Below are 54,227 nucleotides of genomic sequence, written 5' to 3'. Positions count from 1 at the left end.
TTCGCCCCGGTTGGCCGAGGGACCGCCAGCCGTCCTCGGCGCGAGTGCGAATCACGCCCCGCCGGGGCCGGCTGCCGGCGCATCGCGCTCTTCGTCAGCATCGCGCGCGTCACGGTCCCAGTACCCCGCCGCTCTCAGGCCAGACAGCTGATCGGCAGGTTCCGGCAGAGAATGTCGTGGAACACGCTCGGGGTAGAGAGCCGTCCGGGTAGAGCAAGATGCTGTTGTGGTTGGCACCGACGGCCTGTCGAATGCGCTCGAGGGTGAGCGCAGGAGCGCGGCGCGCACGAAGGAGAGCAAGATGGCTGACTACGACGACCTCGCCGCCAGCGCCGAACGTGGCGACCTCACCCCTATTGCTGGAACGGTGCTTCGTGGCAGCTGTGCCACTGAGGCCCGCCGCTTGGCGTTACTCGCGGCGACCGGTACCGAAAGGCTCTGACTGCTGCCGTGGCTCGACCGAGAACAGTGGACCCCGGGCGCTACGTCGCCCGCCTGGTCAGGTCGACCCTCGCCGACGTGGACACGCTGCTGGACCAGATCCTCACCGCCGCCGCGCAGCGCCTCCCTGACGCCGGAATCACCGTTTTCGACGCGTGGGTTCACGAGCACCACTACGGGCCGTTCTACTCCGGCGTTTTCAAGAAGAGCATCGGTGAATCCGAACGGCTGTTGCGCGCCGCCGCGGATATGGCCGAGTCCATCGCGATCCTCCTCGAAGCCAGCGGCCGAAGCGTAGTCAGCCCCTATGTGCTCTCCCGGTCGCTCGGAGAAGGTGTCATGCGGCTCTGCTACCTTCTCGACCCCGACGTTCCACCGGCCCGCACACTGCTGCGCATGGCCGTCTTCCAGCTCGCCACCATCGAGGGGAACCTGGAAACAGCCCGCGCTTTCGGACCGGACGGCGCGGACAAAGAGCCCGAAATACTTGCGAACATCGCTACCCTGCACGGCTGGTTCGCCGATAACGGCATCGAGCGCATCCCCGGACGGCGCACCCCCTACACCGCCTCCCTCAGCCTTGATGGCGAGACCGAGAACGTCCGTTTCAACGCCACCGCCGCCTACCAGCGGTACATGCCGTTCTCGGCCTGGTCCTACAACATCGGCTCCGGCGCCACCCACAGTCGCGGGTGGATGCTCCCCAGCCTCGTCGGAACTCTCGAAGAAGGCCCCCTCGCCACCACGATCGAGAACGTCGTCGCCGTCGGCAACGCCGTCCTCGACGCAGCGGACGCCCTGGCTCGCGTCGGCGCCCGCCACGCCGCAACCGACGTCGACTGGTTCCTGCGCAAGACGCACCTGCGCCGACGAGGCCTCGTCCGCCTCGCCGGCAAAGGATCTGACGTCATGGTCGGCCATGACGAATACGCAGCCCGCGCACCCGGCTCGACCCGCACCGAGGGTTCACCCGGCATCTCATTCTGGCGGCCACCGCTACCATCCCCGAACGGCTAGTAGGCGTCTGGGCGCTGCTATTGAACCTCTCGTACCCCGCCCGGTTGTTCCGTCAGCTCGGTCCTCAGCAGCAGTCGAGCACGCCCGTAACGGGCGCGTGCAGTCGGCGCCGGCACTTTCATCAGCGTCGCGGCCTCAGTGATCGAGAAGCCGTCCCAGTGCACGAGCCGGACCAGCTCGGCCAGCTCGTCCGGGTGCGATCCATCGCCTCCCTGATCGCGAGGGCCGTATCCGAGTCGACCGGCGCCGGAGTGACGGCGAGGTCTTGCGCGAGCTTCTCGCTGAGGAGGCGGTGGCGCGCCTGACCGTGACGATGGTTCGAGGGCGTGTTGCGGGCGACGCCGAACATCCACATTCGCGCTTTCGTCTGTGAGTTCCGGCGTTCTGTGGCGGCGTCCTGACGCCGCTTCGTGTCGCGCCTAGTCGAGGAGTTCGGCCTGAATCCGAGCGGCGACGGCCTCGCGGAGGGGGCGGACGTTCTCGGCGCTCCAGTCGGTCGGGTCGGGGAACTTCCATTCCAGGAACCGGCCGGTCGGAGTTGCGGGCAGGGTGAGGCCGGGCTTCATCGCGACGACGATGTCCGCGTTCTCGAGGTCCTCGACCGTGACGGCGCGGGGGGTGCGGTCGCTGATATCGAGGCCGAGCTCAGCGACGGTCGCAGCGATCGCGGGGTTCACCGTTTCGGCGGGGGAGAGGCCGGCGGAGGTGGCGATGTAGCGGTCGCTGGCGAGGACTTCGAGCAGGCCTGCGCCGAGTTGGGAGCGGCCGGCGTTGTGCTGGCAGAGGAAGAGGACGGTGGGCTTCTGAGTCATGCGGGGATGCTGCTTCCGGTGGTCGTACGGGTCCAGGTCTGGGTGGCGATTTGCACGGCGTCCCACGGGGAGCCGAGCGGAGGCGTGTAGGAGAGGTCGAGGTCCGAGACCTGCTCGACGGTGAGCCCCGCGAACAGGGCGGTCGCGTAGGTATCGACGCGCTTGGCCGTCTCGGTGCCCAGGCGGCCGACGAGCTGCGCGCCGAGCAGGCGCCCATCGCGCGTGTCGCCGGTGATGCGGATCGTGATCGGCTGTGCGCCCGGGTAGTACCGCTTGTGGTCGTCTGCGACCGCGGTCGTCGTCGCCGGGACGTACCCGGCGGCGAGAGCCTCGTGCTCGCGCAGGCCGGTGCGGGAGGCGACGAGGTCGAACACCTTCACGACCTGCGTGCCGACGGAGCCGGCGAACCGGGCGGTGCCGCCGAGAGCGTTCTCGCCGGCCACCCGGCCCTGCTTGTGCGCGGTGGTGCCGAGCGGCAGGTAAGTGGTGCCGAGCAGGCGGTGGTGGGTGGTCACTCCGTCGCCCGCGGCGAACACGTGCGGGAGGCCGGTGCGCATCGCCTCGTCCACGACGACGGCGCGGCCTGCGCCGAGGGACGCTCCGGCGCGGGCGAGCAGATCGGTGTTCGGCTTCACGCCGACCACCAGGAGGACGACGTCGGCGGTCCGAGTGAGGGGTGCGCCGTCGTGGTCGGCGTGCACGGAGAGGCCGGTCGCGGTCTTCTCGATCGAGGCGACGGTGGTGTGCGTGAGCACCTCGACGCCGCGCTCAGTCAGTTCGGTGTGGACGAGGGCGCCGAGTTCGGGGTCGAGGGTGGAGAGCACTTCCGGGCCGCGCTGCAACTGGGTCACGCGCAGGCCTCGAATGGTGAGGGCTTCGGCCATCTCGAGGCCGACGTAGCCGGCGCCGACGATGATCGCGGTCTGCGGGTCGCGGCTGTCGAGGTAGCGCTCGAGGGCGAAGGTGTCGCCCATCGAGTGCAGCACGTGCACGCCGTCCTTCGGCCCCAGCTTGTCCAGTCCGGCAATGCCGGCGGAGGACGCGAGGGCGCCGGTGCCGACGATCAGCTCGTCGTAGCCGATCCGATCGAGCGAGCCGTCGGGGGTGCGGACGGTGAGCTGCTGCCCGGCGACGTCGATATCGGTCGCGAATGTGTCCAGGCGCAGCGCCATGCCGGTGGCTTCGAGATCGGCGTGGGTGCGGTGCGCGAGCGACTGCCACGGCTGGACCTCGCGGGAGAAGTAGTACGGGATCCCGCAGATGGAGAAGTTCGGGTACGAGTCGGCGACGACGACGGTCACGTCGACGGACGGGTCGAGCTCGCGGGCGCGCAGCGCGGCGGAGATCCCCGCGTCGCTGCCGCCGATGGCGACGAGATGCATCCTGCTCCTTCGGTCCGAGAACAACGACCGAACACTGACGCCCGTCGATGAACAGGAAGTGACACGCACGTGTCGCCACATCGACACGCGTCGATCTATCGGAGTCGCATGGTCTCGGCTGTTCAGCCGGCTCGGTCAGACGGTGACGAGGAGCTGTGCGAGGGAGTCGAGCGCGCCGGGCACCAGGCGGTAGTAGGCCCAGGTGCCGCGCTTGTCGCGGCTGAGGATCCCGGCGTCGACGAGGACCTTCAGGTGGTGCGAGACGGTCGGCTGGGAGAGACCGAGCGGTTCGGTCAGGTCGCAGACGCACGCCTCGGCGTCGGCGTGCGCGGCGACCATCGAGATCAGCCGCAGTCGCGCCGGGTCGGCGATCGCGCGGAGGGAGCGGGCGAGCTTCTCGGCGTTCTCGGCATCCATCGCCTCGCGGGTGAGCGGTGCGCAGCACGCGGTCACGTCCGCCAGCGGAAGCATCTCGAGAACAGCCATACCCTCAGTGTGCCACGCGGATCGACCGGCATCGATGGACTGCGGCACTCGTCCAGGCATCGATGAGGATCGATGTAGGGTCTTCATCGATCATCATCGATGCCTTCCCGAGGAGCTCTCCAGCATGACCGTGCTCGCCATCGCCATCTTCCTGGTGACCCTGACGCTGGTCATCTGGCAACCGAAGGGACTCGGGATCGGCTACAGCGCCCTCGGCGGTGCGGTGATCGCGCTGGTCACCACAGTCGTTCAGCTCTCCGACGTCCCGACCGTGGTCGGAATCGTCTGGAACGCCACCCTCGCCTTCGTGGCGATCGTGCTGATCTCGCTGATCCTGGACGAGTCCGGATTCTTCGAGTGGGCCGCGCTGCACGTCGCGCGCTGGGGCCGGGGACGCGGGCGACTGCTGTTCGTGCTGATCGTGCTGCTGGGGGCAGTGATCGCGGCGGTATTCGCGAACGACGGGGCGGCGCTGATCCTCACGCCGATCGTCATCCAGATGCTCCGCGCGCTGAATTTCTCCGCGAAGGCGTCCCTCGGCTTCATCCTCGCCACCGGCTTCATCGCCGATGCCGGCAGCCTCCCGCTGGTGGTGTCGAACCTCGTCAACATCGTCTCGGCCGACTTCTTCGACATCGACTTCGCCCGCTACGCCCTCGTCATGGTCCCTGTCGGCGCCGTCGCCGTCCTCGCGAGCCTCGGTGTGCTCTTCGCCTACTTCGGCCGCTCCATCCCGAAGCGCTACGACGTCGACGCGCTCGCCCGTCCTGCCTCCGCGATCAGCGACCCGCTCGTGTTCCGCACCGGCTGGATCGTCCTGGCCTTCCTGCTCATCGGCTACTTCGCCGCCGACCCGCTGCACGTGCCGCTCTCCGTCGTCGCGGGGATCGGCGCCGTCGCCCTCGTCGCTGTCGCCGCTCGGCAGCCGGCGTTCCTCTTCGCCCGCGTGCGTGCCGAGGAGCGCGAGCTCGTCGCCGCAGGCCGGCCCGGGTCCGGCAGTGCCCTCGACGCGGGCGAGCAGCCCGTGCGCCGGCGCATCCCGGTCCTGAAGGTGATTCGTGACGCTCCCTGGCAGATCGTGCTGTTCAGCATCGGCATGTACATGGTCGTCTATGGCCTGCGCAACCAGGGCCTGACCGACGAGCTCGCCGGGGTCTTCTCGTTCTTCGGCGACCGCGGGACCGTCATCACCGCACTCGGCGTGGGCACCGTGATCGCGGTCCTCGCCTCTCTGATGAACAACATGCCCACCGTGCTCATCGCGGCTCTCGCCATCTCCGCCGCCGGAGCGACCGGACTGACGCAGGAGACGATGATCTACGCGAACGTCATCGGCTCCGACCTCGGCCCCAAGATCACCCCGATCGGCAGCCTCGCCACGCTGCTCTGGCTGCACGTCCTGGACCGCAAGGGCATCCACATCGGCTGGGCCCGCTACTTCCGCACCGGCATCGTCCTGACCATCCCCGTCCTCCTGATCACGCTGCTCGCCCTCGCCGCGTGGCTCACGATCCTCGAGTGAACATCCGGTACCGACATTGACGCACGTCGATGCATGCCGTCACACTGATATCGATCGGCGTCAATGCCATCCTTTCCCTCCACCCCACCCCGACCGGAGAGCACCATGACCGAGAAGCCCACCGTCCTGTTCGTCTGCATCCACAACGCGGGACGCTCGCAGATGGCCGCCGGCTACATGCGCGCCCTCTCGAACGGCGCCGTCGAGGTCCTCTCCGGCGGATCCGAGCCGGGAGATCAGATCAACCCGATGGCGATCGCCGCGATGGCGGAGGAGGGCATCGACATCTCGCAGGCCGTGCCCACGCTGATGACCACCGAGCAGGTGCGCGAGTCGGACGCCGTGATCACGATGGGCTGCGGCGACGTCTGCCCCATCTTCCCCGGCAAGCGCTACGAGGACTGGGCCCTCACCGACCCCAAGGGCAAGCCGCTCGAGGAGGTCCGCCCGATCCGCGACGACATCAAGGCTCGCGTGCAGGCACTGCTGGCCGAGCTGCTGCCCGCGAAGGTCTGACGATGAGCGACGTCAGCACCCGCCGCGCCATGCCGGGCCTCGTCTACCCTGAGGGCTACCTCGCTCGCCTCGCCGAGGAGCTCAGCGAGAAGTTCCACGGCGTCTTCGCCGCCGAGACCGTCGAGCGGTACGTCCTCGAGTCCTACACCGGGCTGCTGCGCACCTCGAAGGTCAAAGCCCACCTGGCGAGCCAGGCCGTCCGCTTCGCCACCGACCGCCTCACCGCTCTCGCCCAAGCGAAGGGCGCGATCGCGCGGGAGGTGCCGGAGGTGCTGTTCATCTGCGAGCAGAACGCCGGCCGCTCCCAGATGGCCGCGGTCCTCACCGACGCGCTCTCCGGCGGCCGCGTGCACGTGCGCTCCGCAGGCTCCATGCCTGCCGCGGCCCTGAACCCGGCGGTCGTCGCCGCGATCGAGGAGATCGGGCTGGACGTGACCGACGCGTTCCCCAAGCCACTCACCGACGACGTAGTCCAGGCGGCCGATGTCGTGGTCACGATGGGCTGCGGCGACGCGTGCCCGATCTACCCGGGCAAGACCTACCAGGACTGGGACCTCACCGACCCGGCCAGCCTCCCGATCGAGGAGGTCCGCGTCATCCGCGACCAGATCAAGACCCGCGTCGAGGCCATGCTGGCCACCCTCGGCGTCGAGACGACAGGAGTCCCCGCATGACCGGCACGGACAGCGACACCATCGAGAACGTCGTCGTCGTCGGATCCGGCCCCGCCGGCTACACCGCCGCCATCTACCTCGCCCGCGCAGGCCTTGACCCGATCGTCCTCACCAGCGCCGTCGAAGCAGGCGGCGCCCTGGTGAACACCACCGAGGTCGAGAACTTCCCCGGCTTCCCCACCGGCATCATGGGCCCGGACCTGATGGAGAACATGCGCGCCCAGGCCGAGCGCTTCGGCGCTCGCATCGTCTACGACGACGCCACCGCGCTCGAGCTCACCGGTGATGTGAAGACGGTCACCACCGGCTACGGCGGCACCTACCGCGCGAACGCCGTTGTCCTCGCGATGGGCTCCGCCTACCGCAAGCTCGGCGTCCCCGGCGAGCAGCGCCTCACCGGACACGGAGTGTCCTGGTGCGCCACCTGCGACGGGTTCTTCTTCAAGGGCCAGGACATCGCCGTCGTCGGCGGCGGCGACTCCGCCCTCGAGGAGGCCATGTTCCTCACCCGCTTCGCAGCCTCCGTGACCCTCATCCACCGCCGCGACTTCCTGCGCGCGTCGAAGATCATGCAGGACCGCGCCCTGGCCGATCCGAAGATCCGCGTCCTGTGGAATACCGAAGTCACCGAGGCGCTCGGCGACGAGAAGCTCACGACGCTGCGCCTGCGCGACACCGTCACCGGCCAGGAGTCCGAACTCGCAGCTACGGGTCTGTTCATCGCCATCGGCCACGACCCCCGCTCCGAGCTCGTCCTCGGCCAGGTCGACGCCGACGACGAGAACTACGTCCGCGTCGCCTCCCCTACTACCGAGACCAACCTCCGCGGCGTCTTCGCCGCGGGAGATCTCGTGGACCACCGCTACCGCCAGGCGATCACCGCCGCCGGCACCGGCTGCTCCGCCGCCGCCGACGCCGAGCACTACCTCGCCGCCCACGGCCTCGCCTCCCTCGCCCAGGCCACCACCGCCGTCCTCGACGACGCCGTCACTGCCTAACCCGCACCACTGAGGAAAACCACCATGACGATGCTGCTGACCGTCCCGCCCCGCACCGACGAGCGCCGCCTCACGGGCCTGCCCGTCGCCGTTATCGGCGCCGGCCCCGTTGGCCTGGCCGCTGCCGCGCAGCTACTCGAGCGCGGCCTCGACGTCGTGGTCTACGAGGCCGGCGGGAGCGCCGGAGCTGCGGTGCAGCAGTGGGGTCACACCCGCCTGTTCTCCCCGTGGGAGTATCTGGTCGATTCCGCCGCCGGGCGCCTCCTAGACGCCGCAGGCTGGGAGGCGCCCGCGGCGAAGAAGCTGCCCACCGGGCACGAGTTCGTTCGCGACTACCTCGCACCCCTCGCCGCGACCCCGCAGCTCGCCCCGGTCATCCGCTACCGCTCCCGCGTGCTGGCCGTGACCCGCGAGGGCATGGACCGCACCCGTTCCGTGGGCCGCGCCGCCACTCCGTTCCTGCTGCGTCTGGACACGCCGGAGGGCGCCGTCGACGTCACCGCGCGCGCGGTGATCGATACTTCCGGCACCTACTCGACCCCCAACGCGCTCGCTTCCGCGGGTCTGGACCCAATCGGTGTCCTTGATGTCGCGGAGCACCTCAGTCACGCGCTGCCGGACGTGCTCGGCGTCGACCGTTCCCGGTTCGCCGGGAAGCGGATCCTCGTCGTCGGCGCCGGCCACTCCGCCGCGAACACTCTGATCAAGCTCGCCCGTCTCGCCCGCGAGGAGCCGGAGACGCAGATCACCTGGGCGATCCGCGGCACCAGTCCGCTGCGCGTCTTCGGATCGGGCGACGACGAGTTGGAGGAGCGCGGCAAGCTCGGCGGCACCGTGCACCAGCTCGTCCGTGACGGTGCGATCACTCTCCTGGACCGCTTCGAAATCGACCGCCTCGAGAAGGCACCCTCCGGCGGCGTCACGGTGATGGGGCGGCGCCGGAAGGAGCGCGAGAGCGTGGAAGTCGATGTCGTGGTGCAGGCCACCGGGTTCCGGCCCGACCTCGACATGCTGCGCGAGATCCGCGTCTCCCTGGACGAGATCGTGGAAGCGCCGCGCGCACTCGCCTCGCTCATCGACCCGAACCTGCACTCCTGCGGCACCGTCGACCCCCACGGCGTCGCGGAACTCGCCCACCCCGAGCCGAACTTCTTCATCGCGGGGATGAAGTCGTACGGCAGGGCGCCGACCTTCCTGCTCGTCACCGGCTACGAGCAGGTCCGCTCCATCGCGGACGAGCTCGCCGGCGATCACGCCGCCGCCCGGCGCGTGCAGCTCGTGCTCCCCGAGACCGGCGTCTGCTCCACCGACATCGGATCCGCCGGAGGGAGCTGCTGCTCATGACCAGCATCCGGCCGATGACCCCCGAGGACTGGCCGGCGGTCGAGACGATCTACAGCGACGGGATCACGACCGGACACGCCACCTTCGAGGCCGAACCGCCCACGTGGGAGGCGTTCGATGGAGGGAAGCTCGACGTCGGGCGCCTGGTCGCCGTCGACGGAGAACAGATCCTCGGTTGGGCTGCGTTGTCGAAGGTCTCGACCCGGCCCGTCTACCGGGGCGTGGTCGAGCACTCCGTCTACATCGCCGCCGCCGCACGCGGCCGCGGCGTCGGATCGACGCTGCTCGCCGCGCTCATCGCCGCAGCGGACGACGCGGACCTGTGGACGATCCAGTCGAGCATCTTCCCCGAGAACACCGCCAGTCTCGCCCTCCACGACCGCGCGGGATTCCGGCGCGTGGGCATCCGGGAGCGCATCGCGCAGATGACATACGGGCCTGCGGCCGGCCGCTGGCGCGACACGATCCTCATCGAGCGAAGGCGACCGTGACGCCGTGACTCGCCCAGGATCCGCGTGTATCGTGATCCTCACAACGGGCCGGTTCCCGGAACGTTGCCAGCCGAAGACCCCGCCTAGCGGGGTCTTCGTTTTTAAGGCGTCCAGATCCAGTCATGCGACGTCGACGCGGCGACCAGTCCGCTCAACCGCACCATCGTCGCCACGGACTTCGGGTGCGACTCCGCCACCGTCTGCCGACGCCGATGCAGATAGACCGCGAGGTCCACCGCCTGCAACCCGGCAGCGTTCCTCGAGGACGCGAACTGGATCGGGGAGGAAATCAGGTCGAGCTTGCTCGGCCGGTAGCCCGGCGTTCCCAGCAGCTGGTAGCTCTCGAACTGCCGCCGGTGCTCTTCCTGCGTCGCGATCTCGTCAGCGACGACGATCACCTCCTCTGTGTCGGAAGAGAAGACGTAGCGGCGGTACTCGTTCACCCGCTCGAGCAGGTGCTGCAAGACGACCTTGTGCGGCTGCTCCGGGTACCGGTACCGGGCGTTCAGGCGCTTCACGTCTACACCGCGGAACAGGTAACGGACCTCGGCCTCCTGCGCGATGCGCAGCGCGGCCGCGTAGATGCCGGCGGCCTCGCGATGCTTCCCGCGCAGGGGAGCCCACTCGCCGGCGCCGCCCATCAGCTCATGCCCGTGGAACTCGACGTCGGCTGGCACCCCGTGGTCCGCGGCGATCTGCTCCCGGAGAGCGGCGTAGCCGTGCTCGAGCTGCTCCCACTTCTCCTGCGTGGTCACGGCAGCGCCGATGAAGTAGAAGTCCTGGGTGTAGGACTCGTCCACGTAAGCGATCAGCATCCGGTCATCATGTCAGCGACCTCCGCCACCACCAGCGGCAGAACAACGCCGATGAGCCGCTGCGAACGGCTCGCAGACGCGAGCACGTCGCGGGAGCACCGATGCTCGGGGTGCACGGAGGGCACCCGATCGATCTGTCGTCACTGGTGTTGTCCGCGGGTGCGGAAGATGCACTCGGTCGAGCAGAGCTCGTCCCGGTCGGGGCAGGCGGCGAGGTCGTGGTCGGCGCGGTCGAGGCGAGAGCGCAGCTCGTCCAGTCGTGCGCGTTTCTCGTCCAGCTGCCGCACCCGTTCCGCGAGGAGCGGGCGGAGCGCGTCGCGGACGTCGGTGCAGGAGGTGGTTTCAAGGGCGCGCAGGTGCCGGCCGATGTCCTCGAGCGGCAGGCCGAGCTCCTTGCTGGACTCGATGAGGTCCAGGCGTGCCAGCACGTCCGCGTCGTAGTCGCGGTACCCGTTGCCGCTGCGGCCCGGGGTGATGAGTCCGATGGACTCGTAGTACCGCAGCGCCGTCGCGGAGACGCCGCTGCGCTTGCTGACATCCGAGATCCGCACACGCCGACCCTACGGCGCGAACCCCCACTTGACCTTCAACCGGCTCGAACGTTTACCGTTGCACCCCGTGCCCTTCCTTCTTCCCGGTGTGCTGTCGTGAGCGCGCTCGTCGCCTGGCTCGAGCACCGCCAGATCCCGCTCTATCTCGCCGCGATCGCCGCTGGAGCTGCGCTCGGGCTGTTGCTGCCCGCGGCGCACTATCTGGAGGTCGCGATCGAGCCGGTGCTCGCGCTGCTGCTGTTCGCCACGTTCCTGGGCGTCCCGTTCGCGGCGATCGGCCGGTCACTGCGCGACGGCCGCTTCCTCGCGGCGGTCGGGGTCCTGAACTTCGTCGTCGTCCCCGTCGTCGCCTATGGCCTGTCTCGGTTCGTGGCGGACACTCCGGCGCTGCTGTTCGGGGTGCTGCTGGTGCTGCTGACGCCGTGCATCGACTACGTGATCGTCTTCGCCGGCCTCGCCGGCGGTGCTTCCGACCGGCTGCTCGCCGCGGCACCGCTGCTGATGCTCGCGCAGATCCTGCTCCTGCCGCTGTACCTGCTGCTCTTCCTCGGACCGGAAGGCATCGCCGTGGTCGAGGTCGGCCCGTTCGCGCGCGCGTTCCTGCTGCTGATCGTCGTGCCGCTCACCGCGGCCGCTCTCGTGCAGGCCCTCGGCCGTCGACGCCGGGCGGGCCGGGTCATCGAGTCCACGATGCTCGGCCTGATGGTGCCGCTGATGATGGCGACCCTGTTCGTCGTCGTCGCCTCCCAGGCCGGCGCCGTCGGCGCGGCCGCCGGACAGCTGCTCGTCCTCGTCCCCATCTACGCCGGCTTCCTCCTCGTCATGGCCGCCGCCGGTCTGGGCGTTGCGCGACTCTTCCGCCTCGAGTACTCCGCGACCCGGGCGCTCGTGTTCAGCGGCGCGACCCGCAACTCCCTCGTCGTCCTGCCGCTCGCGCTCGCGCTGCCCGCATCGCTCGCGCTCGCTCCGGTCGTCGTTGTCACCCAGACCCTGGTGGAACTCGTCGGCATGGTCGTGTTCGTTCGACTCATTCCGCGGCTCGCACCTGGTCGCCCCGCAGAATCGCCGCCGGGCGAAGTGAGCGGGCCCGTGCGGTAGGCGTCGGTTGGTGGATCCTGTCAGTGCTCGTGGCGGTGGTGGCTGTCCGGGTAGTGCTCGTGGCTGTGCGTGATCGCGTCGTGGGTGTGCGGGTGCCGGTGCCGGGTGCCGGCGGGGACGGGTTCGTCGTGCTCGTGCCGGTGGTGCTCGTCCCGGTCGTCGTGGGTGTGCCAGTGGTCGTGGCCGATCGGCTCGTGGGTGTGCTCGTGCTCGTGGCGCTCGGTGAGGTGCAGCCCGATCCCGACTGCCATCAGCGCGGTGGCGACGAGGAGGGGCGCGGTCACCGGCTCGCCGAGGACGACGGCGAGGACGGCGCCGAAGAACGGGGCGACCGAGTAGTAGGCGCCCGCCCTGGCGGTGCCCACGTGCCGGAGGGCGACGATGAAGAGCACGAGGCTCACCCCGTAGGCGAAGAAGCCGACGGTCATCGCGGCCGCGATGTTGCCGAGGGCGGGCAGCTGCGCCCCGAGCGCGAAGGCGAGGACGAGGTTCACCGGACCGGCGACGCCACCCTTGACCGCGGCGAGCCAGGTCGCGTCAGTGAGGGCGACCTTCCGAGTGAGGTTGTTGTCGATGCCCCAGCACAGGCAGGCGCCGAGGATCGCGAGCGCCGGCCAGGGGCTGCCGAACTCGATCCCCGCCGGAACGGTGAGCACGACGGCGCCCGCGACGATCGCGAGCATGCCCAGCGCGATGCGCCGGTCGACATTCTCGCGGAACACGAACCAGGCCAGCAGCGCGGTCGCAACTCCCTCCGCGTTCAGCAGCAGCGACGCTCCCGAGGCGGGCGTGTTCACCAGGCCGACGAGCAGCAGGACCGGGCCGAGGATTCCGCCGAAGAGGATCGCGCCGCCGAGCGGTGCGTACTCGCCGCGCTCGAGGCGCACGCGCGGGGAGCGGCGGACCAGGCGTAGGAGGCCGAGCCCGATCCCGGAGCCGCAGTAGAGGAGCCCGGCGAGCAGCCAGGGGCTGACGGAGTCGAGCAGGAGCTTGGCCGCGGGCGTTCCGGCGCCGAAAAGGACCGCGGAGAGCAGCGCCGCTTGCACTCCCCGGCTACGCAGTGCGGTCCGCATCGGCCGCCTCCCCGTGGTGGTGGGCGGGAGTGCCGCCGAGCTGGTGCTCGGCCTGGAAGATCGCGTCGGCGACGAGCTGCCGGGCGTGCTCGTTCGTGAGGCGGTAGAACACGCGCGTCCCCTCCTGACGGGTCGAGACCACCCGTGCCAGCCGCAGCTTCGCGAGATGCTGCGACACCGACGGGGGCGACTTCCCGACCCGCTCGGCCAGGTCGTTCACCGCGAGCTCGCCGTCGGACAGGGCGAGCACGATCCGCACCCGCGTCGCATCGGCCAGCATCGAGAAGACCTCGACCGCGAGTTCGACGTACGGGCTGTTCACGTGTCGTCCGCAGCTACTCTCTGCATCCATGCGCAGATTATTGCAGATGGGGAGCGGTGGATGGGGACACGGCTGCAGTGCCCGGTCGGTAACCCGAATACGGACCAGGCGCTGCAGCCGCGTTCACTGACGTCGCCGCGGGGGCGACATCAGTGAACGTGTGTGGGCCGCGTCGGTGCGTGAGGCGGTCATCCGAGGGTGACGCCGCGGGCTCGCATGAACAGTTCGGGGTCTACGCGGGCGCCGCCGGTGCGGGTTTCGTAGTGGGAGTGGCAGCCGGTGGAGGCTCCGGTGGTGCCGACGAGGGCGATGATCTGGCCCGCGGTGACGGTTTGTCCGGCGTCGACGAGGAGGGTGGAGTTGTGGGCGTAGCCGGTCTGGATCCCGTTGCCGTGATCCAGGAGTACCCAGTTGCCGTAGCTGCCGAAGGCGCCTGAGTAGGAGACGGTGCCGTTGGAGGCGGCGGCGACGGGGGTTCCGCAGCTGGCGACGATGTCGGTCGCGTAGTGGAAGGGGTTCACTCCGGCGACGGGTTGTTGAGGGCGGGGTCCGAAGGGGCTGCTGATGCGACCGGAGACGGGCTTCACCCATCCCTGGGAGGAGGGGCCGGTGACCGGCGCCCCGCCACCTGCGGGTGCGGTGCCTCCGGCCGGAGTGCTGCTGGCTGGCGCTGCGGCGCGGGCAGCTTCGGCGATACGGGTGGCTTCGGCCTGGGCGGCGATGCGGGCGGCTTCCTCGGCTGCGCGGGCTGCTTCCGCGGCGCGGCGCGCGTCCTCGCCTGTCTGGTAGTCGGCTTCGGTCGCGGCGCGGTTCTCGGTGAGGACGGCGAGTTGGCTGCGGAGGGTGCTTTCGTAGTCCTGCTGTTGCTGCACTCGGGTGTCGGCGGCCTCGCGCGCGGCGATCGCGTCGGCGAGAGCGGCGTCCGCGGCGGCCGCGAGATCCGCGAGAGCGTCGCGGGCGATCTCTGCCTGAGCGGTGAGGGCGGTGGCGGTGTTGGAGTCGGTACGGGCGGTCGTGTAGATCGCGTCGGTCTTCTCTGTCAGCTTGGTCATCGATGCGAGCTGATCGAGCAGGCTGCCGCTGTCGGCGCTGGTCAGCAGCGCGAGAGTGAGGTTCGTGCCGCCGGCGCGGGAGAGGGTGGACGCGAGCTGACCGGCCTGCTTCCGGGACTGCTCCGCAAGGGCTTTCGCCTCATCCGCGGCGGTCTGGAGCTCGTCGGCTCGATAGGTGGCTTCGTCGAGAGTCGCCTGCGCCTTCTCGTAGTCGGCGACGCGCGCGTCCTGAGTGCTGCGCGCGGTGTCGGCGTTGTCGCGGAGTTCGGTGAGCAGGGCGGTGATCTCCCCGATCTGCGCTTGCTTACTGGTCTCGCTGGAGCGAGCCGCTTCGACGTCCTCCCAACTCGGATACTCCGCCGCCATCGCCGGAGCGGGAGTGAGAACGGCCAGCAGGACGCTGAGGGCGACCGCGGAGACCGCGAAGCGGTTGACCCTGCGGCGCGGGGTGTGGTGGTGGCGGGTCATGCGGAGGCCTCCGTCGTGCGTCGGGGTCGTCGAGCGAGGTTGAGGAGTGCGCTGGTGGCCAGGGCGGTGACGGTGGCGGCGATGAGGGCGACCGCGCCCGCGCGGCCCTGATCGAAGAGGACGGCGTCATCGGGGTAGAGCATCGCTATCCACCACGACGGCGCGAGGATGCTGTCGGTGTCGCGCAGCGTCCAGCCGAGGATGAGGAATCCGGCCACGGTGGCGAGCAGGGTGAGCAGCTGCTCGATGGCGTCGCTGGTGCGTCCGGGGCGACGGGAGAGGGCGGTGGCGAGCAGCAGCCCTGTGGTGATGCTGGTGGCGATGATCGCGGCGCGCCCCTGGTAGAAGAACAGCGACCACTGCAGCCAGTCAGTGCCGTAGTACGCGGCGAGATTCGCGAAGAACAGGACCACGGCGACGCTGGGCCGCCGCAGCACCTGCCCGAGGATCCCGGGCCGGCGTGAAGCGCGGGCGTGAGTGAACGGCGGCAGGTGTGCGGCGCGGTTCGCGCGGTGAAGGTCGACCGGTCTCCCGGCGACGAGCAGCGCGGGGACGACGGCGGCGAGAAGCAGGTGCTGTCCGAGGAGAGTGCTGAGGTGCACTTGCGCGTAGACGCCGGGTCCACCGTTCGTCGCCCAGACCAGCACGACAGCGCCGGCGCACCAGGCGATCGTGCGCCGGAGAGGCCAAGTGCGTCCGATGCGGCGCAGCTGGGTGAGGGTGCGCAGGTACCAGAGGGCCACGGTCACGGCGGCGGCGAGGCCGATCCAGTCCAGGTGCCAGGAGGTGAACAGGCGGCCGACGGTGACGGGGTCAGGGTAGGGGTAGCCGAGGAGGTTGCGGCGGGGATCGTTCACCGTCGCGTCACCGATCGGGGTCTCAGAGAGAGACAGCGCCACGGACACGCCGATCGTGGCGGCCATGATCACCAGCTCCACCGCGGCGAGGCGCAGGAACGCCCGGCGACGCCGGCTCTCGACTCGCAGGCTGGGCAGCACGCGGGTGCGGTGCCACGCGCCGATAGCCCCGAGTGCCAGCAGGGCGGTGGTCTTGATGATCAGCAGCGTCCCGTAGGGGGTGGCGAGATCGGTGGGGTCGGAGAGGCGGAGGGAGGCGTTGATGATCCCGGAGAGGGCGACGGCGGCGAACGCGAACCCGGCGACCCGCGAGTACCGTTCGGCGACGTCGGGCAGGGCCGCGCCGAGGCGTCGGGCGAGGAGGGCGACGCCGAGCAGGCCTCCAGCCCACAGGGTTACCCCGATCAGGTGCACGGCGAGGCTGTTCACGGCGTTGATGTGCTCGTCGGCGCCGGCCGCGTGACCGGTCAACGCGAGCGGGAGCAGCGCGAACAGGGCGAGCGCGAACGCGGCGATGCTCCACGCCCGGTCGGGGGTGAGCAGGGTGATCACGTGCACGGCCGTGGCGGCGGCGAGGGAGAGCAGCAGGACCTGACCGAGCTCGAGCTGGGTGATGTAGAACCACAGCTGCGCGGGGAACGTGGGGGAGCTGACGGGGGCGCCGATCGCGTTGGCGACGGTGAACACGAGGACCGCGGCGGCGGAGAGGACCCAGGCGGCCGCCGCCCAGGACGCCCACTGGATCGCCGTCTCCCGGACCGCGTCCCCGGGACGGTTCGAGCGGGGCAGGAGAAGGGCGACGAGGAGCAGGCCCACGGTGAGCGTCGCGGCGAGGTCGTGCAGGACGCGGGCGAGGGGCAGGCCGCGGGTCGCGACGACGCCGGGGTCGATGAGGAGCCGATCGGGGTCCAGGGCGCCGGTCGCGGCGAGGGCGAGCAGTGCGGCGCCGGCTGCGAGGGGCGCGCCGAGGATCAGCGCGACGCGGGTCGTCCGTGAGGGGCGCTGCGGTGCGGCGTCGAGGGCGGTGTGTGTGCTGGGCACTGCGGGGTGGCTCGTCTCGTCGATCGGGGAGGTCCGGTGGGGGTGCGTCATGGGCGGGGTCAGATGGGGGTGACGAAGCCGTTGATGAGGTTCTGGAGGCGGTAGATCCCCTCGGTCCACAGGCCTGTGAGCATGGCGATGCCGATGAGGATGAGCAGCGCTCCGCCGAGGAGGTTGATGGTGCGGATGTGGCGTTTGAGGAACGCTGTCGCGGTGCTCGCCCAGGAGAAGCCGAGGGCGATGAGCAGGAACGGGATCCCCAAGCCGAGGCAGTAGAGCAGCCCGAGAAGGGCGCCGCGGCCGGCGGAGGCGCCGTCGAGGCTGAGGGCGGAGATCGCGGCGAGGGTGGGGCCGAAGCAGGGCGTCCAGCCCAGGCCGAAGACGACGCCGAGAAGGGGGGCGCCGAGCAGGCCGGTCGCGGGTTTCCATCGCGGCTTGATGGTGCGTTGCAGGAAGCGGATCTGTCCGATGAACACGACGCCCATGAGGATCACGAACGCTCCGAGGATCCGCGTGATCACGTCCTGCCACTGCAGCAGCCACGTGCCGAGGGCACCGAACGCGGCGCCGTAGGCGGTGAACACGACGGCGAAGCCGCTGATGAACAGTCCCACCCCGAGCAGCAGCCGGCGGCGGCTGCCGGTGGCGAGGTCGGGGTTCCCGCCGATGTAGGCGAGGTAGCCGGGAACGAGGGGGAGCACGCACGGAGACGCGAAGGACACCAGTCCCGCGAGGATCGCGATGGGCGCGGCGAGCAGCAGCTGGCCGGCGAAGACGGTCTCGCTCCAATTCACGAGGCCGACTCCGCGATCGTGTCCGCGATGAGGGTGTCGAGGATGGAGCGGGCGGTGACTCGTCCGAGAATGCGGGACGCGGGACGCCCCTCCGCGTCCAGGACGATGGTGGTGGGGACGGCGTTCGCAGCGAACTTCCCGGAGAACGCGAGCTGCGCGGCCGCGTCGACGTCGACGATCGAGGGGTAAGTGATGCCGTACGTCTGGGCGAAGGCGGCCGCGGTGTCGGCCTGGTCGCGCACGTTGACGCCGAGGAACTCAGCACCCTGCCCGGTGTACTGCTCGAACAGCGCCTGCAGATCGGGTGCCTCCGCGCGGCAGGGGGCGCAGGCGGCGTACCAGAAGTTCACGACCAGGACCGTCCCGCGGTAGTCCTCGGCCGTGATCGTCTCGCCCGTCTCGCTGAGCCCGGTGAACTCCACCGGCTCGCCTCGCGTCTCGGCCGGCCACTCGACGACGGTCCCGTCGCCGGCGACGTAGTTCTTGTTCGACCCGGTCCGGTACTGCTCCGACAGCTCATCCTGGGCGCAGCCGGTCGTGGCCAGCGCGACGGCCGCGACCACCGGCAAGGTGAGCAGGGTGCGTCGCGGGACGCCGGTCACGAGGCGAGCGCGGCGTCGAGGGCCGCCTTGATGTCGCCGAGTCGTTGAAGATCGATCGCCTCGTCGTTGACGAAGATGGTGGGGGTGCCCTGCACTCCGAGGTCCTGACCGGCCTGGAAATCGAAATCGACGCGCTCGGCGGTGGCCGGGTCAGCGACGTCGGCGTCGAACTGGGCCATGTCCAGCCCGAGCTCCTCGGCGAAGCCGCGGAACACGTCGGCCTTGGAGTCCTGGCTCTCACCCCAGCTGGCCTGCGTCTGGAACATCCGGTCGTACATGTCCTCGAACCGGTCCTGCTGCGCGGCGGCCTCGACCGCGATCGCCGCGTTCTTCGAATTGCGGTGCGAGGGGATCGGGAAGTAGCGGGTCGCGAACGTGACCCGGCCGGCGTACTCCTCCCGCAGTTCCTCGATGGTCGGGTACACCTGCCCGCAGACTTCGCATTCGAAGTCGAGGAACTCCACCAACGTCACCTCCCCGTTCTCGGCGACGTCGAGACGGTGGGTGTTCTCCTCCAGGACCGCGGTCGTCGCGGCGACCTCCTCGCGTGAGGGCGAGAACGGGCGGAACGTTGTGATCGCCGCGATGACCGCGACGATCAGGACGACGGCGCCGATCGCGATGAGGTTGACCTTGGTGCTGGTTTTCATGGGGTGCTTTCTGTCAGGCCGGAGGTCGGCAGAAACGGTGGAGCAGGGGATGCTCGGGTCAGGGTTCGCGGGAGCAGTCCGTGGCGGAGCGCTCGTCGGTCTCGGTGTGGGAGGTGCGGGGGAGGGTGTGCACGAGGACGGTGTGACCGATGTGCTCGAGCCCGCGTTCGAGGAACTCGCGCACGTGCTCGTCGGCGATCGTGTACGACGCGTTCCGGCCGGTACGGTGCGCCTCGACGACGCGGTGCGAGCGCAGCAGCCGCAGCGCGTGCGAGGTCGCGGAGGGGCTGAGGCCGCTGTGCTCGGCGAGCTCGCCGACGGTGCGGGGGCCGGGGAGCAGGGTGATGAGGATCCGCAGGCGTCCGGGATCGCCGAGGAGCCCGAAGACGTCGGCGAGATCCTCGATCATCGAGGTCGAGGGCATCGCGTCGACAGGAAGCGCGGTGACGGGCGCTGCGGGCGGGGAGTCGGGGGTGTCGGTGCTCATCGGTGCCTAGATCAGGTTCGTGGTCTCGGAGAACTCTTCGGGCTCGCACTGGATGGTGACGTGCTCGATGTGGTGGGTGTCCTTGAGGACGACGAGGACCCCGGCGAGGACCTTCTCGTAGTCGGCGCCGCGTTCGAGGACGATGTGCCCGCTCGCGCTGTCCATCCCGGAGGTGATGGTCCACACGTGCAGATCGTGCAGCGCGACCACGCCCGGCACGGCGAGGACGTCGCGCTGAATGGCGGGCATGTCGACGTCGTCGGGAGCGGACTCCATCAGGATCCGCAGCGCCTGGCGGGTGAGGTTCCAGGTGCGGGGCAGGATGAACAGTCCGATGCCGACACCGATGATCGGGTCCGCGTACGGCCAGCCGGTGGTGAGCAGGATGATCGCGGCGACGATCACGCCGACGGATCCGAGCAGGTCGCCCATCACTTCGAGGTAGGCGCCCTTGAGGTTCAGGCTCTCCTTCGATCCCGCCATCAGCAGCCGGAAGCTGATCAGGTTGATGATCAGCCCGATCACCGCGGTGATCAGCAGTGGTGCTCCCGGGACCGAGGGCGGTTCGGAGAAGCGCTGCACGGCCTCGAAGATCACGTACCCGGCGACCGCGAACAGCAGGATCCCGTTCGCCAACGCCGCGAGGACCTCGAGCCGGTAGAAGCCGTAGGTGCGCTGTGAGGTCGCGGGGCGGGAGGCGAGCGTGATCGCCGCCAGCGCCATCCCGAGCCCGAGGACGTCGGTGCCCATGTGGGCGGCGTCGGAGATGAGCGCGAGCGAGTTGACGGAGAACCCGACGACGAACTCGACCACCATGTACGCCGCCGTGAGGCAGAACGCGATGACGAGGGGCCGGCGGTGCTTGCCGGCGGCGGACACGGCGGACCCGTGAGCGTGATCAGATCCCACGAGCACCACCCTCAATAACTGCATGAATGAACATATGAACAGTCTTGCATTTGTCGGTGGGTCGCGGTGCGGTTCTATCCCGCATTGTTCGAGAGCCAGGCGTAGGGGTCGATGGGGTCGGTGCCGCCCGCCCACACCTCCAGGTGCAGGTGGGGGCCGGTGCTCTGGCCGGTGGAGCCGACGGCGCCCAGACGCTGACCGGCCTTCACGGGTTGCCCTTCGGAGACGGTGAGGGATCCCCACTCCATGTGGGCGTAGAGGGTGCTCACGAGTTCGCCGTCGACGACGTGGTCGATGACGGCGTAGTTGCCGAATCCGGTGTCGGTCTCGCCGGTCTCGCGGACCACGCCGTCGGCGACGGCGCTGATCGGGGTGCCGGCGCCGGGGGTCATGTCCAGGCCTTTGTGGAAGGTGGAGCAGCCGCTGCACGGCGCCGCCCGGGGGCCGTAGTCATCGGAGATGCGCACGCCGACGGGGAAGGGCCAGCGCACGGAGCCGCTGGAGAGCTCGGTCGCCGTGGATCCGGTCTCGGTCGCTGCTTCCGAATCGTCGTCGGTCGCGGCGAGGGCGTCCATGGCGCCGGTCGTCTCGGTGGTGACCTCGACGATGCGTGCGGGTGCAGCGGCGGCGGTGAAGTTGTCGCGGATGACGATGCTGTCAGGCAGGTCGGAGGCGACGAAGGCTTGCGCGCTGACCGCGGCGGCGACTCCCGGGGTCTGCGAGGCGGCCGCGCTGGAGGCGGGCAGCAGCGTGCCCGGGAGGGCCATGACGGTGGCGAGCGCGATCGCGGAGAACGCGGCCGCCGCCGGGAGGACTCGGCGGGAGATTGGTTGGGGCTGCGGCGTCGGACGGGCCGGTCGGCGACGGGGCGGGCGGGTTCGGTGTTCGAGCGCGATGGCGGCGCGGCGGGTTCCGGGGGTGGGCGGGGGAACGGAGGAAGAGAGGGGCATTGCACGTCCAGGGTCGGCGAGAGGTCGGTCGTCGTGACCTGACTCCGTGTCGCGGGCGCGCAAGTGCGCGCCGATCGAGACGGGGCTCAGATCGGCGGCGACGGCCTACAGCCGAAGAGGGACGCAGCTGGCGGAGAGGCTCAGCCGTGCTCGTGCAGCGGTCGTGAAGAACGACGGTGCGGATGCCGGCGGTGCCGTGCTGGCGATGGAGCCCTGCCCGGGCCGTGCGCGGGCGGCGAGGGCGACGACGATCACGATGACCGCGCAGACGACCGCCAGCAGCGCGCACAGTTCAGCGACACCACCGAGCGTCGCCGCATCGGTGAGCGCTGTCACGCTCGAGGTGAGAACCTCGGCGTCCCCCGCCGTCGTCGCGGCAGCGGCGACCGTGGTGTCGGCGGGGACCGCGTCGTGGAGGCGCTCGAGGGGATGCCCGAGCAGCAGCGCGAGCGCGGTGAGGACGACGAGGAAGAGCAGCGTGAGGGTTCGCTGCACACCAGCGCGCGAGGCGTCTGGTTGCAGGTTCGTCACGATGGCATCTTTCCGGTGGCGTCGAAGAAGCCTGCGGTGTAAGCAGGCAAATTTCGACGTAGCGTACCAAGAACAGCTGGCGGCGGCTACGAGGTTCAGGCTCGAAGATCATCAGCGAGGCGGATCGTCAGTCGCTCCCGTCTCCTCGTCTCCCTCCCCGGGGGCGCCCCCCGATGATGAAACAGGACGACTCTGATGCCGCTCCCTCTCCCCGCCCGACTGCACCGCCCCGTCCTGCTCGGCGTCGCTCTGGCGGCAGCGGCGACGCTGGGCCTGGTCCTTCCCGTCGCGCCCGCAGCGGCTCACACCGGCGTGCAATCCAGCAGCCCGTCCGCGGATGCGACGGTGACCGTGGCGCCCTCGGAGGTGACTCTGACGTTCGGGCACGAGGTGGGCTCCGACCCGACGAACAACGTCTCGCTCGTGCAGGTGGTACGCGAAGGGGATGACCTGTTCTACTCCAACGGCTGCGCCGAGGTCGACGCCGAATCGGTGACGACCGGTGTCGCGCTGGGGGAGAGCGGCCGCTACCTGGTGGCGGCGAAGATCGTGACCGCGGACGGGCACGTCTCCACCGCCGAGTACGGCTTCACCTACGACCGGCCTGCGGATGCCGTGGCGAAGACCGGCGTCTCCCAGCCTCCCGTCTGCGGCGGCGACACGTCCGCGTCGGGAGCGCCGGAGTCGCTGTTCGCCCCCTACGAAGCTCCCATCCCCACCATCGTCCTGGTCGGGATCGCGTTGGCGTTCTTCGCGCTCCTCGCGGTCGTCGTCCTCTTCCTCGTCCGCCAGGCAGCACCGCGCCCCGCCGGGTCCGGCGGTGAACCGCCGACCACGGAGTGAGCGGTCAACCAACCGGTCGCCGGCGTCCTCAGCCGGCGGTAACCCGAGTCGGCGCCGCCGCGCTGTGCGCGGCGGCTCTCGCCGGTGCGCTCATTGATGCCGGATTCCCCGGCCTGAGTCTGTGGCCGGCGACTCTCCTCGGCGTCGCACTGCTGCTGGCGCTGCTGCGCGGCCGGACGGTCCGGGTCGGCGCTCTGCTCGGCGCTGTCACGGGGACGGTGTTCTACCTCACCCACGTCTCATGGACTTCGGAGTACCTCGGCCCTGTCCCGTGGCTGGCCCTGTCGCTTCTCGAGGCGGCGTTCTTCGCGGCCGGTGCAGCGACGATTACCCTGATGTGGTCTTCGATCGAGCGGTTCTGGCCGACCCCAGCGGGGCGGCTGCTCTTGCTACCGGCGGGCGTCGCGGGCGTATGGGTGGCGAGGGAAGTCATCGCCGGGTCCTGGCCGTACGGCGGCTTCGCGTGGGGCCGCCTGGCCTACTCGCAGTCCGAGAGCCCGCTCGCTCCGCTGATCGCCTGGGTCGGCGTGTCCGGATTCAGTTTCGTGCTGGTCGCGTGCCTCACCTTCCTGCTGCAGCTGCGACAGTTCCTGCCCGACCGGCCCGCTGCGCTCGGAGCGGCGGCGACGGCGATCGCGCTCGTATGGGTGGCGGTGCCGGTGTGGGAAGCGGCGCCGACCGGGCAGCTGCGGGTCACCGCTGTGCAGGGCGCGGGACCCGCCGGCTACTTCGACCGGCGAGGACCCGGCGAGCTGCTGTCCGCGCAGATCGACGCGACCCCGCGGGAGGCGGGGGTCGCTGATGTCGTGCTGTGGCCGGAGAACAGCATGGACGAAGACCCGCTCGCCGACCCGGCGACAGCGCGCCGGCTCTCCGAGCTCGCCGAGACCCTCGACGCCCCCCTGGTCATCGGCGCGATCACCCGTCGCGATGACCGCTACTACAACAGCTCCCTCGTGTGGACTCCGGAGGGTCCCGACGGTCTCTACGACAAGAAGCATCCTGTGCCGTTCGGGGAGTACGTTCCCGATCGCGCGTTCTGGTCACGCCTTGCACCGGATCTGATCGGTCTCGTGCAACGCGATTACGAGATCGGTGCACTCTCCCCGGCTGTCGCCGTCGCAGGCACCATCGCCGGGGTGTCGCTGTGCTTCGACATCGTCGATGACCATCTCTTCGACGAGATGATCGCTGGAGGCGCACAGGTCATCTTTGCGCAGACCAACAACGCCGATTTCGGGCGCACCGACGAGTCCGCGCAGCAGCTCTCGATCGCCCGCGTCCGGGCGATCGAGACCGGACGAGCGATCGTGAACGTCTCGACCGTCGGGCAGAGCCAGACGATCCTCCCCGACGGGTCCACCGGAGCCCGGATCCCCGCGTTCACGCCCGGCGCGTTCACCGACACGGTGCCTCTGAGCGCTGCCGTCACCCCGGCGATGTCCCTGCGCACCCTCATCGGAGGTGCCATCGCGCTCAGCGCGCTCGCACCACTGCTGACCGGGGCTCTCCTGACGCTCACGCGCCTGCGTCAGCGCGGGGAGGGTGTCTGAGGGTCGCTTCCTCGCCGGTTCAACTCCTGCAGGTAGGCGTTGTAGGCGTCCAGGTCAGGGGTTCCGTGCTCATCCCCAGCGCGGTCGGCGGCGCGAGCTGCCCGGGTGTCGTCACGCTGCCACCGCACCAGGAGCAGCAGCACGATCAGCAGGCTCGGCAGCTCGCCGTACGACCAGGCGAGAGCGCCGGCGATCTGCTGATCCGCGATCGGGTCCACTCCCCACGACGCGGGAGCCTGGAACGCACCCACGAACGCGGTCGCGGACATCATCACGATGACCCCGAAGAACGCATGCAACGGCATCTCCGCGAACAGGTCGAACATCCGCCCCAGATGCGTCTGCCGTACCGGCAGCGGATCCGCTGACAGCAGCGGAACGGCGAACACCACTCCCGCCGCCAGGAACAGCACCTCCACCGCGAGGTGACCGGCCGCGCTGTCCAGCAGGAGATCGTCGAGATCGCTGAAGTAGAGGCCGTAGAACAGCAGCAGGAACAGCGGGATCGTGAACCCCGGATGAAGAAGCACCCGAACGGCGCGCGAGCGCAGCAGACCCAACGCGGTCACGAGCACCATCCGTCCCGGCCATCGGTGCGGTGTCGTCCGCAGCAGAAGCGTGCCGGGTGAGCCGAGGACGAGAAGCGGCGGGATGGCCATCATCAGCGTCAGCTGCTGAAACATGAACACCGAGAACATCTCCCGGCCGTAGTCCTCGAGCCCGCTGGCCATCGTCGCCACGAGCAGTCCGCACCCTGCGAGGAAGCTCCCCGCGCGCCACCACGGCCACCGCCGCCGCGTCAGCCGGAGCCGCGCGACCCCGAGGGCGTAGACGCCGGCCAGCAGGATGCCGAGAAGCCCCCAGAACCAGAACGCGCTCGCGGACACCGTGAGGAAGGTGTCCATCGAGGGTGGCGCGTCCGGGAGGCGCGAGAGGATCGGCGGGATCGTCATCAGCGTGCCCTCCTCTGTCGGTCGATCGCGAAGGCGGGCCCGCCCCGACGGGACGAGGCGGACCCGCAGGTCAACTGCGCCGTCGCATCCGGCCGATCACGAAGACCGTGACCGCCGTGGCGACCGCGATCGCTGCGGCTCCGATGGACAACCCAGCGAGCAGCCCGGTCGCGTCGAACCCGTCCCCGGAGGAGGCGGCGGGTGCCGCGTCGGTCGTGGTGTCGCTCTCGCCGTCACTTCCGCAGCGGGGCGCCGTCTCCGTTCCCTCAGCGGCGGAGGCTGCCGCGTCGGGCGCGTAGTCGAAGGTGTAGCTGTCGGAGGTGGGGTGACCGTCGGAGGACACCACCTGCCACAGGACCTCGTACTCGCCCGCCGCGCCCAGAGCCGCCGGCACCGAGACCGAGGATCCGTCCAAGGCGACGCACCCCTCCGAGTAGTAGCGGCCGTCCGGGCCGATGACCTGGATCGCGAACGCGGTGTTCGTGCCTCCCAGATCCAGCAGCGTGTCGTTGAAGGTCAAGGACACGCTCGTTACCTCCGCGGCCGTCGCGTCCGGCGCGGGGCTGCTTTCGAGCACCGAGTCGTGGGCGGCCGCGGGGGTCGCCGCGGCCACACCGAGCAGCAGCATCACGGCCGTCGCGATCGCGGCCCGCCCCGCGAAGCGACGGGTCATCCGCGCGCCCGCTTCCGGCCGAACAGCGCGATCGCGCCCAGCGCGGCGCCCACGACTCCCAGCAGCAGGGCCGCGATACTCAGCCCGAGAGCCACGCTGGCCTCCACGCCCGGCGCCTCGGTGGTCGCCGCGGCGGCGTCCGCGTCGGCAGGATCGGTAGCGGCCGATCCTGCGTGGTGGTCCTCAGCCGGCTCGTCCTGGACGTAGAGCACCGGAGCGGACTTCAGAGAGGCGTCGGCTTCGACTTCTTCCGCGGTCGAGACCCAGTCGACGCTCGTCCCGTCGCTGTACGACTGCACGGCCGGCAGCAGCAGGCTCCCCGTCTCCGGGATCGGACCCAGCGAGACGGTCCACTGCATGAACTGACCGGGCTGGATCTCGCTGCCCGCTTCGGCGGTGAAGACGATGCTGGTCGGCGCTTCGGTGATCTCGTTCCCGCCGACGGACACCGGCTCCGGCAGTGTGCTCTCCACGACGGACGTGCTCCACCCCGGGGTGGGCAGGTAGCGCACCGACACGATCGGGGTGCCGGTCGGCAGTGACACGGTGACCGCCGTGGTCACGGCGGTCTCGGATTCGTTGACGGCCTTGAAGGTGAAGTTCTCCGACGCGCCCGGATCGGCCGTGTTCGGGGTGATGCTGACGTGCGCGGTCGCCGTGAGCGGCGCGGCCAGCGCCAGGGCGATGCCGGCGGTGATCGCGGTCACCGCGGTGAGGGTGGTTCGTGTCGACAAGAGGAAGGCTTTCCGTGATGCGGGCGCGCCGAAGCGTCCCGAGAAGGGTGAGAAGAAGGTGCGGCGGTGGCTGCGCTCAGGCAGCAGCGACCGGCGGACCCCGATGCCGCATCACGGACAAGGACACGAGCCGCGGACGTGTGCGCGCGGACGAACTGAATGCCGGTAGTTCACGGCGCGGCGTCGGCTCGCTCGGGCCGGCCAGGAGCGCCCGGACCGTCTCGAATCGGCGCCGGGCCAGGATGCTCCAGAACGCCCGCTCACCCTGGCGAAGCGCGAAGATCGTCACGATCGCGGCGAGCAGGTGCGCTCCCCACATGACGGTGTCGTGGTCCGTGTGGGCTACCGAGGTCGCGAGATCCAGGACGGGCACGCTCGCGTCCTGGTGGTGCCCCGCCGAGACCGTGCCCGACCGGGGAGCAGGGATGGTGTCCGGGTTTCCCAGCATCATCGTCGCATGGAACGCGAACTGGCTGGAGAGAATCGAGACGCTCAGCCGGACCAGCGACAGCCGGCGCCCGGCGAGAGCGACACAGACCGGGACCGCGAACGCCAGCGCGAGGAGCACCCCGACACGGCTCGGAGCCGTTCCGTCGGCGACGGAATGAGAGAAAAGGGCGACGAACGTCGCGACGAGCGCGGCGATGACACCGCGGACGGTCCGCGAGCTGCGCGTCGTCATCACATCACCCGTCCGCTGGAGCGGCAGGACCGCCGAGTCGCGCCCTGCCACTACCGCAACAGGGTACTGGCCTCACCCGAAGGCCTCTTGCCGCCTCGAGGGTCCCGGTCATGACCTCGAACTCAGAGCTCGGCTGGTCGCGTCCTGGTCTGCCTTCGCGGACACGAGCGGGCTACCGCGGCGGGCGGCTCGGACTCCGTTCGCGATGATGACGACCTCTGCGAGCTCGTGCACCAGGACCACTCCGGCCAGGCCCAGGACCCCGAAGAGCGCGAGGGGGAATAGGACGATGATCACGCCGAGCGCGAGGACCAGGTTCGCCGTCATGATCCGCCGGCCCCGGTGGGCGTGCAGGAGCGCGGCGGGGATCAGGCGAAGATCGGTGCCGGTGAACGCGACGTCTGCGGACTCGATTGCGGCGGCGGAGCCGGTCGCGCCCATCGCGATCCCGACGTCCGCGCTCGCGAGCGCGGGAGCGTCGTTGATGCCGTCCCCGATCATCGCCACTCGCCGGTGCCGGCGGAACTGCTCGATCGCGGCCGCCTTGTCGGCGGGCTTCTGCTCCGCACGCACCTCCGAGATCCCTGCTTGAGCGGCGAGTGCACTCGCGGTGCGGGTGTTGTCACCGGTGAGCATGAGCGCGCCGATGTGGTGGCGCTTGAGTTCCGCGATCGTCTCGGCTGCCTCGGGCTTGAGCTCGTCCCGGATCCCGATCACCCCGAGAACACTGCCGGCGCGTTCCACGACGACGGCCGTCATTCCCGCGGCCTCCATCGTTTCCCTCTGCGCGGTCAGCGCGCCGGGGATCCAGCGGGGGCTGCCGATCCGGACCGGGGTCCCCGCAAGGGTGCCAGTGATGCCGTCGCCGGGATGCTCGGTGACATCCTCGATCGGCGCCGGTGCCGGTGATGCGGCGAGGATCGCCGCGGCGAGCGGGTGGGTGCTGTGCGCTTCCAGGGAGGCGGCGACCGCGAGTACGTCCTCGCGGGCGACGCCGGGGGCGGTCGCGACGTCGGTGACACTCGGGCGGCCCGCGGTCAAAGTGCCGGTCTTATCGAACGCGACGACCTGCACCGTACCGAGGCGCTCGAACGCCTCCCCGGACTTGATGATCAGCCCGAAGCGACTGCCCGCGCCGATCGCGGAGATGACCGTCACCGGCACTGCGATCGCCAGAGCGCACGGGGACGCCGCGACCAGGACCACGAGGGCCCGCTCGGTCCACGTAGTCGGGTCTCCGATAAGGACGCCGAACAGGGCGATTCCGGCGGCGAGCAGGAGCACGGCCGGGACGAGGGGCTTGGCGATGCGATCCGCGAGCCGGGCGCGATCGCCCTTGCGGGCGTGGGCCTGCTCGACCAGGTGCACGATCGTGGTCAGGGAGTTGTCCGTCCCCGCGGCCGTGGCCTCCAGCTGTAAGGCGCCGCCGCCGTTGATCGCCCCTGCGGGCACCGTGTCACCGGGACCGACCTCGACGGGGATCGACTCGCCCGTGATCGCGGACGTGTCCACGCTGCTGCGCCCGGATACGACCACTCCGTCTGTCGCGACCCGGTCGCCGGGGCGGACGACCAGGATGTCGAGCTCCCGCAACTCGCGGGCGGGAATCGTGACCTCGCCGTGCAGACGCGACACGATCGCGGTGTCCGGAATCAGATCCAGGAGCGCGCGCAGGCCACCGCGGGCCTTGTCCATCGCGCGGTCCTCGAGCGCTTCCGCGATCGAGAACAGGAACGCCAGCGCCGCCGCTTCCCCGACATGCCCCAGGAGGACCGCGCCGACTGCCGCGATCGTCATCAGCAGACCCACGCCGAGCTTCCCGCGCAGCAGCCGCCGCACGGCGCCGGGAACGAACGTCGACGCTCCCGCGACCAGGCTCGTGCCGAGCACGATCGTTCCCGCGAGCTCGAATCCCGTCCACTCCAGGACGTACCCGATGAGCAGCAGCACACCGGCCGCGACCGGGATCACGACGTTCAGGTCCCGCCACCACGGCACCGACTCCTCCGGCTCGCCGCCATGGTCGTGCTCGTCGTCGCGACCGGCTGCCTCGTGACCGGCAGTCTCATGCTCGTGATGCCCGGTCTGCTCGGTCGGACGCGCGCCGAGTGTCAGGGCGACCGGCGCGTCGTCGACGGCGCAGCACGTGTCCTCGGTGCGACGAGGACGCACCACCAGAGGGCGGCGCGGTGTGGTCGGCTCGTCGCCGCCACAGCACTCCGCGCTCACTCGGACACCCCGCAGCACAGCGGGACATCGCAGTTCTCGTCCGCGCACTCGACGCCGTCCTCGACCGCCAAGACGACATCCAGCATCGCCAGCAACGCCTTCGAGAGATGCGGATCCGCGATCTCGTACCGAGTACTCCGACCCTCCGGGATCGCCGCGACGATCCCGCACCCGCGCAGGCACGTCAGATGATTCGACACGTTCGAGCGCGTCAGCCCCAGAGACTCGGCCAGCTCGCCCGGATGACCCGGCTGCTCGATGAGAGAGAGCAGAATCCGAGAACGGGTCGGATCCGCCATCGCCCGACCCAACCGGTTCATGACGTCCACACGCGAAGCAATAGTCAGCATACGCTGACCATACAGCAAGCGCTGTCATGTGAGCGGTGCGCTCCGGGGGCTAGGAAAGGGACGGTGTACTGTTGCGGCCGACATAGGATCGCCGGATGAGCCGACCGAACAAACGCCGGCGCCGTCCCAGGAACGCGACCGCTCCTCGCCCGAGCACCCCTCAGAACTCTCTGCGGACCCAGACCTCCCGGTACCCCGATCGCAGCAGGGCCAAGATGGCTCTCGCGCCGGGGATCATCCTCGCGATCGTCCTGCTCGCGGGTCTCGCGCTGGTCGGCACCGACGAGTACGTCTTCGTGCTCTACACCGTCGCGACCCTCGCCGCGGTGATGTCCTGGTTTGCGATCCAGGCTCGCGCATGGTGGTGGCTGATCGGGTTGATCCCGATGGTGGCCCTGTGGAACCCGGTCCTTCCGTTCGCGTTCCCCGACGTCATCTGGTCCTCGCTGCACCTGATCGGAATCGGCATCGCCGTCGCCGCAGGGCTGATCATCCGCGTGCCCGTGAAGGACTGAGCTCCGAGCGGGAAACCGAAGAAGGGCCGCCCTCGAGGGGCGGCCCTTCTCGTGTCCACGCGCCGCAGCAGCGGGCGAGGTGGGATCAGCGGATCAGCGGTTGCGGATCTGCTCGAGGACCTTGCCGGCGATGTCCGCGGCCTTCTCCTTGGTGGTGGTCGTCTTGGTGGGTTCGGTGACGGTGAAGGGCAGGGTGATGGCCTTGCCGGTCTGATCGCCGGTCACGGTCACCGAGTAGTCGCCCGGGGTGGTGGGCGCCTTCGCGGTGACGGTGAGGCCGCCGTCGATGAGGTCGCGCGTCGCGGTCCGGTCGGTGAACAGCGGTGCGGAGCCGATCAGCTGCGTGTCGCCGTTGAAGTCGGCCGCGGTGAGGGTGATCTCCTCACCGGGCGTGAAGGACGTACCCGACAGGCTCGCGGTGGCGTTGAAGCTGAGGTTGCGGATGTCGCGGTCCAGGCCGAGCGCGTTGGAGATGGTGAAGAACGTGTCGGTCTGGTCGGTGAGGCCGGCGACGTTCGCCGCGCCGGGTCCGTAGCCGGCGATGCGCAGCTGCGAGCCGGTGTGCTGCTGCGAGCCGCCCTCGGCGGCCGTGCCGTAGGACACCTTCATGGTGCTGCCGTCGGCGGTCTTCAGCGCGGTGCTGAGCGAGGTCGGGGGAGTGGAGTCGACGATCTGGCTGGAGTGCGCGTGGTCCGCGGTGACGATGACGAGGGTGTTCCCGTCGGCCTTCGCGAAGGCGAGCGCGGCCTGGACGGCCTCGTCGAGGTCGACGGTCTCGCCGATCTGGCCGCACGCGTTGGCGGCGTGGTCCTGCTTGTCGATGCTGGCTCCCTCGACCTGGAGGAAGAAGCCCTTGTCGCCGGTGTTGAGCAGGTCGATCGCCTTCTCGGTCATCGAGCGCAGCGTGGGCTGCTCGGCGGGACGGGCGGGGTTGGCGACGCAGGTCTGCGGGGCCGCGTCGCCGCCGCCGACCGTGGCGGGCGTCGGTGCGTAGCGGACGGGGAGGTTGCCCGCGCCGAAGAGACCGAGGACGGGTGCGTCCTGGTCGGCAGCGGTCAGGGCCTCGAGCTGCGCGGCGGTGCCGGCCGTGGTCGCGTCGCCGAGGACCTGGTAGCCGCGGTCAGCGGCCTGGTCGAAGAGGGTCCGACCTGCCCAGTCGCCGGCCTTCGCGACCTGCGCGAAGCTCGCGGAGCCTCCGCCGAGGGTGACGTCGGCGCGGGTGCCGAGGATCTGCTCGCTGATCGAGCCGAGTCCGCCGTTCTCGAGCGCGTCGTTGCCGCAGGTGGGGCTGTCGGGGCCGTAGCAGCTGCGCGCGTCGACGTGCGCGGCCTGCACGGCGGGGGTCGCGTCCTGGACCTCGGAGGTGGTGACGTTGCCGGTCTTCAGGCCGTTGGCCTTGGCGATCTCGAGCAGCGTGTCCTGGCGCTCCTGGTCGATGTCGACCGAGACCGCGTTGTCGTACGTCTTGGTGCCGGTGGCCCACGCGCTGCCGGTAGCGGCGGAGTCGGGCACGTAGTCCGGAGCGCCCTTGACGGCGCCGGTGGCCGGGTCGTCGGCCCGGTAGAGGGAGTACGTCGTGTACTGGCCGGTGATGGGGAGGGCGTCGATGCCGGGGAGGCGGCCGGCGGCGCCGTACTCGTAGTTGCGGGCGATGGTGATCTCGGAGTCGCCCATGCCGTCGCCGATGAGGAGGATGACGTTCTTCGCGTCCTGCTCCTTGATCTCGGCGCGGAGCGAGTCGGAGAGGTCGGCGTCGACCGGGGAGATGCGGGCGGCTCCGCCCGTAGTGCTGAAGTCGGCGTTGCCGGCGGCGGTGGCGATGCTCGGAGCGGCGAGGGCCGCTCCGCAGATCAGTGCGGCGGCTGAGAGGGCCACCGCGGAACGTCCGCGGGGTGCGGAGCGGAACAGTCGGGTCACGTCGTGTTCTCCTTGAAGATATGGGGGAGCCCCGAAAGGGGCACCTCCAAGCACACCGCTGTGAGGGACCTGAGTGGGTAGACATCGCCTGCCTATGGGGTGAACGTCTGGAATCGGACGGTCATCCCCGGCTGGGTGGTCACGTGCTGATGCCAAGCCACCAGCGGAAGACGGCTTGCGGCCACCTATCCCGGCGAAGTTACTCCTGCCGGTTCTTGCGTTCCCCCCAGGGGTAACGTCCTGCTAGTGTCGTGTTGTGGCCGAGACCGAAGAGCGCGATGCAGATGGGCTGTTGCGGCAACTCGTCGCGTCCGTGTCGGCGATCCCGGATCCGGTCGAGCGGGCGAGTGAATGCGTGCGCGTGGGGGAAGAGGTGCGGGGACTTCACTCGCAGCTGGCTGTCGTGCGGCGGCGGGCGATCTATGAGGCGACGCTCAAGCCGGGAGCGACGGGACGTAGTGTCGCGGCCGAGTTGGGAGTGAGCGCGAAGACCGTTTCGCAGGCGTCGGCGGAGTATCGCCGCGCCGATCTGGAGATGCTGCGTGACCTTGTCCTCGCCGCCAAGGCCGGGAGCCAGGAAGATGCCGACGTCGCCCATGCGGAGGCGATGCTCGCGAGTACGACCGCGGTCGGTGTTCTTGCCCATATCATCGCCAAGCTGTCTGGCCAGTGGTACCAGGCGGCCGAGTTCGATTCGGACGATGACCACTGGTGGAAGATCCACGATGGTTTCGAGCGCGCCAAATACCTCAGTGAGTTGGCGGGCTTGGAGAGGTCCCGACCCCCCGTCACGAATGAGGCGGAGGAGGACGACCCGCACACTCCTGCGGTGCTGCGGTGGCCGTGCAGGCTTCTCAATGCCATGCCCGGCATCAGAGCATCCGCGACGATCGACGAGCGCCGAGGGCGCCCGGTCTGGACTCTCTGGTGGGGGATCAAGTCGGCTGACAGCCACGTCGACATCTTCTCCGCTGGCCCCTCCGGTGACGGGTGGCTGGTCACGGAATGGCTCGTCTGGCTCGTGCGGGACTACCGCATCGCTGGCAGGTCGATCGTTTCGACGGTGACCGCTCCTCCTCCGATGATCAACGAGCCGGGCAACATGCTGACGTTCACGATCGAGGCGCCCCTCGATGGCGAGGACGCCGTCGATCCGCATGAGTTCGGACGGTCGATCGTCACGCTGTGGGGTGGGGCAGGCAGTGGACGCGACAGGACCGGCTACTTCGAGATCGACTGGCCTCCCGAGGACGAGACGTGAGTGCCGCCTCCGTCTTCGTCGACGAGTCGAAAGCAAAGGATTATCTGCTGATCGCAGCGGCGATCGTTCCCCGTGACATTGCGGAATCTCGGCGGGCCGTCCGCGCTCTGCTTCTTCCCGGGCAGTCTCGCCTTCACATGAAGCAGGAGAACGAGTCTCGAAAGCGGCTCCTGCTCGACACGTTCGCCACCCTGGACACAACGGTGACGATCTTCCGCGCTCCGCGGGACCTCGGCAGCGAGGTTGTCCGCCGTCGACGCTGCCTCGAGGAACTCGTCGGGACCATCGGCCCCGCCGGAGGGCGCCTCTGCCTCGAGCGTGATGAGACGCTGGTCGCGCGCGACAAGCAGTGCATGATCGAGGCGACCCGCCGCTCCGGAAGTGTCGGCACGCTGGAGTACTGGCATGAGTCCGCGGCCAGCGAGCCGCTGCTCGCGATCCCAGACGCCGTGGGGTGGGCGTGGGCTCGCGGCGGCGACTGGCGGCGGCGCGCGCAATCGATGATCAGCAACGTGATCGACATCACGCCCTGAATGCGCGAAACCCGAGCGCCGCGTCCATTCCGGACGGGTCTCGGGTTCACTTCCCTAGGCTCAACGCCCCGGGCCCCGACAGTCTATATCTCGTCTCCCCTACGAGCTACAGACAGTCCTGCTCTGCTGTCCGGGATGCTGCTGGTGCGGCTGACGCCGAGCATTGGCCACGTCATCGTCCTCGCGGGCGCTTGCCGGCGGCGCGTCCGACCGGTTGCCTGCAACGGCGCTGCTGCTGATGCTCGCGCGGATCCTGCTGCTGATCGTCGTGTCGCATCTCAGGGACTGTCCGGCGCGAAGACTCTCGACTTCCCGGAGGTAGCCCCGTGTCCCCAGCGGTTCCAGGCCGCGATGTAGATCGCGAGTCCGGTGACGAGCCCTGCGATCACCCACAGCACGACGAGGTAGTCGATCCAGGAGCCGACCGGGGGCGCGCCGGGGAGGAAGTTCCGCAGCGGGATGACCGCGAAGAGCATCGCGCCGATCCAGCTTGTGAGGGTGGCTTCCACCCTCCGGCGGCCGGTGTAGGCGCTGATGGCGACGAACAGGACGAGCACAGGGGTGACCGCCATCAGCCCGAGCAGCACGATCCCGAAGGCGACCGTGCTCGCCGAGCGGGTCGCGGTGATCTCCACTGAGGGCAGCGGTCGATTGCCGTCAGCGGTGGGCACGGTGTTCGCGGGGTGGTCGATCGTGCCGGTGTGCAACTGCCATCCGGGCACAGCGTTGTCGAGGCAGACCCGGGTGGGGAGAGCGGTGTGCTCGTGGCCGTCCTGATGGTCGTCTTCCCCGGTGAAGGCGAAGGTTGTGAGGTCGGCGCGGTAGCTGTCGAAGGGCCACTCTTCGACGGTTCCCTCGGCGTAGTCCGACTGCACCGAGCTCTCGAGTACCTCGCCCGATGGGAACGTCAGGACGCTCGCCCCGTCGACCGGGAAGGTCACCAGGCTGATCGTCTCGGTGGCCGTGTATCCATCGGAGGAGGTGAGGCCTTCCGACGGCACCAGGGTCATCTGGAACTCCAGCCGCTGGCGGGCCGCGTTCACCTCTGCCGGCTGCAGCTTCACCGTGACGGGGTCATCGCCCGCGATGACCGTCTCGCAGGCTTCGCTGGAGTCCCGAATCCCTCCTGCGTACGTCAGCACGACCGTCGCGTACAGGAATACCGCCGCAAGGACGGCAGTCACGACCGGCCACCGACGACGCGTTGGACGAGGGCGGGCATCGATCATTCGCCGAGCCTAACGAGCCACTACTCGTGGTCCAGGACGCCGTGGGTTGGTGTGGGCTCGCGGCGGCGGCGCGCAATCGGTGAGCATCGGAGTGCAACATCACACCCTGAACGCGCGAGGCTCGAGTGCCGCGTCCATTCCGGACGGGTCTCGGGTTCACTTCCCAAGATTCAACGTCCCGGGGCGATCTGCAGACGGGTCAACTAGCGCTGGAGGTCAAGAGCGGACGAGCCGCGCGATGGCGTCAGAGGCTTCTTGCAGCTTGATCTTCGCGTCGTCGCCGCCGGCGGCAGCGGCCTCGAGGACGCAGTGATTCAGGTGGTCGTTCAGGAGACCGAGTGCGACGGATTCGAGGGCGCTGGTCATCGCGGAGATCTGGGTGAGGATCTTGATGCAGTACTGCTCGTCCTCGACCATGTTCTGCAAACCGCGAGCCTGTCCCTCGATGCGGCGCAGCCGACGGAGGTACTGGTCCTTGTCGGAGATGTAGCCGTGGGCGCCGGTGATATCGGCCTGCTCGCTCGTCTGCTCGGTCACGGTGTCCTCATCCCCCTGGTGCTGGTGCAGCTCGTCCGCTGCTGCGCGGGGCGGACGGGTACGGAGGGGCTTTTCAGCCGCTCCGGCTGCTTTCTGCATACTCTAGGGGGGTATGCGTGGGTGTCCCTTCTGATGCCTTCGAACGAGTGACGTGCGGTTTCGGAGGTGTGGATGATGAGCGGCAACGTCGTTTCTTCGCTGTCCACGCCGCTGACGCGCGCGGTGGTCGTGGTGCTGACGCTGGCCGCTCTGCTGCTGGGCGTGTTCGCGATGCACTCCATGATGGGCAGCCATTCCGACGCCTCTCTGTCCGCAGGACACACGCACGCGCAGACCGATGCTCACGCCGACCCGGTAGCTGCGTCGACGGGCGGGATGGCTCTTGCGGCCGGCGCCGATCAGGGCGCGGTCGTGCCGATGGTGCCGTGTGATGACAGTTGCGCGATGGGGTGCGCTCTGATGGCGGCGACGTGCGTCATCGTCTTCTTCCTCGCCTCCCTGATCCTCCTGGCCCGGGTGCCGGCGCTGTTCGCACGCGTGCTGGACGCCGGTCCTCGTCTGGCGCGGCTGGTGCCGCGTGCGAGGTTCCACGTGTATCTGCCGTCGTTGACGGTGTTGTCGATCAGTCGTACCTGATTCGCCCTGTCGTCGCAGCGTCCGCTGCGACCTCATCACCGCGCCCGCAGGGTGCGGTTCCGGCGACTCTCTGCAACCGACTGAACGGATACGACACTCATGAACACCAAGCGCACTCTTCTCGCCTCGACTCTCGCTCTGGCGACCGCGATCACTCTCTCCGCCTGCTCGGACAGCTCCTCCGGGACGAGCGGCATGGAGGGGATGAGCGACAGCAGCTCGTCCGCGTCTGCCGCACCGTCTTCGTCGTCCGCGTCGTCGGCGGAGGACTTCAACGACCAGGACGTGACGTTCGCGCAGATGATGAAGCCCCACCACGAGCAGGCGGTGGAGATGGCCGACATGATCCTCGCGAAGGACGGCATCAGCACCGAGGTGACCGACCTGGCGACGCAGATCAAGGAAGCGCAGGGGCCGGAGATCTCTCAGCTCGAGGAGTGGATCAGCGCGTGGGGTGCTGAGGGCTCGATGTCGGGCATGGACCACAGCATGGACGGGATGATGTCCGACGAGGACATGTCTGCGCTGGAGAGCGCGACCGGCGCCGAGGCGGAGAAGCTGTTCCTTGAGCAGATGATGATGCACCACGAGGGTGCCGTGGAGATGGCGCAGACCGAGGTCGATGAGGGCCAGAACGCGGACGCGATCGACATGGCCGAGATGATCGTGCAGACGCAGACGGAGGAGATCGCGACCATGCAGGATCTCCTCGCGTCCCGCTGACCCGTCTCCCCTCTCCACCCCTTTCCCTCTCTTGGGCGGGCGCAGCGCTGCTGCGTCGCGCCCGAGCGCGCGCGCTACCGCCGCGCCCCGGTGGGGGTCGCCGTACCTGGCGATCCCCGCCCCTTTTCTTCTTCGCGCCCGTCGAGGGCGCTCGAACCAGAAACATTTCCCATGCACCACATTCCTCTTCACCCTCGTCCGCTTCGGTCGGGAACTGCCCGGTGAACGCCGCGTCGATGAGTGACCCGCGCCGCCGTGACCTGCACCGCACCCGAACCCGCACCCGCGAAACGTCCCCGCGGCAGGCCGCGCTAACGCTCGGACGCCGGGTGACGTACACGGCGCCCTCCCGCGCGGACGCTCACGCGTTGCAGCAGGCCGCGCGCGCGGCGGCCCGTCCGCGACCGATCCCGCCGGGCACGGCCACGATGCGGCCGCGTCTGGCTGGGATGTCCGCGATGACTCTCGTCACGATGATCGCGGTGACCTCCTCGATGCCCGCGTTCGCCGTCGAGAGCACCCCGACCACGACCGCGGCCCTGGCCGCCGCGAGCGAGGTGCAGCCGCAGACGTTCGTCGCGGCCGGCGCGGTGCAGCTCACCGTCACCCGGGACGCGTTCGGCGCCGAAGCTAAACCCGAAGTATTGGTGACCGCCGCCGTCGCCACGGAACTCGTGGACGACGCATCAGAAGATTCCGCCGCGTCCATCGAGGACAGCGGTATCGCGGCTGCTGCCTGGCGGGTGCCGGTCGCGGGCCGCATCTCAAGCACGTTCGGTCCTCGCCCGGATGCTCCGGTCGCGGGAGTGAGCGCGTTCCACAAGGGCACCGACCTCGCCGCCCCTTGCGGAACCCCCGTGGTCGCGGCGACCGGCGGCACGGTCGAGGAAGCCGGGTACGCCGGCAGCTACGGCAACTGGGTCCTGCTGGAGAACAGCGACGGCATCGAGACCGGCTATGCGCACAACAGCGACCTGCTCGTGAATGTGGGCGACACGGTCGCCGCCGGCGACCTGATCGCACTCGTGGGCTCCACCGGGGCCTCGTCCGGCTGTCACCTGCACTTCGAGACGCGCGTGGACGGCAGCCCCGTGGACCCGGAAGGCTTCATGAGCGATCTGGGGGTCGGTCTTGGCTGAGTCGCATGCCACGCCCGCATGGGGGGCCGTCGTCGTCATCCTGACGGTGGCCCTGCTCACCGGCTGCACCACCACGGCAGGTCAGGAGACGGGCGCGCCTGCGTCAGAACACGGCGAGTTGGAGCACGTGCACGGGCTGGGCTGGGATCCGGTGACGGGGCTCACCTATGCGGCTGCGCACTCGGGAGTGTGGGTGATCCCCACCGACGCCCTCCCCGACACCTACCCCACCACCCCTCCTGCAAGTGTCGACGCAAGCTCGGGCACGGGGCCGATCGGTGGGCGGGCGCAGGACACGATGGGATTCACGATCACCGCGGAGGGTGTGTTCTATGCCTCCGGGCATCCCGACCCCGCGGATAGCTCAGCGGCAGGACCCAACCTGGGCCTGATCAGCAGTACCGACGCGGCCGCGACATGGGAGCCGCTCTCCCTCAGCGGGGAGACGGACTTCCACGACCTCGCAACCGTCGCCCTCACCGACACAGCTACCCGCGTCTACGGATATGACGCGGGTGACGCCACGATCCGTCGCAGCGACGACTCGGGAACGAGCTGGACGTCGACGGCGCAACTGGCGCTGCGCGATCTGAGCGCCGATCCGCAACGCCCCGACCGGGTGTTCGCGACCACCGAGACGGGCTTGCAGGTCAGCGACGACGCCGGGATCACATTCCAGCCTGTTCCCGACGCTCCAGCGCTGTACCTCGTGGAAAGCAGCGCGACCGGCGAACTGGTCGGCGTCGACGTCGACGGAACCGTGTGGACGGGCACCGCCGACGGCGGCTGGAAGAGCCACGGAACTCTCACGGGAACCCCGGAGGCATTCGCGATCGTCGACGGCGAGGAGAGATGGGTCCTCGCCGCCGATGACCGCGGCATCGTCGCCAGCCGCGACTACGGCCTCACCTGGACGGTGCTGCGCCCGTCCTCATAACGAGAACATCCGCCCTGCCTCGCCAACCGCGGCGGAACCAATTACCTCTTACCCACTACACGGCTATGAATTCTTCATATGCCTGAAGCTGAAAAGGAAACCAAGACAATGAATGACGACATGATGGATATGACGTCCATGCAACCTGCCTTCCCGGACTGGCTGACACCCGTGTCCTGGTTCTTCGTCGCGCTGGGAGTGCTGAGCGCGATCGTGGTTCTGTACGAGATCGTCGGTCGGCGGCACCGTCAACGCAACGGTGCGATGAACCTGGTGTGGCCCGTCGCGGCGCTGTTTCTGGGGCCGGCCGCCGTCTGGGCGTTCCGCAGATGGGGCAGGGACCATTCCGCCCCGTCCTCGCCTTCCGAGGTCGGGTCGGATGGTCGTCTCAGCCGCGACGCTGTCGCGGGAAGCACGCCCGGTGGTGCTGCGGCGACGGTCGGGCACTTCATCGGGGTGCCGCTCGTCGTGGCGAGCGGCCTGACCATCGCCGGCACGAACCTGTGGGTGCTGATCATCGTCATCGCCCTGCTGGCGATCGGGCTGCTGTTCGTCTTCGAGTACTTCTTCGCCGCACCCGTGTCCCGCGGTACCGCGGGACGACGTGCCGGGGTGGCGCTGGTGGCGGCGGCACTGACGGTGGTGGCTTTCGATATCGGTATGGGCGGCTGGATGCTCCTCATGCATTTCGGGAACTTCATGCCAGCTCCGACCGACATCCGGTTCTTCTTCCTCATGCAGATCGGCCTCGTCCTCGGATTCCTCACCGCCTACCCGATGGTTCGGGAACTGCTTCGCCGTCGTGCCGTAGCCGTGTGAGCGGTCCCGCAGCGTCCGGGCCCTCGGACCGGACGCTGCGGCTCTCACTGAGGCGGCTACGACAGCTCGGTGACCTCGTGGCGCGATGCTCGCGGCTGCGAGGCACCGTCTCCCCCTCGAGCCAGCGCTGACCGCGTGCTGGCCTCAGGGGTGAGGTCCAGCCGACGCAGCAGCTGCGCGTTCACAGCGACCACGACAGTCGATGCGGACATCAGCAGAGCTCCCACCGACATCGGCAGCACGAAACCGATCGGGGCCAGTACTCCGGCGGCCAGGGGGACGGAGAGGAGGTTGTAGCCGGCCGCCCACCACAGGTTCTGCTTCATCTTCCGGAAGCTCGCCCGGGACAGCTCGATCACGGACAGCACCGACCGGGGGTCATCGGAGGCCAAGATCACCCCGGCGGATGCGATCGCGACATCGGTGCCCGCGCCGATCGCGATTCCCACGTCGGCTTGCGCGAGAGCGGGAGCGTCGTTGACGCCGTCGCCGACCATCGCGACTCGTCGGCCCTCGCGCTGCAACTCGATGACCTTTGCGGCCTTGTCCTCCGGCTTCACGCCGGCGAACACCCGGTCGATGCCGAGCTCCTCGCCCACGGTGCGGGCAACCGCTTCCGCGTCGCCGGTGATCATGACCACCTGCACACCGATCGCGTGCAGCGCGTCGACAGCCTGCCGGGACTCCTCCCGCACCTCGTCCGCGAGCCCGAGGGCACCGATGACCTGACCGTCACGGAGGACGTGCAGGATGATCATCCCTTCCGCCTCCCACGCGCGTGTCTGCTCGAGCGCGACCGCGTCGTGCGCGCGCAACATCGACGGTCCGCCGACGCTCACCGTGCGGCCCTCGACCTGCGCCGTGACGCCGACAGCGGTCGACGCTTGGAAGCCGGTCGCCTCCGGCACCTGTACGCCGCGGCTAGTCGCGGCTCCCGCGATCGCCCGCGCGAGGGGATGCTCGCTGTCCGCCTCGACCGCCGCGGCGACCGCGAGCAGCTGCTCCTCGTTCACCCCGTCGACGGTGTGCACGGCGGCAAGAGTGGGCTCGCCCTTGGTCAGGGTGCCCGTCTTATCGAACAGGACCGTGCTCACCGTGCGCATGCTCTCCAACGCGAGACGGTCTTTGACGAGGACGCCGCCCTTCGCGGCGCGCTCGGTCGCGATGGACACCACCAGCGGGATCGCGAGTCCCAGCGCGTGCGGGCACGCGATGACCAGAACCGTGATGGTGCGGATCACCGCGTCGTCGGGGCTGCCCAGTAGCGACCACACGATCGCGGTGATCACTCCCGCGCCCAACGCGAACCAGAACAGCCACCCGGCAGCGACATCGGCGATGCGCTGCGCCCGGGAGGACGAGTTCTGCGCCTCCGTGACCAGGCGCTGGATGCCGGCGAGAGCGGTGTCGTCTCCGACGGCCGTCACCTCCACCCGCAACGCCGTGTCCGTGGCGACCGTGCCGGCCACGACCATCGACCCCGGGCCGCGACTGACCGCACGGGACTCCCCGGTGATCATCGACTCATCCACGTCCGCGGTGCCCTCGAGGACCCGGCCATCTGCCGGCACCCGGCCGCCGGGACGCACGACCACGACATCCCCCTGCACCAGGTCCGCGGGAGACACCTTCTCCACCTCACCCTCGCGCACCCGCTCCGCCTCATCCGGCAGCAGCGCCGCGAGAGAGTCCAGCGCGGAGGACGTCTGCGCGAGAGAGCGCATCTCGATCCAGTGCCCGAGCAGCATGATCACGATCAGCAGCGCCAGCTCCCACCAGAAGTCCAGCTCGTGATCCACGAGCCCCGCGCTCGCACCCCACGACGCAAGGAACGCGACCGTGATCGCCAACGCGATCAGCAGCATCATCCCCGGCGTCCTCGAGCGCAGCTCCGACACCGCGCCCTGCAGGAAGGGCCGGCCGCCCCAGACGTACATCACCGTCCCGAGCACCGGCGAGATCCAGCCGACTCCCGCAACGTCGGGGAGGGAGTAGCCCAGGATCATCGAGAACATGCCGCTGAACACGACCACCGGCACCGCGAACACCAGCATGATCCAGAACAACCGCCGGAACTGGCCGACATGATCGCCGTGGCCGCCGTGGCCGCCGTGGCCGCCGTGGCCGCCGTGGCCGCCGTGGCCGGCAGCGCCCGCCGTCATGTTGTGGCCTGCGTGAGGATCAGGCGCTCCGCGCATCTGGTGCCCGGCGTGCCCGTCAGGGGCCGTACTCACGTGATGACCTGTCCTTCCCGCGTCGACGTCGCGTGCTTCGACGGTGCGGTGATCACTCTCGTGCTCGTCATCGTGCAGGTGGTGCTGCGCCATCATGACTCCTTCCGGCCGCTTCCGGCCTGATCCGACGGTATACCCCCCGGGGGTATCAGACAACGGGGTGATCGGGCGGAAGATTCCCGACTTGACCGAAGATGTCGGGGCAGGGGCAACGCACCACATCGATACGGGATGGGTTGGGCGGGTGCCTAGGCTGAGCGCATGAGTGACTCCAACCCGTCTGGCACGCCGTCGCCCGTCCCGGAGCGCCCCCGCTGGGTGAAGGTGTTCATGGTCGTCGTCGTCCTCGCGATCGGCTTCATCGTCGTGCACCTGCTCACCGGCGGCGGGGCGCAGATGATGAATCACTGATGATGCTCGGCCCGCGAGCTCGCCGAGTCGCCCTCACCGTCCACGTCCTGGTGTCCGTGGGCTGGTTCGGCGCGGTGGGCGCGTTCCTCGCGATCGCGCTCGTCGGAGCGACCAGCAGCGACCCCTTCACGGTCCGAAGCGCCTACTTGGCGTTGGACCCGCTGGGGACGTTCGTCATCATCCCGTTCGCCCTCGCCTCCCTCGCCACCGGAATCCTGCAAGGCCTCGGAACGCACTGGGGACTGGTGCGCCACTACTGGGTGGCGATCAAGCTGTGGCTGAGTGTCTTCGCAACCGCAGTCCTCCTGCTGCACACGCGCCTCATCGAGACGATGTCCCTCGCCGCCCGCCACGGGCTCATCCCCTCCACGCTCGAGGGAACCCGCACGCAACTGGTCGTCGCGACCGCCGGCGGCGCCGTCGTTCTCGTGGTTATCACCGCCCTGTCCGTCCTCAAGCCTCGCGGCCGCACCCGGATCGGGCTGAGAGCAACCCGAACGACCTGACCGGCGTTGAGTTCCGGCGTGTCAGCGCCGAGACAATGAGGAGGCGCGGGGGTGATCGCTGCCCGGGCGCAGCGCTATCCAGAGCCCGCACCGCCGGCACACGTACGCGGCGCCATCGTTGAGTGCGTGAACCTGACGTCGACGGCGGGCCCGTCCGCAGCAGGAACAGGTGACGGAGGAATCAGGGTTCACGGGCAGCGATCGCTTCCACGAGCTGCTCCGTCGTCGGAAGACCCGCCAGCCCGCTCGGCGTGAAGTAGATCCGACAGGCAAGATCCGTGGTCCGCCCGCCCGACGGGAACAGGTCTTCCCCGTCGAGGGTGATCGTCGGGGAACCCGCGAAAGCGACGCCGGCGGCGTCCTCCGGTGTCGCCAGAAGCCGGTAGGTGACGGGGATGTCGGAGTGGCCGGTGGACTTCAGCGCCTGGTCCAGGCGAGGGCCGACGTCCTTCCAGTTCGGGCAGTCGTCGATGTGAAGAACCTCGATCATCATTCTCCGATCATCCTCCCGCCGTGCGCGTCGCACCCGAGGAGAGCACTTCTGAGGTTGAGGGTGTCTGCCCCGGAACATCAATCGTCAGCCCGCTCGTGGCTCGCCTGTCGGCGCCCGCTCTAGTCATCGTCATCGTCGTCTTCTACGAGCTCGCCTTCCCAGGCCTCGCGTCCCTCGTGAATGGCGAAGAGAGCGATGACGAACCCTGCAACCGGGTCAAGCCACGCGGCTCCAGTGAGGGCGTAGAGGACGAGCCCGACGAGGGTGGAGACGCTCAACAGCACGCAGATCCGAGTCTCCGCTGCGTCCGCGAGGATCAGGGGGTCTCCGAGCCTCTTCCCGACACGCGTTTTCACCGCCGCAAGGACCGGCATGACGATGATCGAGAGGATCAGGAGCACGATGCTGACCGGGGAGGACTCGGGAGCGTCACCCGCGATCAGGCTGCGGATGCCCTCGATGCTCACGTAGGCGGCGAGGAGGAAGAACGTCACGGCAACGAACTTCAACGTGCGCCGCTCCTTCGCTTCGTCCGCCTCACCATGCCGCAGCCGCGCCGCCAGGCGCAGCCCTACCAGCACGGCGGCGATCGACTCGATGCCGGAGTCGATGCCGAACCCGATCACGGACACGAGTCCCGCGGCGATACCGGCCGCGATCGCGACGATGCCCTCGATGACGTTGTAGGCGACGGTGAACTGCGCCAGGCGCAGCCCGCGTCGGGTCAGCTGTTCGGTCTCGGCGGGGGTGAGTGCGCTCATTCGGTGGTCCTCTCGGGGCGGGGGTGACGGGTCAGATGGGGAGGACGAATCCGTTGATCAGGTTCTGGAGGCGGTAGATCAACTGGGTCCACAGGCCGCTGACCATGGCGGTGCCGATGAGGATGAGTAGCCCTCCGCCGAGGAGGTTGATGGTGCGGATGTGGCATTTGAGGAAGCTGGTCGCGGTGGCGGCCCAGGAGAATCCGAGGGCGATCAGCAGGAACGGCAGTCCCAGGCCCAGGCAGTACAGCAGGCCGAGGAACGCGCCGCGGCCGGCGGAGGCGCCGTCCAGGCTCAGCGCGGAGATCGCGGCGAGGGTGGGCCCGAAGCAGGGTGTCCAGCCGAGCCCGAACACGACACCGAGCAGGGGTGCTCCGGCGAGTCCGGTCGCGGGTTTCCAGCGGGGGCGGATGGTGCGTTGCAGGAACCGGACCTGCCCGATGAACACGACGCCCATGAGGATCACGAGCACTCCGAGGATGCGGGTGACGGTGTCCTGCCATTCGAGCAGCCATGTCCCGAGGGCGCCGAACGCGGCGCCGTAGGCGATGAAGACGACGGCGAAACCGGCGATGAACAGGCCCACTCCGGCGACGAGGCGGCGCCGGCTGCCTGTGGCGAGGTCGGGGTTTCCGCCGATGTAGGCGAGGTAGCCGGGGACGAGGGGGAGCACGCACGGGGACGCGAACGAGACGAGGCCGGCGAGGACCGCGATGGGCGCGGCGAGCAGGAGTTGGCCGCTGAACACAGCCTCTCCCCAGTTCACGATGCCGCCTCCGCGATGGTGTCCGCGATGAGGGTGTCGAGGATGGAGCGGGCGGTGACCCGGCCGAGGATCCGCGCGGCGGGTCGGCCGTCGACGTCGAGCACGAGGGTGGTAGGGACGGCGTTCGCGGCGAACTTCCCAGAGAACGCGAGGGCCACGGCGGCGTCGGTATCGATGATCGAGGGGTAGGTGATGCCGTAGGTGTTCGCGAACGAGGTGGCGGTGTCGGCTTGGTCGCGAACGTTGACACCGAGAAACGCCGCTCCGTTCCCGTCGTACTGCTCGTGCAGCGCTTGCAGGTCGGGTGCTTCGGCGCGGCAGGGGGCGCAGGCGGCGTACCAGAAGTTCACGACGAGCACCTGCCCGCGGTAATCCTCGGAGCTGATCGCGTCGCCCGTTTCGCTCGTTCCGGCGAAGTCGACCGGCTCGCCGCGGCTGCCGACAGGCCATTCGATGACGGTGCCGTCACCGGCGACGTAGTTCTTGTTCGACCCGCCGCGGTACTGCTCCGCGAGGTCGTCCCGCGCGCATCCGCTGGTCCCGATGCCGATCATCGCGAGCGGGGGAAGGGCCAGCAGGGCGCGGCGGCTGAGGGCGCTCACGAGGCGAGAGCGGCGTCGAGAGCGGCCTGGATGTCTTCGAGGCGTTCGAGCTGGATCGCCTCGTCGTTGACGAAGATCGTCGGCGTGCCCTGCACCCCCAGGTCCTTGCCCGCCTCGAAATCAAAGCGCACCCGCTCGAGCGTCGACGGGTCGGCCACATCCGCGTCGTACTGCTCCAGGTCGAGGCCGATCTCCTCCGCGAAGCCGCGGAACACGTCGGCCTTGGAGTCTTGGCTCTCGCCCCAGCTCGCCTGCGTCTGGAACATCCGGTCGTACATCTCCTCGAACCGGTCCTGCCGCGCTGCTGCCTCGACGGCGAGAGCGGCATTCTCGGAGTTGCGATGCGAGGGAATCGGGAAGTAGCGGGTCGCGAAGGTGACCCGGCCTGCGTACTCCTCACGCAGCTGCTCGATGGTCGGGTAGACGGCCGCGCAGACCTCGCACTCGAAGTCGAGGAACTCGACCAGCGTCACCTTCCCGTCCTCCGCCTGATCGAGCATGTGGGTGTTCTGCTCGAGGACGGGCGTCGCGGCGGCGACCTCTTCGCGGGAGGCGGAGAAGGGCCGGAAGATCGCGATCGCGGCGATGACCGCGACGACGAAGACAGCCGCGGCGATGGCGATCAGGTTGACCTTGGTGCTGGTTTTCACGGGTGGTGCTTTCTGTCAGGCCGGTGGTCGGCAGAAACAAGGGGACGGCGCCGTGATCCGGCGAACGGTGAGGCTCAGGGCTGCGCCTCGATCAGGTTTCGCTCGTCTGTGGTTGGGGCGCGTCCGCTCTGCCGAAGACCTGCAGGAGGGCCCAGCCGGCGATGCCGCAGGTGGTGAAGATGTCGGCGACGTTGAAGATCGCGAACCAGTCGACCGCGATGAAGTCGACGACCTCTCCGCCCAGCGGCGTGTCCGCGGCTCGGCTGATGCGGTCCCAGATGTTCCCTGCGCCACCGCCGGCGGCGAGAGCGAGAAGTGCCGGTCCACCCAGCGGAGCCCCGCGGATGGTCCGCACGAACACCCACACCGTGAGGGTCACAAGAATGACGATCAGTCCGACCGCCAGTGCAGGTCCCAGCTCGGAGCCCATCCCGAAGGCGACGCCGGGGTTGAAGATCAACTCGAACCGCGCTCCGAGAGCGAGCTCGATCGTGCGTCCGTCTTCCAGCGCTGTCAGGGCCCAGCTCTTCGTGAGCTGATCAAGACCGAACGCGGCCGCGATCAGCGCAGCGATGAAAGCCACTCGGAGGACGAGCCTGCGCGTGGCGGGCATCAGAACAGCTCGAGGAGTCGAGGCAGAACACCCGACTCGATCAGGATGAACAGACCCAGGCCGATGAATACGGCAGGCACGAGCCAGTGCTCGACCCTCTCCAACAGCTCGGTCACCGTCTTGTTCGTGCCGACGACGCGAGCGATCAGGCACCACACCGCGACGAGGAGGAAGAACACGATGATCGTGACCACCGTGTCCGCGATCGGGCTCGTGCGGAATACGGGCGTGTAGAGGGAGATGTTGTCCGCGCCGTTCGCGATCGTGATCCCCGCAACGCCCAGCAGCCCGACCGCACTGATCGAACTCTCGTCATCGTCGTCGTCATCATCGCCCCTGCTGCGCAGGGTGCGGATGAGCCCGTACAGACCGATCGCCAGCGGGATCAGGCCCAAAAGCCCCACCCACTCATCCGGGATGATCGTCAACCCGGCGGCGGCAACGACGCTGATCGCGACGAGAGTCGCGAAGCCGAGGTACTGCCCCGCCACAACCTTCCAGCCCGGCAGCGAGCCACGGGCGGACGCGAGGAACAGCACCGTCAGAACCACGATGTCATCGATGTTCGTCGCAGCGAACAGTCCGATTGCCGCCGCGATAGTGCCGATCACGGCGCCACTTCCACGCCCCGACGGACCTCCGATGCGGCAGCGTCCACGTCACGTGCGCTCCGTGCTTCCGCCCCGAACGTGCCGCACAGATCCGCTTGGAACCCCGTCGCCTCCAAAAGTGCCTCAGCGGACTCGAGAAGATCGATCAGCTCCGGACGGGCCAACGAGTAGAACACCTGCCGTCCCTCTGCACGCCCCACGACCAGGCCACACTCGCGCAGGCAGCTCATGTGCTCAGAAGCCGTCGACTGCGCCACGCCCAGCTCCGCCACTAGATCACTGACCCGAGCCTCACCGTGCTGAAGTCGCCGCACGATCTGGAGACGCTTCGGGTCGGCCAAAGAGTGAAAGAGGGAGACGGCGGCAGAGGTGCCCCGCACGTGATCAATCGGCATGCACCGATGTTATCGACAGAAATCGATTTGAGCGACCACTGCCGAGGTGTTCGCGAACGATCGTTCACGAGACGGTTGGCAGCGGAACGGCCCAATCGGCGCGCCGTGTTCCACGGCTCGTGTCCGAGACCTATGACCCGTCAAGTTCGTTCGCAGTACAGTCGGCCCATGGCTTCGATCGGATACGCGCGCGTCTCGACCAGAGACCAGAACCCTGACGCCCAGACCGACGCGCTCACGGCCGTCGGCTGCGCGAAGGTCTTCGTGGAGCACGCCTCCGGAGTGCTCGCGAAGCGTCCGGCGCTCGAGGACGCTCTCGACTACCTCCGCGAGGGCGACTCCCTCGTCGTGACCAAGCTCGACCGCCTCGGCCGGTCCGTGCGGAACCTGAAAGAGGTGGCCGACGGCCTCCAGCAGCGCGGCGTCGGACTGAAGGCTCTCTCCCAGGGCATCGACACCACCACTCCGGGCGGGCGGCTGTTCTTCCACATGCTCGCCGCGATCGCCGAGTTCGAGCACGACCTCATCGTCGAGCGCACCCACGACGGCCTCGCCGCCGCCCGAGCCCGCGGACGCAAGGGCGGCGGACGCTTCAAGATGACGCCCACGAAGGCGAAGCAGGCGCGCGCGATGTACGACGAGAAGACCTACACGGTTCAGCAGATCGCCGAGACGTTCGGCGTCTCCCGCGGCACCATCTACCGCCACCTCACCGAAGACCACTGAGAGCCGCCGCGACGAGCGTCGCGGTTCACGGACCCGAGCGGACGCCGACCTCCGGTCGGCGGCGGTGCTGAGCGCTGCGCGCATTTTTGCCTGGAAGCCTTCGGCAGCGTACGGGCCTGCGGCGTCCACGCAAGCCGCTGCGCGGCCGGCTCCTCCAAGGTTTTCGGCACGCGGTCGCTGCGCTCCCTCACATCGCGCCGACAACCTCTCCTCCGCCGCCCTCCGGGTTGCGCTCCCACCTCCGACCCTGCTCGGCACTACGTGCCTTCCAGGCAAAAAAACGCTGGGAGAGAAGGACGAACAGACGAGCCAGACCACCCCCGCTGGCTTGACAAATCTGATTGAGAATCCCGGCAAAAAACGAGGGGAAGGACAGGACAAGAGCACCGCCCGGACCTGACATCACCGACGACGAGAGGACCCACCATGAACGACTCCACCGCCACCGAACCGCAGGCACCGACCCTCACCGACGCGCTGGCCGAGTTCGTGTCCGTGTTCGCACGCGAGGACCTGGCCGGTGATCTGGCCGTCAGGTTGACCTGTGTCGAGGTCGACGCGCTGGCCGGACTCCTGCGAGCATTCGGACGGGACGAGGCCGCGGACCTATGGATCGCGCAGCACGCCACCGACGACGACGAGGGTGACGCCCACCAGACCGCGGAAGGGGAGTGAGAGTCATGGTGCTGGTTGTCTACTCGAAGCCGTCGTGCGTTCAGTGCACCAGGACCTACCGGGTTCTCGAGAAGGAGGGCATCGAGTACACCGTCGTAGACATCACCACCAACCCTGCCGCGCTCGCGTACGTCACGGAGGAGCTGGGCTACTCCGCCGCCCCCGTGGTCGTCGCGAGCGATCAGGACCACTTGTCGGGGTTTCGTCCCGACCTCATCGAGAAGCACGCCGCGTGACCGGCCCGGATGCCTCGAGAGACGAGTACCGGGCCGGGTATCTCGCAGGGCAGGCCGATCGGCAGGGAGAAATCGACGCGCTCGACTTCCTGGCCGACCGGCTCTACCGCGCCGCCTACGGCGACGAGCGACGCCTCCCGACCTACGCCTCGACGCGCGCCGAGCTCGAACAGCGCCGAGCGCTGTCCGAGCCGCCGGTCGAGGTCACCCGGCGCGACGCTCTGGCGTCCTGGGGCATCGAGCCGGCCCTCATCGACACCCCTGCGGCTGATGCCGCGGAGGAGGTCCCGTCGACATCGACGGGACGAACGAACCGCACGAGCAGGAGTCTCAATGAGCACGTCAAGGCGTCCCGACTGTCTTTTCCGTGGCGCGAGGCCCACGATCACCCGGTCGACGGTGAGCGTTGGAACCGTTCGGCGGCGCGCCTGGGATAACGATCAGTTCAGCTAGCTGACGGCGGCCTTCGGGAGTCAGTGTCGCATCGAGTGTGTCACGATGCGTTGCTCACGACGTCGCCGGGCTCTATGGCGAGGAGCGATCTTGCGCGTTTTCGCACGACGAGAATGGCGGCAAGCCGGTTGGCTCCGAAGGACAGCAGGATCAACCCAGTGGCTTCTGCCAAGTTCGCTGCGAGCGCGGAGGCCAGGTAGAACGATCCGACCCTGATCATGATGAAGAGACCCCACAACCAGACCCCAGGGGTACTGAGCTTGTATTGGAGCTGCGCGTTGGTCGTCCTGAACCGAGTGACCAGACCCATGATCGTTCCGGTCACGGTGACTAGGGCGAGTTCGCCGATGATGATCCAGTCCGCTTCGACCCAGCGGAAGCCGCCCCATAGTTCAACAGCGAGGTAGACGAGCCCAGCTCCGATGATCACGACGGGCAGTCGCAACATCCGATGCAGCTGCGTCGAGCGCCAGATGAACTGGCGGATGATGAGGATGATGATCCCCGCCGCGATGATGACGTCGTCCAGAATTTGGTTCGCCGCGCCCCAGTTCCACTGCATCGGTCCGCTCCATTTCGATCACAGGTGATGGATCGACAGTATCACTAGTGATTGAATGAGTACATGCGCGCGTCAGAACTTCACCGTCTTGCCCGCACCCTCCGCGAGATCGCACTTGAGGCGACCGGGAATGTGGGCGCGGACCGCGTCAACGCAGGTCAGCTCGCTGTCTTCGAAGACGTCGCGCGGCACCCGGGGGCATCGATCCGAGAGGTCACGGACCGAACCGGGCTGGCGCAGAGCCTCGTGTCGCGGATCATCCACGCCGCCGCTGCCGCAGGCGCACTGTCCGTCACGACCGACGATCGAGACCGCCGCAGGGTTCAGGTCGAGCTCAGTAGCACCACACGCGCAGCGATACTCCAACGGGCCGACGAACCACTCGGATCAGCACTCACCAACTTCACACCGCACCTGACCGATCAGGAGCGCGCCGCGCTTGAACAGCACTTGGCTGCCGCCGCCGAACTCCTCTCGCGAGGCGCCCGTGTGAACTGATGAGCCTCACGTCAACCGCCATAGGGCGAGCCTCTGTTCGCGATCCCGGAAGGAACGACACTGACGACTTGCTCGAGTCTGGAGATGGGCAATGGAGGGTAGGTCGCGAGCCGGTCGTCCGGCGGCGCGTCGCCGATCTACGCAGCGCGAATCGGAGGTGCTTCGCTGAATGTGCGATTGTCTCGGAGTAGCGCCCAGAGCACGCTCACACGTCGTCGAGAGAGAGCAAGAAGCGCCTGCGTGTGCTTGTACCCTTCGCCGCGTTTCTTGAGATAGAAGACGCGGTTCGGTCCTTCGCGGATGATGGAGGTCTGCGCTGACAGGTAGAGCGAGCGGCGCAGATGTCGGTTGTACCGCTTCGGCCGGTGCATGTTCCCGGTCCGGCGTCCGGAGTCGCGCGGAACAGGGATCAGCCCGGCCGCGGCGGCGAGGTGGCCATCGTCGGCGTAGTTGTCGAGCGGTCCGGCTGCTGCAAGGAATTCGGCTCCGAGGATCGGGCCCAGCACGGGCATCGACTCGATGATTTCCGCCTGCGGGTGCGCTCGGAAGGTCGTGGTGATCTGGTTCTCCAGCGTTTGAAGGCGCTTGTCGAGGGCGAGGATCTGCGTTGCGAGGTCAGCGATGATCTGCGCCGCGATCGTCTCGTTCCCGATCTGCGTCTGCTGGCCACTTGCGGCCGCGAGAGCAGCCTCCGCAACCGCCGGAGCGCCTTGCACACCACGGCGACCCAGCCACTTCGTTAGGCGCACCTGCCCCATCCGGCGAAGCGCGGTGGGCGTCTGGTAGCCGGTGAGGAGGGTGAGCGCGCCCTTGTGTTTGGCGTAGTCGAACGCCCGGTCGAGGCGGGGGAAAACGCCGGTCAGGACATCGCGAAGCCGGTTGAGCATGCGGACGCGATCGGCGACGAGATCGCCGCGGTGGGCTATCAGGAGCTTGAGGTCAGCGATGATCTCGACCGGCAGCCTGATCGGGGTTAGGTCATGCCGGTGCCGCGCCGTCTCGGCGATCACGTAGGCGTCACGGGCGTCCGTCTTCGCTTCGCCGCGGTATGCGCCGGCCATCCGGTTCACGATCCGTCCCGGGACATACAGCGCGGACTGGCCGTGGCTTGCGAGCAGGGCGAGCAGCAGCGCAGATGTCGTGCCTACGATGTCGACTGCCCAGGTGAAGTTCTCGCCAAGGGCGAGCACTTCGGCGAGCGAATCGAGGATCGCGCCTTCATCGTTGCTCACCTTCTTCGTCCAGAGCATCGCGCCCTGGTCGTCGATCGCTGTCACCCAGTGATGCGCCTTTCCTGCATCGATGCCCACCCAGACGTGAGCTCGTTGATCATTCAACCCGTCCTCCTCAGTCGTGACCTGCCTCGTGAAGGCCCGAGGAGCACCCAACCGTCATCTCCGTAAACAGCGACCGAAACGCACATCTCAATTAGCGGCCAGGGGCACCCCAGAGGACCGGACGGCCACTCCTGCTGAGCCACACGAACGGCGACGACAGATAAGCCACATCCGGCCCCCTCGGGCCACCACCAAACTTACGGAGACGACAGATGAGCACGAGGACCATCACCGGCAATCTCGCCGCCGACCCCGAGGCCGTACAGGCGGGCCGCGTGCAGATCGTCAAGCTGCGCGTCATCGAGAACACCGGCGAGTTTCGCGGGGGAGAGTGGACTGCGCACGAGGCGCCGACGACGCACTTCGTGGAAGCAAAGTTCGAGCTGGGCGAGCACGTGCTCGCCTCCCTCCACCGAGGAGACGCCGTGATAGTCGTCGGCTACGAGCGCACCGTCACTTGGGGCGAAGGAGAGAGCCGCCGCACCGGCCGCGTCCTCGAAGCCGACGCCATCGGCCCCAACCTCACCCGCGCAACCGCCGTCCTCACGACCGCCGAGCGACGGGCGCAACGCCGCAGCACCGACTCTGCCGACGACAAGTCGGATCGCTGACCGCCTCGTCGACTTCCCACTCCGCCCCGTGGAATTCCACCGCCCGCAACGACAGCCCACACCGCTCAGGACAGCCATGACCGACCAACTCCCGCACGAGGACCCGGTCGTCCCGCGCTCCGCTCCCTGCGCTTCTTGCCCCTACCGTGTCAACGTACCCTCCGGGATCTGGGACGCCGACGAGTACGCGAAACTCCCTCGATACGACGCCGACGTCCCCGACCAGCCGACCGCGGTGTTCCTCTGCCACCTCGACGAGGGATGCGCCTGCGCAGGGTGGCTCGGCCACGCAAACCCCGCGAACCTACTCGCCGTACGCCTCGGCGTCCTCCGTCATCACCTCGACCCCGCCTGCCTCACCTACACGAGCGACGTACCCCTGTTCCCCAGCGGCGAAGCCGCCGCTGAACACGGCCGACGCGACATCACCCACCCCAGCTCCCAAGCGGCCGCAGCGATCGACAAGCTCGAGCGCCTCCGACACCTCACCAGCACAGATCACGATTCAGCGATCCAGTAACCCCTGACGCCGCGAACTGACGCCGCCGCGACGCCGCGCCTCCTCTGCCGCTCCTTCGAGGTGGTGAGAGGCGCGACAAGAGCCTCGAGAAACTGCAGAGACCAGCGGGTCGACGCGGACACGGACCCGGTGTCCACGGAACTGCGGAAGCCACCGCCCCGAGGGCCGGCGACGGCATCCGTGAGGGGCGACCCCCTCACACTCCCCGGTCTTCCCCGGTCCGGGGCGCGAGCTTCGCTCGCGCAGCGGCGACGGAGCGCCGCGAGTTGGAGGCCGCTGCGCGGCCCGTTCCACCCGTTTTCTTCACCTCTCCGCGGTCTCAACCTATTTCGCTCCATCGGCTGCGTGCCACCGCGATCGGACGCGCCCTGCGGGCTTTTTTCGCCCGATCGCGGCGTCACTGCGCCGCCTCCACTCAAAC

64 protein-coding genes are annotated in these 54,227 nt (G+C 68.9%); 28 read left to right on the top strand and 36 right to left on the bottom strand.

Annotation, left to right across the window (positions count from 1 at the left end; translation table 11 throughout):
- Nucleotides 1–301: 301 nt before the first annotated feature.
- Nucleotides 302–442, top strand: a complete 141-nt coding sequence (locus tag MT355_RS20950) for a hypothetical protein (protein WP_243601025.1) — start codon at nt 302–304, stop codon at nt 440–442.
- A 77-nt stretch (nt 443–519) separates the two neighbouring features.
- On the top strand, nt 520–1,458 hold the full coding sequence (locus tag MT355_RS20945; protein ID WP_243601024.1) for a hypothetical protein: 939 nt from the start codon (nt 520–522) through the stop codon (nt 1,456–1,458).
- A 419-nt stretch (nt 1,459–1,877) separates the two neighbouring features.
- Here MT355_RS20945 and MT355_RS20940 read toward each other — a convergent pair whose 3' ends face one another.
- The 3 genes from MT355_RS20940 to MT355_RS20930 form a co-directional block, all read right to left on the bottom strand.
- Complete coding sequence (locus MT355_RS20940) at nt 1,878–2,270, bottom strand: low molecular weight phosphatase family protein (protein WP_243601023.1); 393 nt, start codon at nt 2,268–2,270, stop codon at nt 1,878–1,880.
- Complete coding sequence (locus MT355_RS20935; RefSeq protein WP_243601022.1) at nt 2,267–3,652, bottom strand: FAD-dependent oxidoreductase; 1,386 nt, start codon at nt 3,650–3,652, stop codon at nt 2,267–2,269. The genes MT355_RS20940 and MT355_RS20935 overlap by 4 nt, the downstream gene beginning before the upstream one ends.
- A gap of 135 nt (nt 3,653–3,787) precedes the next feature.
- Nucleotides 3,788–4,138: a metalloregulator ArsR/SmtB family transcription factor gene (locus tag MT355_RS20930; protein WP_159987014.1), complete on the bottom strand. Its 351-nt coding sequence runs from the start codon at nt 4,136–4,138 to the stop codon at nt 3,788–3,790.
- 124 nt (nt 4,139–4,262) lie between these two features.
- Here MT355_RS20930 and MT355_RS20925 point away from each other — a divergent pair, with 124 nt between their 5' ends.
- From MT355_RS20925 to MT355_RS20900, 6 genes are all read left to right on the top strand, one after another.
- The gene (locus MT355_RS20925; protein WP_243601021.1) at nt 4,263–5,660 is read left to right on the top strand and encodes an arsenic transporter; all 1,398 of its coding nucleotides are present in this window, start codon (nt 4,263–4,265) and stop codon (nt 5,658–5,660) included.
- 105 nt (nt 5,661–5,765) lie between these two features.
- Nucleotides 5,766–6,176 (top strand): arsenate reductase ArsC, encoded by a 411-nt coding sequence (locus tag MT355_RS20920; RefSeq protein WP_133963542.1) that lies wholly within the window; start codon nt 5,766–5,768, stop codon nt 6,174–6,176.
- 2 nt (nt 6,177–6,178) lie between these two features.
- Nucleotides 6,179–6,850, top strand: a complete 672-nt coding sequence (locus tag MT355_RS20915) for an arsenate reductase ArsC (RefSeq protein WP_243601020.1) — start codon at nt 6,179–6,181, stop codon at nt 6,848–6,850.
- Nucleotides 6,847–7,848, top strand: a complete 1,002-nt coding sequence (trxB, locus tag MT355_RS20910) for a thioredoxin-disulfide reductase (RefSeq protein WP_243601019.1) — start codon at nt 6,847–6,849, stop codon at nt 7,846–7,848. Before MT355_RS20915 ends, trxB begins: the two co-directional genes overlap by 4 nt.
- Before the next feature lie 24 nt (nt 7,849–7,872).
- Nucleotides 7,873–9,192: an FAD-dependent oxidoreductase gene (locus tag MT355_RS20905; RefSeq protein WP_243601018.1), complete on the top strand. Its 1,320-nt coding sequence runs from the start codon at nt 7,873–7,875 to the stop codon at nt 9,190–9,192.
- Complete coding sequence (locus MT355_RS20900) at nt 9,189–9,683, top strand: GNAT family N-acetyltransferase (protein WP_104277741.1); 495 nt, start codon at nt 9,189–9,191, stop codon at nt 9,681–9,683. Before MT355_RS20905 ends, MT355_RS20900 begins: the two co-directional genes overlap by 4 nt.
- A 101-nt stretch (nt 9,684–9,784) precedes the next feature.
- Here the strand turns inward: MT355_RS20900 and MT355_RS20895 are convergent, their stop codons facing one another.
- The gene (locus MT355_RS20895; protein ID WP_243601017.1) at nt 9,785–10,498 is read right to left on the bottom strand and encodes a DUF3800 domain-containing protein; all 714 of its coding nucleotides are present in this window, start codon (nt 10,496–10,498) and stop codon (nt 9,785–9,787) included.
- A gap of 140 nt (nt 10,499–10,638) precedes the next feature.
- A complete protein-coding gene (locus MT355_RS20890; protein WP_159987020.1) occupies nt 10,639–11,049 on the bottom strand; it encodes a MerR family transcriptional regulator in 411 nt (136 codons plus the stop codon).
- A gap of 96 nt (nt 11,050–11,145) precedes the next feature.
- Here MT355_RS20890 and MT355_RS20885 point away from each other — a divergent pair, with 96 nt between their 5' ends.
- Entirely contained in the window at nt 11,146–12,147 is a 1,002-nt protein-coding gene (locus MT355_RS20885) for a bile acid:sodium symporter (protein ID WP_243601016.1), read from the top strand.
- Nucleotides 12,148–12,167: 20 nt separating this feature from the next.
- Here MT355_RS20885 and MT355_RS20880 read toward each other — a convergent pair whose 3' ends face one another.
- From MT355_RS20880 to MT355_RS20830, 11 genes are all read right to left on the bottom strand, one after another.
- Nucleotides 12,168–13,220 (bottom strand): DMT family transporter, encoded by a 1,053-nt coding sequence (locus MT355_RS20880; RefSeq protein ID WP_243601015.1) that lies wholly within the window; start codon nt 13,218–13,220, stop codon nt 12,168–12,170.
- A complete protein-coding gene (locus MT355_RS20875; RefSeq protein ID WP_243601014.1) occupies nt 13,201–13,572 on the bottom strand; it encodes a metalloregulator ArsR/SmtB family transcription factor in 372 nt (123 codons plus the stop codon). Before MT355_RS20875 ends, MT355_RS20880 begins: the two co-directional genes overlap by 20 nt.
- Nucleotides 13,573–13,730: 158 nt before the next feature.
- Nucleotides 13,731–15,062, bottom strand: coding sequence for a M23 family metallopeptidase (locus MT355_RS20870; protein ID WP_243601013.1), 1,332 nt, complete (start codon nt 15,060–15,062; stop codon nt 13,731–13,733).
- The gene (locus MT355_RS20865) at nt 15,059–16,960 is read right to left on the bottom strand and encodes a cytochrome c oxidase assembly protein (protein ID WP_243601012.1); all 1,902 of its coding nucleotides are present in this window, start codon (nt 16,958–16,960) and stop codon (nt 15,059–15,061) included. The genes MT355_RS20870 and MT355_RS20865 overlap by 4 nt, the downstream gene beginning before the upstream one ends.
- Nucleotides 16,961–17,019: 59 nt before the next feature.
- Nucleotides 17,020–17,754 (bottom strand): cytochrome c biogenesis CcdA family protein, encoded by a 735-nt coding sequence (locus MT355_RS20860; protein ID WP_132438434.1) that lies wholly within the window; start codon nt 17,752–17,754, stop codon nt 17,020–17,022.
- Nucleotides 17,751–18,356, bottom strand: coding sequence for a TlpA disulfide reductase family protein (locus tag MT355_RS20855; protein WP_243601011.1), 606 nt, complete (start codon nt 18,354–18,356; stop codon nt 17,751–17,753). Before MT355_RS20855 ends, MT355_RS20860 begins: the two co-directional genes overlap by 4 nt.
- Nucleotides 18,353–19,006 carry a thioredoxin domain-containing protein gene (locus MT355_RS20850; protein WP_243601010.1) on the bottom strand — a complete coding sequence of 218 codons (654 nt, stop codon included), beginning with the start codon at nt 19,004–19,006 and terminating at the stop codon, nt 18,353–18,355. The genes MT355_RS20855 and MT355_RS20850 overlap by 4 nt, the downstream gene beginning before the upstream one ends.
- A 58-nt stretch (nt 19,007–19,064) precedes the next feature.
- A complete protein-coding gene (locus MT355_RS20845) occupies nt 19,065–19,493 on the bottom strand; it encodes a helix-turn-helix transcriptional regulator (protein WP_243601009.1) in 429 nt (142 codons plus the stop codon).
- A 6-nt stretch (nt 19,494–19,499) separates the two neighbouring features.
- Nucleotides 19,500–20,402 (bottom strand): cation diffusion facilitator family transporter, encoded by a 903-nt coding sequence (locus tag MT355_RS20840; RefSeq protein WP_056045871.1) that lies wholly within the window; start codon nt 20,400–20,402, stop codon nt 19,500–19,502.
- A gap of 74 nt (nt 20,403–20,476) precedes the next feature.
- Entirely contained in the window at nt 20,477–21,169 is a 693-nt protein-coding gene (locus tag MT355_RS20835; RefSeq protein ID WP_243601008.1) for a M23 family metallopeptidase, read from the bottom strand.
- Nucleotides 21,170–21,457: 288 nt separating this feature from the next.
- Nucleotides 21,458–21,847, bottom strand: a complete 390-nt coding sequence (locus MT355_RS20830) for a hypothetical protein (RefSeq protein ID WP_243601007.1) — start codon at nt 21,845–21,847, stop codon at nt 21,458–21,460.
- Nucleotides 21,848–22,078: 231 nt separating this feature from the next.
- On the opposite strand from MT355_RS20830, the gene MT355_RS20825 reads away from it, so the two are divergent.
- Together MT355_RS20825 and lnt are read left to right on the top strand one after the other, a co-directional pair.
- Nucleotides 22,079–22,726 carry a copper resistance CopC family protein gene (locus MT355_RS20825; protein WP_104349528.1) on the top strand — a complete coding sequence of 216 codons (648 nt, stop codon included), beginning with the start codon at nt 22,079–22,081 and terminating at the stop codon, nt 22,724–22,726.
- Nucleotides 22,723–24,279 (top strand): apolipoprotein N-acyltransferase, encoded by a 1,557-nt coding sequence (gene lnt, locus MT355_RS20820; protein WP_243601006.1) that lies wholly within the window; start codon nt 22,723–22,725, stop codon nt 24,277–24,279. Before MT355_RS20825 ends, lnt begins: the two co-directional genes overlap by 4 nt.
- Here the strand turns inward: lnt and MT355_RS20815 are convergent.
- From MT355_RS20815 to MT355_RS20790, 6 genes are all read right to left on the bottom strand, one after another.
- Complete coding sequence (locus tag MT355_RS20815; protein ID WP_104349530.1) at nt 24,258–25,232, bottom strand: cytochrome c oxidase assembly protein; 975 nt, start codon at nt 25,230–25,232, stop codon at nt 24,258–24,260. The two genes, lnt and MT355_RS20815, sit on opposite strands and share 22 nt — an antisense overlap.
- A 70-nt stretch (nt 25,233–25,302) precedes the next feature.
- Nucleotides 25,303–25,905, bottom strand: coding sequence for a copper resistance CopC family protein (locus tag MT355_RS20810; RefSeq protein ID WP_243601005.1), 603 nt, complete (start codon nt 25,903–25,905; stop codon nt 25,303–25,305).
- Nucleotides 25,902–26,639 carry a YcnI family protein gene (locus tag MT355_RS20805; RefSeq protein WP_181068102.1) on the bottom strand — a complete coding sequence of 246 codons (738 nt, stop codon included), beginning with the start codon at nt 26,637–26,639 and terminating at the stop codon, nt 25,902–25,904. The genes MT355_RS20810 and MT355_RS20805 overlap by 4 nt, the downstream gene beginning before the upstream one ends.
- A gap of 76 nt (nt 26,640–26,715) precedes the next feature.
- Nucleotides 26,716–27,321 carry a hypothetical protein gene (locus tag MT355_RS20800; protein WP_243601004.1) on the bottom strand — a complete coding sequence of 202 codons (606 nt, stop codon included), beginning with the start codon at nt 27,319–27,321 and terminating at the stop codon, nt 26,716–26,718.
- Nucleotides 27,322–27,429: 108 nt separating this feature from the next.
- Nucleotides 27,430–29,319: a cation-translocating P-type ATPase gene (locus MT355_RS20795; protein WP_243601031.1), complete on the bottom strand. Its 1,890-nt coding sequence runs from the start codon at nt 29,317–29,319 to the stop codon at nt 27,430–27,432.
- A gap of 227 nt (nt 29,320–29,546) precedes the next feature.
- Nucleotides 29,547–29,900 carry a helix-turn-helix transcriptional regulator gene (locus tag MT355_RS20790; RefSeq protein ID WP_243588129.1) on the bottom strand — a complete coding sequence of 118 codons (354 nt, stop codon included), beginning with the start codon at nt 29,898–29,900 and terminating at the stop codon, nt 29,547–29,549.
- Nucleotides 29,901–30,115: 215 nt separating this feature from the next.
- Here MT355_RS20790 and MT355_RS20785 point away from each other — a divergent pair, with 215 nt between their 5' ends.
- Nucleotides 30,116–30,415, top strand: a complete 300-nt coding sequence (locus tag MT355_RS20785; protein ID WP_243601003.1) for a DUF6804 family protein — start codon at nt 30,116–30,118, stop codon at nt 30,413–30,415.
- A 93-nt stretch (nt 30,416–30,508) separates the two neighbouring features.
- On the opposite strand, the gene phoA is transcribed toward MT355_RS20785, so the two are convergent.
- A complete protein-coding gene (gene phoA, locus MT355_RS20780; protein WP_243601002.1) occupies nt 30,509–32,332 on the bottom strand; it encodes an alkaline phosphatase in 1,824 nt (607 codons plus the stop codon).
- Between the two features lie 256 nt (nt 32,333–32,588).
- Here phoA and MT355_RS20775 point away from each other — a divergent pair, with 256 nt between their 5' ends.
- Complete coding sequence (locus MT355_RS20775) at nt 32,589–33,593, top strand: hypothetical protein (protein ID WP_146076629.1); 1,005 nt, start codon at nt 32,589–32,591, stop codon at nt 33,591–33,593.
- Nucleotides 33,590–34,126 (top strand): hypothetical protein, encoded by a 537-nt coding sequence (locus tag MT355_RS20770; RefSeq protein WP_104349537.1) that lies wholly within the window; start codon nt 33,590–33,592, stop codon nt 34,124–34,126. Before MT355_RS20775 ends, MT355_RS20770 begins: the two co-directional genes overlap by 4 nt.
- 278 nt (nt 34,127–34,404) lie before the next feature.
- Here the strand turns inward: MT355_RS20770 and MT355_RS20765 are convergent, their stop codons facing one another.
- Together MT355_RS20765 and MT355_RS20760 are read right to left on the bottom strand one after the other, a co-directional pair.
- Nucleotides 34,405–35,310 (bottom strand): DUF4436 family protein, encoded by a 906-nt coding sequence (locus MT355_RS20765; RefSeq protein WP_181068103.1) that lies wholly within the window; start codon nt 35,308–35,310, stop codon nt 34,405–34,407.
- 261 nt (nt 35,311–35,571) lie between these two features.
- Nucleotides 35,572–35,892 carry a metal-sensitive transcriptional regulator gene (locus MT355_RS20760; RefSeq protein ID WP_308197450.1) on the bottom strand — a complete coding sequence of 107 codons (321 nt, stop codon included), beginning with the start codon at nt 35,890–35,892 and terminating at the stop codon, nt 35,572–35,574.
- A 174-nt stretch (nt 35,893–36,066) separates the two neighbouring features.
- On the opposite strand from MT355_RS20760, the gene MT355_RS20755 reads away from it, so the two are divergent.
- From MT355_RS20755 to MT355_RS20735, 5 genes are all read left to right on the top strand, one after another.
- Nucleotides 36,067–36,528 carry a hypothetical protein gene (locus MT355_RS20755; RefSeq protein ID WP_243601001.1) on the top strand — a complete coding sequence of 154 codons (462 nt, stop codon included), beginning with the start codon at nt 36,067–36,069 and terminating at the stop codon, nt 36,526–36,528.
- Between the two features lie 99 nt (nt 36,529–36,627).
- The gene (locus MT355_RS20750) at nt 36,628–37,251 is read left to right on the top strand and encodes a DUF305 domain-containing protein (protein ID WP_104349541.1); all 624 of its coding nucleotides are present in this window, start codon (nt 36,628–36,630) and stop codon (nt 37,249–37,251) included.
- Nucleotides 37,252–37,472: 221 nt separating this feature from the next.
- Entirely contained in the window at nt 37,473–38,390 is a 918-nt protein-coding gene (locus tag MT355_RS20745) for a M23 family metallopeptidase (RefSeq protein WP_243601000.1), read from the top strand.
- Nucleotides 38,391–38,436: 46 nt separating this feature from the next.
- Entirely contained in the window at nt 38,437–39,327 is an 891-nt protein-coding gene (locus tag MT355_RS20740) for a F510_1955 family glycosylhydrolase (RefSeq protein ID WP_243600999.1), read from the top strand.
- 78 nt (nt 39,328–39,405) lie between these two features.
- On the top strand, nt 39,406–40,146 hold the full coding sequence (locus tag MT355_RS20735) for a DUF4396 domain-containing protein (RefSeq protein ID WP_104349544.1): 741 nt from the start codon (nt 39,406–39,408) through the stop codon (nt 40,144–40,146).
- Between the two features lie 56 nt (nt 40,147–40,202).
- Here MT355_RS20735 and MT355_RS20730 read toward each other — a convergent pair whose 3' ends face one another.
- Entirely contained in the window at nt 40,203–42,476 is a 2,274-nt protein-coding gene (locus MT355_RS20730) for a heavy metal translocating P-type ATPase (protein WP_374204671.1), read from the bottom strand.
- Nucleotides 42,477–42,641: 165 nt separating this feature from the next.
- On the opposite strand from MT355_RS20730, the gene MT355_RS20725 reads away from it, so the two are divergent.
- Nucleotides 42,642–42,791, top strand: a complete 150-nt coding sequence (locus MT355_RS20725; RefSeq protein ID WP_243600998.1) for a hypothetical protein — start codon at nt 42,642–42,644, stop codon at nt 42,789–42,791.
- Entirely contained in the window at nt 42,791–43,297 is a 507-nt protein-coding gene (locus tag MT355_RS20720; RefSeq protein ID WP_219812995.1) for a DUF2269 domain-containing protein, read from the top strand. Before MT355_RS20725 ends, MT355_RS20720 begins: the two co-directional genes overlap by 1 nt.
- Nucleotides 43,298–43,478: 181 nt before the next feature.
- Here the strand turns inward: MT355_RS20720 and MT355_RS20715 are convergent, their stop codons facing one another.
- The 8 genes from MT355_RS20715 to MT355_RS20680 form a co-directional block, all read right to left on the bottom strand.
- Entirely contained in the window at nt 43,479–43,790 is a 312-nt protein-coding gene (locus tag MT355_RS20715; protein ID WP_055794463.1) for a hypothetical protein, read from the bottom strand.
- Between the two features lie 119 nt (nt 43,791–43,909).
- Entirely contained in the window at nt 43,910–44,551 is a 642-nt protein-coding gene (locus tag MT355_RS20710) for a cation diffusion facilitator family transporter (protein ID WP_055794460.1), read from the bottom strand.
- 31 nt (nt 44,552–44,582) lie between these two features.
- Nucleotides 44,583–45,317, bottom strand: coding sequence for a cytochrome c biogenesis CcdA family protein (locus MT355_RS20705; RefSeq protein ID WP_243600997.1), 735 nt, complete (start codon nt 45,315–45,317; stop codon nt 44,583–44,585).
- The gene (locus tag MT355_RS20700; protein WP_104233615.1) at nt 45,314–45,919 is read right to left on the bottom strand and encodes a TlpA disulfide reductase family protein; all 606 of its coding nucleotides are present in this window, start codon (nt 45,917–45,919) and stop codon (nt 45,314–45,316) included. Before MT355_RS20700 ends, MT355_RS20705 begins: the two co-directional genes overlap by 4 nt.
- Nucleotides 45,916–46,569: a thioredoxin domain-containing protein gene (locus tag MT355_RS20695; protein ID WP_082481720.1), complete on the bottom strand. Its 654-nt coding sequence runs from the start codon at nt 46,567–46,569 to the stop codon at nt 45,916–45,918. Before MT355_RS20695 ends, MT355_RS20700 begins: the two co-directional genes overlap by 4 nt.
- Nucleotides 46,570–46,660: 91 nt before the next feature.
- Complete coding sequence (locus tag MT355_RS20690; RefSeq protein WP_055794457.1) at nt 46,661–47,182, bottom strand: signal peptidase II; 522 nt, start codon at nt 47,180–47,182, stop codon at nt 46,661–46,663.
- Nucleotides 47,182–47,793, bottom strand: coding sequence for a cadmium resistance transporter (locus MT355_RS20685; RefSeq protein ID WP_055794455.1), 612 nt, complete (start codon nt 47,791–47,793; stop codon nt 47,182–47,184). The genes MT355_RS20690 and MT355_RS20685 overlap by 1 nt, the downstream gene beginning before the upstream one ends.
- Complete coding sequence (locus tag MT355_RS20680) at nt 47,790–48,188, bottom strand: helix-turn-helix transcriptional regulator (RefSeq protein ID WP_055794452.1); 399 nt, start codon at nt 48,186–48,188, stop codon at nt 47,790–47,792. The genes MT355_RS20685 and MT355_RS20680 overlap by 4 nt, the downstream gene beginning before the upstream one ends.
- A 168-nt stretch (nt 48,189–48,356) precedes the next feature.
- On the opposite strand from MT355_RS20680, the gene MT355_RS20675 reads away from it, so the two are divergent.
- From MT355_RS20675 to MT355_RS20660, 4 genes are all read left to right on the top strand, one after another.
- Nucleotides 48,357–48,914 carry a recombinase family protein gene (locus MT355_RS20675; RefSeq protein ID WP_243600996.1) on the top strand — a complete coding sequence of 186 codons (558 nt, stop codon included), beginning with the start codon at nt 48,357–48,359 and terminating at the stop codon, nt 48,912–48,914.
- A gap of 426 nt (nt 48,915–49,340) precedes the next feature.
- Nucleotides 49,341–49,589 carry a hypothetical protein gene (locus MT355_RS20670; protein ID WP_243600995.1) on the top strand — a complete coding sequence of 83 codons (249 nt, stop codon included), beginning with the start codon at nt 49,341–49,343 and terminating at the stop codon, nt 49,587–49,589.
- Nucleotides 49,590–49,594: 5 nt separating this feature from the next.
- Nucleotides 49,595–49,825: a glutaredoxin-like protein NrdH gene (nrdH, locus tag MT355_RS20665; RefSeq protein WP_243600994.1), complete on the top strand. Its 231-nt coding sequence runs from the start codon at nt 49,595–49,597 to the stop codon at nt 49,823–49,825.
- Nucleotides 49,822–50,262 carry a hypothetical protein gene (locus tag MT355_RS20660; RefSeq protein ID WP_243600993.1) on the top strand — a complete coding sequence of 147 codons (441 nt, stop codon included), beginning with the start codon at nt 49,822–49,824 and terminating at the stop codon, nt 50,260–50,262. The genes nrdH and MT355_RS20660 overlap by 4 nt, the downstream gene beginning before the upstream one ends.
- 56 nt (nt 50,263–50,318) lie before the next feature.
- On the opposite strand, the gene MT355_RS20655 is transcribed toward MT355_RS20660, so the two are convergent.
- Complete coding sequence (locus MT355_RS20655) at nt 50,319–50,840, bottom strand: hypothetical protein (RefSeq protein WP_243600992.1); 522 nt, start codon at nt 50,838–50,840, stop codon at nt 50,319–50,321.
- 63 nt (nt 50,841–50,903) lie between these two features.
- On the opposite strand from MT355_RS20655, the gene MT355_RS20650 reads away from it, so the two are divergent.
- A complete protein-coding gene (locus tag MT355_RS20650) occupies nt 50,904–51,338 on the top strand; it encodes a MarR family transcriptional regulator (RefSeq protein WP_243600991.1) in 435 nt (144 codons plus the stop codon).
- Nucleotides 51,339–51,475: 137 nt separating this feature from the next.
- Here MT355_RS20650 and MT355_RS20645 read toward each other — a convergent pair whose 3' ends face one another.
- Nucleotides 51,476–52,675: an IS110 family transposase gene (locus MT355_RS20645; protein WP_243600990.1), complete on the bottom strand. Its 1,200-nt coding sequence runs from the start codon at nt 52,673–52,675 to the stop codon at nt 51,476–51,478.
- A gap of 212 nt (nt 52,676–52,887) precedes the next feature.
- Between MT355_RS20645 and MT355_RS20640 the strand changes: the two genes are divergently transcribed.
- Both MT355_RS20640 and MT355_RS20635 read left to right on the top strand, forming a co-directional pair.
- Nucleotides 52,888–53,286 (top strand): single-stranded DNA-binding protein, encoded by a 399-nt coding sequence (locus MT355_RS20640; RefSeq protein ID WP_243600989.1) that lies wholly within the window; start codon nt 52,888–52,890, stop codon nt 53,284–53,286.
- Between the two features lie 76 nt (nt 53,287–53,362).
- Nucleotides 53,363–53,806: a DUF6283 family protein gene (locus MT355_RS20635; protein ID WP_243600988.1), complete on the top strand. Its 444-nt coding sequence runs from the start codon at nt 53,363–53,365 to the stop codon at nt 53,804–53,806.
- Nucleotides 53,807–54,227: the final 421 nt, after the last annotated feature.

The organism is Rathayibacter sp. VKM Ac-2929 (assembly GCF_022815495.1).
GTDB classification, from domain to species: Bacteria; Actinomycetota; Actinomycetes; order Actinomycetales; family Microbacteriaceae; genus Rathayibacter; species Rathayibacter festucae.
This window is presented reverse-complemented; position numbering and strand designations above follow the sequence as displayed.

Excerpts from the sequence above, each read along its gene's own strand:
- MT355_RS20950 (WP_243601025.1), top strand. The coding sequence starts at position 302 with ATGGCTGACTACGACGACCTCGCCGCCAGCGCCGAACGTGGCGACCTC.
- MT355_RS20940 (WP_243601023.1), bottom strand. The coding sequence starts at position 2,270 with ATGACTCAGAAGCCCACCGTCCTCTTCCTCTGCCAGCACAACGCCGGC.
- MT355_RS20935 (WP_243601022.1), bottom strand. The coding sequence starts at position 3,652 with ATGCATCTCGTCGCCATCGGCGGCAGCGACGCGGGGATCTCCGCCGCG.
- MT355_RS20930 (WP_159987014.1), bottom strand. The coding sequence starts at position 4,138 with ATGGCTGTTCTCGAGATGCTTCCGCTGGCGGACGTGACCGCGTGCTGC.
- MT355_RS20925 (WP_243601021.1), top strand. The coding sequence starts at position 4,263 with ATGACCGTGCTCGCCATCGCCATCTTCCTGGTGACCCTGACGCTGGTC.
- MT355_RS20920 (WP_133963542.1), top strand. The coding sequence starts at position 5,766 with ATGACCGAGAAGCCCACCGTCCTGTTCGTCTGCATCCACAACGCGGGA.
- MT355_RS20915 (WP_243601020.1), top strand. The coding sequence starts at position 6,179 with ATGAGCGACGTCAGCACCCGCCGCGCCATGCCGGGCCTCGTCTACCCT.
- trxB (WP_243601019.1), top strand. The coding sequence starts at position 6,847 with ATGACCGGCACGGACAGCGACACCATCGAGAACGTCGTCGTCGTCGGA.
- MT355_RS20905 (WP_243601018.1), top strand. The coding sequence starts at position 7,873 with ATGACGATGCTGCTGACCGTCCCGCCCCGCACCGACGAGCGCCGCCTC.
- MT355_RS20900 (WP_104277741.1), top strand. The coding sequence starts at position 9,189 with ATGACCAGCATCCGGCCGATGACCCCCGAGGACTGGCCGGCGGTCGAG.
- MT355_RS20895 (WP_243601017.1), bottom strand. The coding sequence starts at position 10,498 with ATGCTGATCGCTTACGTGGACGAGTCCTACACCCAGGACTTCTACTTC.
- MT355_RS20880 (WP_243601015.1), bottom strand. The coding sequence starts at position 13,220 with ATGCGGACCGCACTGCGTAGCCGGGGAGTGCAAGCGGCGCTGCTCTCC.
- MT355_RS20875 (WP_243601014.1), bottom strand. The coding sequence starts at position 13,572 with ATGGATGCAGAGAGTAGCTGCGGACGACACGTGAACAGCCCGTACGTC.
- MT355_RS20870 (WP_243601013.1), bottom strand. The coding sequence starts at position 15,062 with ATGACCCGCCACCACCACACCCCGCGCCGCAGGGTCAACCGCTTCGCG.
- MT355_RS20850 (WP_243601010.1), bottom strand. The coding sequence starts at position 19,006 with ATGAAAACCAGCACCAAGGTCAACCTCATCGCGATCGGCGCCGTCGTC.
- MT355_RS20845 (WP_243601009.1), bottom strand. The coding sequence starts at position 19,493 with ATGAGCACCGACACCCCCGACTCCCCGCCCGCAGCGCCCGTCACCGCG.
- MT355_RS20835 (WP_243601008.1), bottom strand. The coding sequence starts at position 21,169 with ATGGCCCTCCCGGGCACGCTGCTGCCCGCCTCCAGCGCGGCCGCCTCG.
- MT355_RS20825 (WP_104349528.1), top strand. The coding sequence starts at position 22,079 with ATGCCGCTCCCTCTCCCCGCCCGACTGCACCGCCCCGTCCTGCTCGGC.
- MT355_RS20815 (WP_104349530.1), bottom strand. The coding sequence starts at position 25,232 with ATGACGATCCCGCCGATCCTCTCGCGCCTCCCGGACGCGCCACCCTCG.
- MT355_RS20810 (WP_243601005.1), bottom strand. The coding sequence starts at position 25,905 with ATGACCCGTCGCTTCGCGGGGCGGGCCGCGATCGCGACGGCCGTGATG.
- MT355_RS20800 (WP_243601004.1), bottom strand. The coding sequence starts at position 27,321 with ATGACGACGCGCAGCTCGCGGACCGTCCGCGGTGTCATCGCCGCGCTC.
- MT355_RS20790 (WP_243588129.1), bottom strand. The coding sequence starts at position 29,900 with ATGCTGACTATTGCTTCGCGTGTGGACGTCATGAACCGGTTGGGTCGG.
- MT355_RS20785 (WP_243601003.1), top strand. The coding sequence starts at position 30,116 with ATGGCTCTCGCGCCGGGGATCATCCTCGCGATCGTCCTGCTCGCGGGT.
- MT355_RS20755 (WP_243601001.1), top strand. The coding sequence starts at position 36,067 with ATGAGCGGCAACGTCGTTTCTTCGCTGTCCACGCCGCTGACGCGCGCG.
- MT355_RS20750 (WP_104349541.1), top strand. The coding sequence starts at position 36,628 with ATGAACACCAAGCGCACTCTTCTCGCCTCGACTCTCGCTCTGGCGACC.
- MT355_RS20735 (WP_104349544.1), top strand. The coding sequence starts at position 39,406 with ATGCCTGAAGCTGAAAAGGAAACCAAGACAATGAATGACGACATGATG.
- MT355_RS20730 (WP_374204671.1), bottom strand. The coding sequence starts at position 42,476 with ATGATGGCGCAGCACCACCTGCACGATGACGAGCACGAGAGTGATCAC.
- MT355_RS20725 (WP_243600998.1), top strand. The coding sequence starts at position 42,642 with ATGAGTGACTCCAACCCGTCTGGCACGCCGTCGCCCGTCCCGGAGCGC.
- MT355_RS20720 (WP_219812995.1), top strand. The coding sequence starts at position 42,791 with ATGATGCTCGGCCCGCGAGCTCGCCGAGTCGCCCTCACCGTCCACGTC.
- MT355_RS20715 (WP_055794463.1), bottom strand. The coding sequence starts at position 43,790 with ATGATGATCGAGGTTCTTCACATCGACGACTGCCCGAACTGGAAGGAC.
- MT355_RS20710 (WP_055794460.1), bottom strand. The coding sequence starts at position 44,551 with ATGAGCGCACTCACCCCCGCCGAGACCGAACAGCTGACCCGACGCGGG.
- MT355_RS20690 (WP_055794457.1), bottom strand. The coding sequence starts at position 47,182 with ATGCCCGCCACGCGCAGGCTCGTCCTCCGAGTGGCTTTCATCGCTGCG.
- MT355_RS20680 (WP_055794452.1), bottom strand. The coding sequence starts at position 48,188 with ATGCCGATTGATCACGTGCGGGGCACCTCTGCCGCCGTCTCCCTCTTT.
- MT355_RS20675 (WP_243600996.1), top strand. The coding sequence starts at position 48,357 with ATGGCTTCGATCGGATACGCGCGCGTCTCGACCAGAGACCAGAACCCT.
- MT355_RS20670 (WP_243600995.1), top strand. The coding sequence starts at position 49,341 with ATGAACGACTCCACCGCCACCGAACCGCAGGCACCGACCCTCACCGAC.
- nrdH (WP_243600994.1), top strand. The coding sequence starts at position 49,595 with ATGGTGCTGGTTGTCTACTCGAAGCCGTCGTGCGTTCAGTGCACCAGG.
- MT355_RS20655 (WP_243600992.1), bottom strand. The coding sequence starts at position 50,840 with ATGCAGTGGAACTGGGGCGCGGCGAACCAAATTCTGGACGACGTCATC.
- MT355_RS20650 (WP_243600991.1), top strand. The coding sequence starts at position 50,904 with ATGCGCGCGTCAGAACTTCACCGTCTTGCCCGCACCCTCCGCGAGATC.
- MT355_RS20640 (WP_243600989.1), top strand. The coding sequence starts at position 52,888 with ATGAGCACGAGGACCATCACCGGCAATCTCGCCGCCGACCCCGAGGCC.
- MT355_RS20635 (WP_243600988.1), top strand. The coding sequence starts at position 53,363 with ATGACCGACCAACTCCCGCACGAGGACCCGGTCGTCCCGCGCTCCGCT.